The sequence below is a fragment of the Rhodovulum viride genome (assembly GCF_003265965.1).
In the GTDB taxonomy this organism is placed as follows: Bacteria; Pseudomonadota; Alphaproteobacteria; order Rhodobacterales; family Rhodobacteraceae; genus Rhodovulum; species Rhodovulum kholense.
The window spans coordinates 54,850-110,309 of record NZ_MUAV01000010.1; the positions used below are offsets into that span (position 1 = coordinate 54,850).

At 67.5% G+C, this 55,460-nt stretch carries 52 protein-coding genes (2 of these 52 only partly in view); 39 read left to right on the plus strand and 13 right to left on the minus strand.

Features of this window, described 5'->3' with window-relative positions:
* Window positions 1-893: the 5' portion of a M48 family metalloprotease gene (locus BYZ73_RS10365; RefSeq protein WP_245943113.1), read on the minus strand. The gene continues 451 nt to the left of window position 1, outside the view; 893 of the gene's 1,344 nt are visible here — the first part of the coding sequence; it begins with the start codon at window positions 891-893; its stop codon lies off the left edge, out of view.
* A gap of 62 nt (window positions 894-955) precedes the next feature.
* Here BYZ73_RS10365 and BYZ73_RS10370 point away from each other — a divergent pair, with 62 nt between their 5' ends.
* Together BYZ73_RS10370 and rarD are read left to right on the plus strand one after the other, a co-directional pair.
* Window positions 956-2,095, plus strand: a complete 1,140-nt coding sequence (locus BYZ73_RS10370; protein ID WP_112315888.1) for a pyridoxal phosphate-dependent aminotransferase — start codon at window positions 956-958, stop codon at window positions 2,093-2,095.
* Complete coding sequence (gene rarD / locus BYZ73_RS10375; RefSeq protein ID WP_112315889.1) at window positions 2,092-3,045, plus strand: EamA family transporter RarD; 954 nt, start codon at window positions 2,092-2,094, stop codon at window positions 3,043-3,045. Before BYZ73_RS10370 ends, rarD begins: the two co-directional genes overlap by 4 nt.
* Here rarD and BYZ73_RS10380 read toward each other — a convergent pair.
* Window positions 2,961-3,539: an LOG family protein gene (locus BYZ73_RS10380; protein ID WP_112315890.1), complete on the minus strand. Its 579-nt coding sequence runs from the start codon at window positions 3,537-3,539 to the stop codon at window positions 2,961-2,963. The genes rarD and BYZ73_RS10380 overlap by 85 nt on opposite strands.
* Window positions 3,540-3,639: 100 nt before the next feature.
* On the opposite strand from BYZ73_RS10380, the gene BYZ73_RS10385 reads away from it, so the two are divergent.
* Window positions 3,640-5,004, plus strand: coding sequence for a LysM peptidoglycan-binding domain-containing protein (locus BYZ73_RS10385; RefSeq protein ID WP_146746282.1), 1,365 nt, complete (start codon window positions 3,640-3,642; stop codon window positions 5,002-5,004).
* Window positions 5,005-5,075: 71 nt separating this feature from the next.
* The gene (locus tag BYZ73_RS10390) at window positions 5,076-6,917 is read left to right on the plus strand and encodes an ABCB family ABC transporter ATP-binding protein/permease (RefSeq protein WP_112315892.1); all 1,842 of its coding nucleotides are present in this window, start codon (window positions 5,076-5,078) and stop codon (window positions 6,915-6,917) included.
* Between the two features lie 148 nt (window positions 6,918-7,065).
* Here the strand turns inward: BYZ73_RS10390 and BYZ73_RS10395 are convergent, their stop codons facing one another.
* Window positions 7,066-10,620, minus strand: a complete 3,555-nt coding sequence (locus BYZ73_RS10395) for an efflux RND transporter permease subunit (RefSeq protein ID WP_112315893.1) — start codon at window positions 10,618-10,620, stop codon at window positions 7,066-7,068.
* Window positions 10,617-11,831 carry an efflux RND transporter periplasmic adaptor subunit gene (locus BYZ73_RS10400; RefSeq protein WP_108026663.1) on the minus strand — a complete coding sequence of 405 codons (1,215 nt, stop codon included), beginning with the start codon at window positions 11,829-11,831 and terminating at the stop codon, window positions 10,617-10,619. Before BYZ73_RS10400 ends, BYZ73_RS10395 begins: the two co-directional genes overlap by 4 nt.
* Before the next feature lie 247 nt (window positions 11,832-12,078).
* Here BYZ73_RS10400 and BYZ73_RS10405 point away from each other — a divergent pair, with 247 nt between their 5' ends.
* The 3 genes from BYZ73_RS10405 to der all read left to right on the plus strand — a co-directional run bounded on the left by BYZ73_RS10405 (window position 12,079) and on the right by der (window position 15,627).
* The gene (locus tag BYZ73_RS10405) at window positions 12,079-12,732 is read left to right on the plus strand and encodes a tetratricopeptide repeat protein (protein ID WP_108026667.1); all 654 of its coding nucleotides are present in this window, start codon (window positions 12,079-12,081) and stop codon (window positions 12,730-12,732) included.
* Window positions 12,733-12,793: 61 nt separating this feature from the next.
* A complete protein-coding gene (locus BYZ73_RS10410; protein ID WP_108026670.1) occupies window positions 12,794-14,107 on the plus strand; it encodes a PQQ-like beta-propeller repeat protein in 1,314 nt (437 codons plus the stop codon).
* Between the two features lie 47 nt (window positions 14,108-14,154).
* On the plus strand, window positions 14,155-15,627 hold the full coding sequence (gene der / locus BYZ73_RS10415) for a ribosome biogenesis GTPase Der (protein WP_112315894.1): 1,473 nt from the start codon (window positions 14,155-14,157) through the stop codon (window positions 15,625-15,627).
* Window positions 15,628-15,778: 151 nt separating this feature from the next.
* On the opposite strand, the gene BYZ73_RS10420 is transcribed toward der, so the two are convergent.
* The 4 genes from BYZ73_RS10420 to BYZ73_RS10435 form a co-directional block, all read right to left on the minus strand.
* Complete coding sequence (locus BYZ73_RS10420; protein WP_108026676.1) at window positions 15,779-16,483, minus strand: hypothetical protein; 705 nt, start codon at window positions 16,481-16,483, stop codon at window positions 15,779-15,781.
* On the minus strand, window positions 16,480-17,772 hold the full coding sequence (gene serS, locus BYZ73_RS10425; protein WP_108026679.1) for a serine--tRNA ligase: 1,293 nt from the start codon (window positions 17,770-17,772) through the stop codon (window positions 16,480-16,482). Before serS ends, BYZ73_RS10420 begins: the two co-directional genes overlap by 4 nt.
* A 40-nt stretch (window positions 17,773-17,812) precedes the next feature.
* Complete coding sequence (locus BYZ73_RS10430; protein WP_112315895.1) at window positions 17,813-19,120, minus strand: pentapeptide repeat-containing protein; 1,308 nt, start codon at window positions 19,118-19,120, stop codon at window positions 17,813-17,815.
* A gap of 78 nt (window positions 19,121-19,198) precedes the next feature.
* Window positions 19,199-19,924, minus strand: coding sequence for a trypsin-like serine peptidase (locus BYZ73_RS10435; RefSeq protein WP_181498018.1), 726 nt, complete (start codon window positions 19,922-19,924; stop codon window positions 19,199-19,201).
* 165 nt (window positions 19,925-20,089) lie between these two features.
* On the opposite strand from BYZ73_RS10435, the gene yajC reads away from it, so the two are divergent.
* From yajC to BYZ73_RS10480, 9 genes are all read left to right on the plus strand, one after another.
* Window positions 20,090-20,419 (plus strand): preprotein translocase subunit YajC, encoded by a 330-nt coding sequence (yajC, locus tag BYZ73_RS10440; protein WP_108026688.1) that lies wholly within the window; start codon window positions 20,090-20,092, stop codon window positions 20,417-20,419.
* Between the two features lie 6 nt (window positions 20,420-20,425).
* Complete coding sequence (gene secD / locus BYZ73_RS10445) at window positions 20,426-22,087, plus strand: protein translocase subunit SecD (protein WP_112315897.1); 1,662 nt, start codon at window positions 20,426-20,428, stop codon at window positions 22,085-22,087.
* 10 nt (window positions 22,088-22,097) lie between these two features.
* On the plus strand, window positions 22,098-23,069 hold the full coding sequence (secF, locus tag BYZ73_RS10450; RefSeq protein ID WP_112315898.1) for a protein translocase subunit SecF: 972 nt from the start codon (window positions 22,098-22,100) through the stop codon (window positions 23,067-23,069).
* Between the two features lie 109 nt (window positions 23,070-23,178).
* Window positions 23,179-23,547, plus strand: coding sequence for an Mth938-like domain-containing protein (locus tag BYZ73_RS10455; protein WP_112315899.1), 369 nt, complete (start codon window positions 23,179-23,181; stop codon window positions 23,545-23,547).
* Window positions 23,548-24,082: 535 nt separating this feature from the next.
* Window positions 24,083-24,697, plus strand: coding sequence for a heme ABC exporter ATP-binding protein CcmA (gene ccmA / locus BYZ73_RS10460; RefSeq protein WP_112315900.1), 615 nt, complete (start codon window positions 24,083-24,085; stop codon window positions 24,695-24,697).
* Window positions 24,694-25,350 (plus strand): heme exporter protein CcmB, encoded by a 657-nt coding sequence (ccmB, locus tag BYZ73_RS10465; protein ID WP_112315901.1) that lies wholly within the window; start codon window positions 24,694-24,696, stop codon window positions 25,348-25,350. The genes ccmA and ccmB overlap by 4 nt, the downstream gene beginning before the upstream one ends.
* Before the next feature lie 56 nt (window positions 25,351-25,406).
* Complete coding sequence (locus BYZ73_RS10470) at window positions 25,407-26,138, plus strand: heme ABC transporter permease (protein ID WP_112315902.1); 732 nt, start codon at window positions 25,407-25,409, stop codon at window positions 26,136-26,138.
* Entirely contained in the window at window positions 26,135-26,293 is a 159-nt protein-coding gene (gene ccmD, locus BYZ73_RS10475) for a heme exporter protein CcmD (protein ID WP_112315903.1), read from the plus strand. The genes BYZ73_RS10470 and ccmD overlap by 4 nt, the downstream gene beginning before the upstream one ends.
* Window positions 26,286-26,831 (plus strand): DsbE family thiol:disulfide interchange protein, encoded by a 546-nt coding sequence (locus BYZ73_RS10480; RefSeq protein WP_112315904.1) that lies wholly within the window; start codon window positions 26,286-26,288, stop codon window positions 26,829-26,831. Before ccmD ends, BYZ73_RS10480 begins: the two co-directional genes overlap by 8 nt.
* Before the next feature lie 34 nt (window positions 26,832-26,865).
* Here the strand turns inward: BYZ73_RS10480 and BYZ73_RS10485 are convergent, their stop codons facing one another.
* Window positions 26,866-28,098 carry a histidine kinase dimerization/phospho-acceptor domain-containing protein gene (locus BYZ73_RS10485; RefSeq protein WP_112315905.1) on the minus strand — a complete coding sequence of 411 codons (1,233 nt, stop codon included), beginning with the start codon at window positions 28,096-28,098 and terminating at the stop codon, window positions 26,866-26,868.
* Window positions 28,095-28,748, minus strand: coding sequence for a response regulator transcription factor (locus tag BYZ73_RS10490; RefSeq protein WP_112315906.1), 654 nt, complete (start codon window positions 28,746-28,748; stop codon window positions 28,095-28,097). The genes BYZ73_RS10485 and BYZ73_RS10490 overlap by 4 nt, the downstream gene beginning before the upstream one ends.
* A gap of 132 nt (window positions 28,749-28,880) precedes the next feature.
* Between BYZ73_RS10490 and BYZ73_RS10495 the strand changes: the two genes are divergently transcribed.
* The 12 genes from BYZ73_RS10495 to BYZ73_RS10550 all read left to right on the plus strand — a co-directional run bounded on the left by BYZ73_RS10495 (window position 28,881) and on the right by BYZ73_RS10550 (window position 39,542).
* Window positions 28,881-29,150, plus strand: a complete 270-nt coding sequence (locus BYZ73_RS10495) for a PepSY domain-containing protein (protein ID WP_108026722.1) — start codon at window positions 28,881-28,883, stop codon at window positions 29,148-29,150.
* Window positions 29,143-29,694, plus strand: coding sequence for a cytochrome b/b6 domain-containing protein (locus BYZ73_RS10500; protein WP_112315907.1), 552 nt, complete (start codon window positions 29,143-29,145; stop codon window positions 29,692-29,694). The genes BYZ73_RS10495 and BYZ73_RS10500 overlap by 8 nt, the downstream gene beginning before the upstream one ends.
* Entirely contained in the window at window positions 29,691-30,281 is a 591-nt protein-coding gene (locus BYZ73_RS10505; RefSeq protein WP_112315908.1) for a tyrosine-protein phosphatase, read from the plus strand. The genes BYZ73_RS10500 and BYZ73_RS10505 overlap by 4 nt, the downstream gene beginning before the upstream one ends.
* 259 nt (window positions 30,282-30,540) lie before the next feature.
* Window positions 30,541-30,846 (plus strand): STAS domain-containing protein, encoded by a 306-nt coding sequence (locus BYZ73_RS10510; protein ID WP_112315909.1) that lies wholly within the window; start codon window positions 30,541-30,543, stop codon window positions 30,844-30,846.
* Between the two features lie 21 nt (window positions 30,847-30,867).
* On the plus strand, window positions 30,868-31,236 hold the full coding sequence (locus BYZ73_RS10515; RefSeq protein WP_075785150.1) for a response regulator: 369 nt from the start codon (window positions 30,868-30,870) through the stop codon (window positions 31,234-31,236).
* A complete protein-coding gene (locus BYZ73_RS10520) occupies window positions 31,233-33,257 on the plus strand; it encodes a chemotaxis protein CheA (RefSeq protein WP_108026730.1) in 2,025 nt (674 codons plus the stop codon). Before BYZ73_RS10515 ends, BYZ73_RS10520 begins: the two co-directional genes overlap by 4 nt.
* Complete coding sequence (locus BYZ73_RS10525) at window positions 33,257-33,739, plus strand: chemotaxis protein CheW (RefSeq protein ID WP_112315910.1); 483 nt, start codon at window positions 33,257-33,259, stop codon at window positions 33,737-33,739. The genes BYZ73_RS10520 and BYZ73_RS10525 overlap by 1 nt, the downstream gene beginning before the upstream one ends.
* Window positions 33,730-35,373: a methyl-accepting chemotaxis protein gene (locus tag BYZ73_RS10530; RefSeq protein WP_112315911.1), complete on the plus strand. Its 1,644-nt coding sequence runs from the start codon at window positions 33,730-33,732 to the stop codon at window positions 35,371-35,373. Before BYZ73_RS10525 ends, BYZ73_RS10530 begins: the two co-directional genes overlap by 10 nt.
* Window positions 35,370-35,846, plus strand: coding sequence for a chemotaxis protein CheW (locus BYZ73_RS10535; RefSeq protein ID WP_108026738.1), 477 nt, complete (start codon window positions 35,370-35,372; stop codon window positions 35,844-35,846). Before BYZ73_RS10530 ends, BYZ73_RS10535 begins: the two co-directional genes overlap by 4 nt.
* 15 nt (window positions 35,847-35,861) lie before the next feature.
* Window positions 35,862-36,761 (plus strand): CheR family methyltransferase, encoded by a 900-nt coding sequence (locus BYZ73_RS10540; protein ID WP_112315912.1) that lies wholly within the window; start codon window positions 35,862-35,864, stop codon window positions 36,759-36,761.
* Window position 36,762: 1 nt separating this feature from the next.
* On the plus strand, window positions 36,763-37,887 hold the full coding sequence (locus tag BYZ73_RS10545; RefSeq protein WP_112315913.1) for a protein-glutamate methylesterase/protein-glutamine glutaminase: 1,125 nt from the start codon (window positions 36,763-36,765) through the stop codon (window positions 37,885-37,887).
* On the plus strand, window positions 37,884-39,542 hold the full coding sequence (locus BYZ73_RS10550) for a hypothetical protein (RefSeq protein WP_108026771.1): 1,659 nt from the start codon (window positions 37,884-37,886) through the stop codon (window positions 39,540-39,542). Before BYZ73_RS10545 ends, BYZ73_RS10550 begins: the two co-directional genes overlap by 4 nt.
* An 89-nt stretch (window positions 39,543-39,631) precedes the next feature.
* Here BYZ73_RS10550 and BYZ73_RS10555 read toward each other — a convergent pair whose 3' ends face one another.
* Window positions 39,632-40,870, minus strand: a complete 1,239-nt coding sequence (locus BYZ73_RS10555) for a urate hydroxylase PuuD (protein WP_112315914.1) — start codon at window positions 40,868-40,870, stop codon at window positions 39,632-39,634.
* A gap of 100 nt (window positions 40,871-40,970) precedes the next feature.
* On the opposite strand from BYZ73_RS10555, the gene BYZ73_RS10560 reads away from it, so the two are divergent.
* On the plus strand, window positions 40,971-41,903 hold the full coding sequence (locus BYZ73_RS10560; RefSeq protein WP_112315915.1) for a LysR family transcriptional regulator: 933 nt from the start codon (window positions 40,971-40,973) through the stop codon (window positions 41,901-41,903).
* On the opposite strand, the gene uraH is transcribed toward BYZ73_RS10560, so the two are convergent.
* Window positions 41,888-42,244, minus strand: a complete 357-nt coding sequence (uraH, locus tag BYZ73_RS10565; RefSeq protein WP_112315916.1) for a hydroxyisourate hydrolase — start codon at window positions 42,242-42,244, stop codon at window positions 41,888-41,890. The two genes, BYZ73_RS10560 and uraH, sit on opposite strands and share 16 nt — an antisense overlap.
* A 145-nt stretch (window positions 42,245-42,389) precedes the next feature.
* Here uraH and puuE point away from each other — a divergent pair, with 145 nt between their 5' ends.
* The 9 genes from puuE to BYZ73_RS10610 all read left to right on the plus strand — a co-directional run bounded on the left by puuE (window position 42,390) and on the right by BYZ73_RS10610 (window position 52,912).
* A complete protein-coding gene (gene puuE / locus BYZ73_RS10570; RefSeq protein WP_112315917.1) occupies window positions 42,390-43,808 on the plus strand; it encodes an allantoinase PuuE in 1,419 nt (472 codons plus the stop codon).
* Window positions 43,805-44,632 carry a bifunctional allantoicase/(S)-ureidoglycine aminohydrolase gene (locus BYZ73_RS10575; protein WP_112315918.1) on the plus strand — a complete coding sequence of 276 codons (828 nt, stop codon included), beginning with the start codon at window positions 43,805-43,807 and terminating at the stop codon, window positions 44,630-44,632. The genes puuE and BYZ73_RS10575 overlap by 4 nt, the downstream gene beginning before the upstream one ends.
* Window positions 44,632-45,117: an ureidoglycolate lyase gene (locus BYZ73_RS10580; protein ID WP_112315919.1), complete on the plus strand. Its 486-nt coding sequence runs from the start codon at window positions 44,632-44,634 to the stop codon at window positions 45,115-45,117. Before BYZ73_RS10575 ends, BYZ73_RS10580 begins: the two co-directional genes overlap by 1 nt.
* 30 nt (window positions 45,118-45,147) lie before the next feature.
* Window positions 45,148-46,584, plus strand: a complete 1,437-nt coding sequence (locus BYZ73_RS10585; RefSeq protein ID WP_112315920.1) for a uracil-xanthine permease family protein — start codon at window positions 45,148-45,150, stop codon at window positions 46,582-46,584.
* 198 nt (window positions 46,585-46,782) lie between these two features.
* On the plus strand, window positions 46,783-48,207 hold the full coding sequence (locus tag BYZ73_RS10590) for a circularly permuted type 2 ATP-grasp protein (protein WP_108026794.1): 1,425 nt from the start codon (window positions 46,783-46,785) through the stop codon (window positions 48,205-48,207).
* A gap of 4 nt (window positions 48,208-48,211) precedes the next feature.
* Window positions 48,212-49,153 (plus strand): alpha-E domain-containing protein, encoded by a 942-nt coding sequence (locus BYZ73_RS10595; RefSeq protein ID WP_112315921.1) that lies wholly within the window; start codon window positions 48,212-48,214, stop codon window positions 49,151-49,153.
* 4 nt (window positions 49,154-49,157) lie between these two features.
* A complete protein-coding gene (locus tag BYZ73_RS10600) occupies window positions 49,158-49,955 on the plus strand; it encodes a transglutaminase family protein (protein WP_108026800.1) in 798 nt (265 codons plus the stop codon).
* A gap of 33 nt (window positions 49,956-49,988) precedes the next feature.
* A complete protein-coding gene (locus BYZ73_RS10605; protein WP_108026802.1) occupies window positions 49,989-50,720 on the plus strand; it encodes a proteasome-type protease in 732 nt (243 codons plus the stop codon).
* A gap of 302 nt (window positions 50,721-51,022) precedes the next feature.
* Complete coding sequence (locus tag BYZ73_RS10610) at window positions 51,023-52,912, plus strand: hypothetical protein (RefSeq protein WP_112315922.1); 1,890 nt, start codon at window positions 51,023-51,025, stop codon at window positions 52,910-52,912.
* Window positions 52,913-54,053: 1,141 nt separating this feature from the next.
* Here BYZ73_RS10610 and BYZ73_RS10615 read toward each other — a convergent pair.
* Entirely contained in the window at window positions 54,054-54,527 is a 474-nt protein-coding gene (locus BYZ73_RS10615) for a CreA family protein (RefSeq protein ID WP_112315923.1), read from the minus strand.
* A 136-nt stretch (window positions 54,528-54,663) separates the two neighbouring features.
* Here BYZ73_RS10615 and BYZ73_RS10620 point away from each other — a divergent pair, with 136 nt between their 5' ends.
* Window positions 54,664-55,460, plus strand: partial view of an isovaleryl-CoA dehydrogenase gene (locus BYZ73_RS10620; RefSeq protein WP_112315924.1) — the 5' portion only. Its footprint extends 367 nt past the window's final position; the window shows 797 of its 1,164 coding nt (coding positions 1-797); the start codon lies at window positions 54,664-54,666; its stop codon lies off the right edge, out of view.

Genomic DNA, 55,460 nt, shown 5'->3' on the forward strand with positions numbered 1-55,460 from the left:
AGCCGGGCAAGCTCGGCCATGGCCCGTTTCGCATCGGGCGTCCGGTGCCAGGCCACGGCGCGGCGCATCATGCCGATGGCGGTCTTGTCCTTTTCGGCCCGGCGCAGGGTATAGCGCGGGCTTTGCAGGAAGGCGCCCAGCTTGCCGCGGGCCCGGGCGAACCAGTAATCGGCCTCGGCATCGGGCTGGGTCGTTCCCTTGTAGGCGCTGGCATAACCGCGCACGCTGCGCAGTCGGTCGGCATGCAGCGGGTGGGTGCGGACATAGGGGTCCTGCCGGGACTCGGACAGGGCCTCCTGACCGCGAAACATCTCGAGCACATCGACCATCGCCTGGGGCGAGATCCCGGCCCGCGCCATGTAACGCGCGCCCGACTGGTCGGCCGAGCTTTCTTCGGCCCGGGTATGGGCGAACAGCAGCCGCTGCGCCGTCGAGGAGGTGCCCATCGCCAGCCCCGCGGCCGCGTCGGCATTGCCGGTGGCCGCCACCGCCAGCGACATCAGCAGGCCCATGCCGGCGGCGGACCCGGCGCCGCGGATATTCGCAAGCCGCCGGGTGATATGGCCGTTCGCGATATGGGCCAGCTCGTGCGAGATCACCGCCTGAAGCTCGGCCGCGCGTTCCAGCCGCAGCAGAAGCCCCGAATGGATCATGATGGTCTGGCCATCCAGCACGAAGGCGTTGAGGCTCGAATCCTGCAAAACCATCACCCGCACCCGCTGCGGGCTCAGCCCGGCGGCGACCGCCAGCGGCTGGGTCAGGCGTTTCAGAGCATATTCGATCTCGGCGTCGCGGATCAGCGACTGCGCCCGCGCGGCCAGCGGCGCGAGCAGGACGATCAGCGCCAGGGCGAGGCCCGCCAGACCGCGCGCCAGTCCTGTCATGGCTGCCATTGACCTCGCCCCTCTCGGCTGGAAGAAAGCCTGCAACTGGCAGGCACCCTAAGGAGACGGGCATGAAGGTTTCAAGCCGGGGCGAGGTCGATCCCTTCATTGTGATGGATGTGATGGAGGCCGCCGCCCGAGCCGAGTCGCAGGGGCGCACCATCATCCACATGGAGGTGGGCCAGCCCGGCACGCCCGCCCCCGCCGCGGCCCGGAAGGCTCTGGCCCGCGCGATGGAAGAGGGGCCGCTGGGCTATACCGTGGGTCTTGGTCTGCCCGCGCTGCGCGCCCGGATCGCGGGGCTTTACCGCGAGTGGTACGGGGTCGATCTGAACCCCGACCGGGTGGTGGTGACGCCGGGGTCCTCGGGCGGTTTCACGCTGGCCTTCACCTCGCTTTTCGATGTCGGCGCGCGCGTCGGGATCGGCGCGCCGGGCTATCCGTCCTACAAGGCGGTCCTCAAGGCGCTGGGGCTGGAGCCGGTGATGATCCGGACCGAAACCCAGCACCGGCTGCAGCCAGTGCCGGGCGACCTGCCGCAAGATCTCGACGGGCTGCTGGTGGCCTCGCCCGCCAACCCCTCGGGCACGATGCTCGACCGCGATGCGCTGGCCGCATTGATCGGGGCGGCCGAGGCCCGCGGCGCGGCCTTCATCTCGGACGAGATCTATCACGGCATCGAATATGACCGCAAAGCCGTGACCGCGCTCGAGATCACCGACGAGACCTATGTCATCAATTCGTTTTCCAAGTATTTCTCGATGACCGGCTGGCGCGTCGGCTGGATGGTGGTGCCCGAGGATCATATCCGCCGGGTCGAACGTCTGGTGCAGAACCTCTTCATCTGCGCGCCCCATGCCAGCCAGATCGCGGCGCTGGCGGCGCTCGATTGCGGCGACGAGCTGCAGGCCAACCTGGAAGTTTACCGCAAGAACCGCGCGCTGATGCTGGAGGGGTTGCCCAAGGCGGGCTTCACCCGGATCGCGCCGCCCGATGGCGCCTTCTACGTCTATGCCGACGTGTCGGACCTGACGACCGACAGCCGCGCCTTTGCCGCCGAGATCCTTGAAAAGGCCGGGGTGGCGGTGACGCCGGGGCTCGATTTCGACCAGGACCGGGGGGCGGGCACGCTGCGCTTTTCCTATGCGCGCTCGACCGAGGATATCGAGGAAGGTCTGGCCCGGCTCGCCCGTTTCATGGCGGCGCGATGAGCCCGCTCAGCCCGTCCGCGAAGGGCGTTCTGGCGATGGTGGGGGCCTCGACGATCTGGGGCCTGTCGTCGATGTATTACAAGCTGCTGGCCCATGTCCCGCCGCTTGAGGTGCTGAGCCACCGGACGATCTGGTCGCTGGTCTTCTTCGGGCTGGTGCTGGCGGTGCAGGGGCGGCTGGCCGAGCTTTGGCGGCTTTTCGGTCAGGCCCGGGCACTCTGGCTGGTGGCGGCGGCGGCGGTGATGATCTCGACCAACTGGTTCTTTTTCATCTACGCGATCCAGATCGGCCATGCGGTCGAATCCAGCCTTGGCTATTACATCTTCCCGCTGGTCGCGGTGGCGGTGGGCTTCGCGGCGCTGGGCGAACGGCCCACCGCCCTGCAATGGGGCGCGGTGGGCATCGCCGCCGTGGCGGTCACCCTGCTGACCTGGGGGCTCGGCGTCGCCCCGTGGGTGTCGCTGGCGCTGGCGGGAACCTTCGCGCTGTACGGACTGGCCAAGCGCGGCGTGCCCGCCGGGCCGGTCGTGTCGGTCACCGCCGAAGTCGTCTTGCTGTTGCCGCTGGCGGTGGTCTGGCTCTGGGGGGTGCATGTCGCAGGCTGGACCGGGCTGACCGGCCGGGCGCTGGGCGCCTTCGGCCACGATCTTGGCGACAGCCTGCTTCTGATCTTTTCCGGGCCGCTGACGGCGCTGCCGCTGATGCTGTTCAGCTATGCCACCAAGCGCGTGAACTTCGCGACCGTGGGGCTGGTGATGTACCTGAACCCCACGCTGCAGGTGATGGTGGCGACGCTGGTCTTCCGCGAGCCCTTCACCGGCTGGCACATCCTGGCCTTCGCCCTGATCTGGACGGCGCTGGCGCTTTATTCGGCCGAAAGCCTGCGGCAGGACAGGGCCTCGCGCAGGTCCGCCATCAGGGCGGGCACGTCCGGCACCACCCGGACATAGGCCGCAAGCGAGGGTTCGGCGAAGCCCTCGTCGATGAAATGATGGATCAGTGCGTTCAGCGGGTTCCAGAAGCCTGCCGTGTTCAGCAGATAGATCGGCTTGGCGTGCAGCCCCAGCTGGCGCCAGGTCAGCACCTCGAAGAATTCGTCCAGCGACCCGGCGCCGCCCGGCAGCACCACGATCGCGTCGGAATTCATGTACATGACCTTCTTCCGCTCGTGCATGTTCTCGGTCACGATGAAGGTCGAAAGATCGCGCTTGCCGACCTCGCGGTCCAGCAGGTGCACGGGGATCACCCCGAAGGTCCGCCCGCCAGAGGCCTGCGCCGCCCGCGCGACCCGGCCCATCAATCCGACATCGCCCGCGCCATAAACAAGTTGCCAGCCCGCCTCGGCCAGCGCATGGCCGAGCGCCTCGGCGGCTTCGGCATAGTCGGGGCGCGTGCCGTCGCGTGAGCCGCAGAAGACACAGATCGAGGGGTTTTGAAGGGTCATGGGGCGCCTGCGGGATCGGTTTTCTGGACCCGTGATACCGGGGTTGGTATGGTCTCGCAAGGCGCTCGCCTGGCGGGGACGCGCGCAGATGGGGAAGGTGATGTCGGAGAGCAAGCGGTCGGTCTGGACCTGGGCGATCCTCGGCGGCGAGGCGCTTCTGGTGCTGATGGTCGTGGCATGGTTCCTTGACCGCGACGACGACCGCAAGGCCGACGCGCAGGCGCCCGTCGCAGCCCCGTCGGCCGTTCCGCAATCTGGCCCGTCGACTGATCGGTCGACCGGCCCTTCTGCGGCACCGTCCCACGGCAGCCCGGACTCTTCACCCCCTGACGTTGCGGCCCCTGACGCCGACCCCGAAGCCGGACAGGCCGCCGGTCACGTCCCGCCCGGGGCCGCGCCCCGGGGCGACCGCTCGGATATAGCGCCGCCGCCGGAGGCCGCCGCGCCCGCCTTCGACGTGGTGCGGGTCGGCCCCGAGGGCGACGCCCTGATCGCGGGTCGTGCCGAAGTCGGCAGTTCGGTCGCGATCCTGGTCGAGGGCCGCGAGGCTGCCCGCACCGAGGTCGGTGCCGATGGCGATTTCGCGGTGCTGTTCGATCTGGACCAGAGCGACGATCCGCGCCGGATCTCGCTCTCGATGCTCCGCGCCGACGGGCGCACGACCCCGTCCGAGGCCACGGTGATCCTCGCCCCATCGCCCGATCCGTCTCAAGGTCCGTTCCCGGTTCCGCCCGCCGTCGAGGCCGAACCTGCGGCCGGGGGCGCGCAGGCGGACGAACAGGCGGCAGATCAGGCGGCAGATAGCGGCGCGCCGGCTCCCCAACCGGCGGTGGCGGACGGCCTGTCGGACAACGGCACCTCTGCGACCGCCCCGACGGACAGGCCGGTGATCGAGGCCCCGCCCGCCGCGCCCGCGATCCTGATCTCGGATGCCGAGGGCGTGCGCCTTGTCGAACCGCCGCAGGACGGGGACGCCGCGCCGGTTTCGGGCGTGACGCTCGACGCGATCACCTACGATGCGGGAGGCGCGGTGAACCTTGCCGGGCGCGGCCGCCCCGGGGGCCAGTTGCGGATCTATCTCGACAACGCGCCGCTGGCCGAGACCGGCATCGACGGTACCGGACGCTGGACGCTGCGCGCGCCCGAAATCGCCGCCGGGCTTTATGCGCTGCGGGCCGATCTGCTGGCCGCCGATGGCAGCGTCGCCGCGCGCTTCGAGACGCCCTTCCACCGCGAGGCTCCTGCCGAAATCGCCGCCACCGCCGCGCCGCCCGCGGGGCCCGGGGGCGCGACCGGCGTTCGGGTGATCACCGTGCAACCGGGTTACACGCTGTGGGGCATCGCCGACCGCACCTATGGCCGGGGCATGCAATACGTGAAGATCTTCGAGGCCAATCGCGGCCAGATCCGCGACCCCGACCTGATCTATCCCGGCCAGATCTTCGATCTTCCTCGGGGCGAGTAGCCCGCGCGTCGCTGGCCTTTTCCGGCATCCGGCGCTAGGGTCTGCCGCGCTCCCCTTAGGAAGGCCGTCCGATGCGCCGTGGCAAACGCCCCACAACCGCAGACCTGTCGCAGTTCGATCGCGACCAGGGCATGCGCACGATCCGCAAGGTCGCACCCTATCTCTGGCCCCCGGGTCAGGGCTGGGTCAAGCGCCGGGTCGTGCTGGCGCTGGCCGCCCTTCTGCTGGCCAAGGTGGTTTCGGTCGGCACGCCCTTCCTCTACAAGGCTGCCGTCGACAGCCTGACCGGCGAGACCCGCGACGACACGTTGCTGCTGGCCGTGGGGGCGGTCGGCCTGACCGTCGCCTATGGCATGGCGCGGCTGATGAATACCGGCTTTCAGCAGCTGCGCGACGCGATCTTCTCCCGGGTCGGGCAACGTGCGCTGAGGCGGCTGGCGCTGGAAACCTTCACCCATATCCACCGGCTGTCGCTGCGCTATCACATCTCGCGCAAGACCGGGGGTCTGTCGCGGGTGATGGAACGCGGCGTGAAGGGCGTCGAGTTCCTGTTGCGGTTCCTGTTGTTCAGCATCGGCCCGCTGATCGTCGAACTTGCGATGGTCGGCGTTGTCTTCGCGCTGGCCTTCGATCTGTGGTATCTCGGCGTCGTGGCGGCGGTGATCGCGGTCTATTTCAAGTTCACCTTCGTCGTCACCGACTGGCGGGTGAAGATCCGCCGCCGGATGAACGACCAGGACACCGACGCCAACCAGAAGGCCATCGACAGCCTGCTGAACTTCGAGACGGTCAAGTATTTCGGCGCCGAGTCGCGCGAGGCCGACCGTTACGACCGCGCGATGGAAGGCTATGAGGACGCCGCGATCAAGACCTCCTATTCGCTGGCGCTGCTTAATTTCGGCCAAGCCCTCATCATCACGCTGGGCATGATCGCGGTGATGGTCATGGCCGCGATGGGGGTGCAGGCGGGCCAGCTGACGGTGGGCGATTTCGTCATGGTCAACGCCTACATGATCCAGATCACCATGCCGCTGAACTTTCTCGGCGCGGTCTATCGCGAGATCCGGCAAAGCCTGATCGACATGGGCGACATGTTCGCGCTTCTGGAACAGCCCGCCGAGGTCACCGACCGGCCCGGCGCGCCTGCGCTGAAGGTGACGGGCGGCGCGGTCGAGTTCCGCGACGTGCGCTTCGGCTACGAGCCCGAGCGGCCGATCCTGCAGGGCGTCTCGTTCACCGTTCCGGCGGGGCGCAAGGTCGCCATCGTCGGGCCGTCGGGGGCGGGCAAGTCCACCATCGGGCGGCTTCTCTTCCGCTTCTACGACGTGACCGGCGGCGCGGTGACCATCGACGGGCAGGACCTGCGCGAGGTCACCCAGGACAGCCTGCACCGCGCCATCGGCGTCGTGCCGCAGGACACGGTTCTGTTCAACGACACCATCCTTTACAATATCGCCTATGGCCGCCCCGACGCGAGCCCCGCCGAGATCGAGGCCGCGGCCCGCGCCGCCAAGATCCACGACTTCGTGACGGCCCTGCCCAAGGGCTATGAGACGCTGGTCGGCGAACGCGGGCTCAAGCTGTCGGGCGGCGAGAAACAGCGGGTGGGCATCGCCCGGACGCTTCTGAAGAACCCGCCGATCCTGCTGCTCGACGAGGCCACCTCGGCGCTCGATTCCGAGACCGAGGCGGGCATCCAGTCGGAACTCAAGGCGATGGGCGAGGGCCGCACGGTGATCGCCATCGCGCACCGGCTGTCGACCATCGTCGATGCCGACGAGATCGTGGTGCTGGAGGACGGCCATGTGATCGAACGCGGCACGCATGAGGCGCTTCTGGCCTGCGGCGGCCGCTATGCCGCCATGTGGCAGCGCCAGCAGGCGGGCGAGGACGACGACATCGCCGCCGAGTGACTGCGCCCGGCTTCGGCGGGGCCTCGCCAAACCATCCGCCCGGACCCGTTCCCCGGCCGAGCCCTCTCGCCTGCAATCTTCTTCTTGGCAAAAATACCCATGGCGTCCCGGTTCGCCACATGGCCCCGCGTCGGGGCAGGGAGCGCGGTCATTCGGCGGCGCGAAGGCCGTCCGGCTTGCCTTTGGACCCGCCGTCGGCCTGTGGCGGCTCCGGGGCCTCGGTCCAGACGATCTCGGGCGCGTCGAGCCGCGCGGCGGCGCGGGTCAGGGCGAGGTCGCGGGCGGCGCGGCTGTCGGGGCCCGCGCTGAGCGCAGCCAGACGGCGGACCGATCCGTAGGCGCCCGCCCGCACCCATTCGCGCAATGCCAGCAGCGAGGGCGTGAAGACCAGCGTCAGCACGGTCGCCACGCCCAGCCCGAAGACCACCGCCGTCGCCAGCTGGGTCCACCACAGCGAGGCCGGACTGCCCTGGGTATAGCCGCCATTGGCAAAGTCGAAGCTGACTCCCAGCATCATCGACAGCAAGCCCGCCATGGTCGTGACCGTGGTCAGGAAGACCGGACGGATGCGGTCCTCGCAGGTGCGCACGATGGCCTCGATCCGCGGCATGTAGCGGGCATAGTCCTGATAGGTGTCGATCAGCACGATGTTGTTGTTCACGACGATCCCGGCCAGCGCGACGACCCCGGTCCCGGTCATGATGATCGAGAAGGGCTGGCCCATCACCAGCATCCCGATCAGCACGCCCGCCGAGGACAGCACCACCGCCAGTAGCACCAGCACCGAATTGTAGAAGCTGTTGAACTGCGCCAGCAGGATGATGAACATCAGCCCCAGCGCCGCGGTGAAGGCTTTCGACAGGAAGGCGGTGCTTTCCTCCTGATCCTCCTGATCGCCGGTCCATTCCCAGCTGATGCCCTGCGGAAACGGCCCCGTGTCGAGCCAGCGGGTCAGGGTCGCGATCCGCTCGTTGGCGTTGATCGGCTGGCCCTCGACTGTCGTGAGCCCGTCGGCGACCGCCGCCTTGACGTCGAAATAGCGCTTGCCGTCGACCCGGTTGATCCGCCCGATCTTGCGCACCGGCGTGATCGTCACGAAATTCGACAGCGGCACCAGCCCGACCTCGGTCCGCACCTTCAGCGTGTCGAGCGTGGACAGCAGCCGGTCGCGTTCGGGCAGGCGCACGCGGATGTCGATTTCCTCGTCCGAGGAGGGCACCCGCATCGTGTCGAGCAGGATGCCGCGGGTGACCAGCTGGACCATCTGCCCGGCCAGCACCGCCGAGGCGCCGAAACGTCCGGCCTCTTCGGTATCGACATCGACCTGCCAGTCGATGCCGGGCAGGGGGCGGGTATCCTCGACGTCGCGGAGCCCCTCGGTCGCTTCGAACCGGTCGAGGGCGATCTGGGTGGCGGCCGACAGATCGTCCCAATTGTCGCCCTTCAGCCGCAGATGCACCGGCTTGGCCGAGGCGGGGCCATCCGACAGGTTCAGGATCTCGGTCCGGATGCCGGGGATCTGGGCCAGCTTGCGTTCGATCCGGGCGAGGATCAGGCCGCCATGCAGATCGGGGTCGGCGGCGCGCTCCTGCCAGGGCATCAGCTCGATCTGGACCTGGCCGATGGTGTCGAGCGGCGGCTGTGCGCCGCCCGTGTTCTGTCTGAGCCCGCCTTCGCCCGCGAAGGAAAAGACGTTCTCGACCCCGGGTTCGGCCAGCACGATGCGCTCGGCCGACTTCAGCAGCGCGTCCTTCTCGTCGATCGACAGGTTGCCCCGCGCGCGGACATAGACGATGGCCTGTTCGGGTTCGGTCTTCACGAAGAACTCGACCCCGTTATTGTGCTTGCCGTAATAGACGAAGACCCCGGCGACGAAGGCGATCACGGCCCCGGCGGTGACCAGCGGCATCACCGGATTGCCCGCGATGGCGCGGATCAGCCGACCGAAGAGGGTCGGGCGGTAGCCCGCCTTGACCGGCTCGGGCTGCGGGTCCCGCAGCGCGTTCACCGCCAGCGAACAGCCGATCAGGCCCAGCGTGAACAACACCAGCCCCGGCAGCATCGCAAGCGGCCCCGAACTGGCCGGGCCGGGCGCGGGCCAGGCCGGGTTCAGCATCCGCATCGCGCCAAGGAAGGCCATCGCAAGAGCCAGCGCCATCAGCCCGAGACGCAAGCCCTTCGGCAAGGGCCTCAGCCGCTCGGTGAGACGCCAGAGCACCCGCGAGAACCGGCCCGCGACCCCGCCCACCACCGGCAGGTAGACCAGCGCGACCACCAGGCTTGCCGACAGCACGAAGATCAGCGTGACCGGCAAAAGCCCCATGAACTCGCCCGCGACGCCGGGCCAGAACAGCATCGGCAGGAAGGCGCAAAGCGTGGTCGCGGTCGAACTGACGATGGGCCAGAACATCCGCTTGGCCGCATCGGCGAAGGCATGCATCGGCCCGGTGCCCTCGGCAATGCGGCGGTCGGCATATTCGACGACCACGATGGCGCCGTCGACCAGCATGCCGACCGCAAGGATCAGCCCGAACATGACGATGTTCGACACGGTGACGTCGAGGATCGCCAGCAGCACGAAACACAAGAGAAACGAGGTCGGGATCGCGAAGCCCACCAGCAGCGCCGAGCGGGTGCCGAGAAAGGCCAGCACCACCACCATCACCAGCGCGATGGCGGTCAGAACCGACCCTTCAAGCTGGCGCACCATCGATTCCACATTGGTCGACTGGTCGTTCGAGGTCGTGACCACGATGGCCTGGCGCAGCTCGGGCGCCCAGTCGGCGCGGGCCTTTTCGACCTCCTCGCGCACCAGCCGCGAGGTGTCGATGATGTTGAAGCCCTTGCGCTTGACCACCTGCAGCGCCAGCGTCGGTTCGCCGTTGAAGCGCGCGGTCGAGCTGCGGTCCTCGAAGGTCAGCCGGATCTCGGCCAGATCGCCCAGCCGCACCACCCGGTTGCCGTTGACCTTGACCGGCAGGTCGTAGACGTCCGAGGGGTCGTCGAAGGAGGCCGGGATCTTGACCGCGAAGGCGCCGTTCGCCGTCTCGACCTCGTCGGCGGCGATCAGCTGGTTGTTGGCGGTGACGACATTGACCAGTTCCTGCGCCGTGACGTTGTAGGACTCGAGCTTCAGCGGATCGAGGATCACCTCGAGCATCTCGTCGCGCTGGCCCGCCATCGACACCTCAAGCACCGGGTCGAGCGCCTCGAGCCGGTCCTGCAGGTCCTTGGCCGCACGCACCAGCGTCCGTTCCGGCACCTCGCCCGACAGGTTCACGACGAGGATCGGAAATTCCGAGAAGTTGATCTCGGAGATCGTGTATTTCTCGTAGCCGTCGGGAAAATCGGCCTCGGCCTTGTTCATCCGGTCGCGCACATCGGCCAGGATCTTGGTCTTGTCCCAGCCGAAGTCGAATTCCAGCGCGACCCCGGCATAGTTCTCGCGCGCCGTCGCGGTCATCGAATCAAGCCCGTCGAGATCGGACAGCTCGGTTTCCATCGGCTTGATCAGCAGCTTTTCCGCATCCTCGGCCGAGATGCCGGGGAAGGGGACCGAGATGAACAGCGCCGGGATCTCGATATCGGGCTCGCCCTCCTTGGGCAGCTCGATATAGGCGAGCGCGCCCGCGACCAGCGACATCAGCACGAAAGCCACGACCATGCGCGCCCGCGCGGCGGCCCAGTCGACAAGACCGGTCATTGCGGCGTCTCGCGATAGCTGACCTCGACCGGAGTGCCGTCCGACACGAATTCCTGCCCGACCACGATCACATCGGCGCTGTCGGGCAGGCCCGCGACCCAGATGCCTTCTGGGGCGTCGCGGATCACCTCGACGGGCGCAAAGCGGGCATGGCCGGTTTCATCTGCATAGCGCAGTCCCAGCCGACCGGCATCGTCCAGCGTCAGCGCCGAGGGCGGCACCAGATGGCCGCTGCGGGCGGGGCCGGCGATGCCGATCTCGACGCTTTGCCCGGCGCGGATCGCCCCGTCGGCATTGGGGGCCTCGACCTCGACGCGGAAGGTGCGGGTGGCGGGGTCGGTCGTGCGCGCGACGAAGGTGACGCGGCCCGCGATCTCCCGCCCCGAGAGCAGCCTGCCCCCGGCGGGCGCGCCGACGCGGATCTTGTCGACCTCGGTTTCGGGCACCGCGCCCACCAGCCGGATCGGATCGAGCGCGATGACCTTGGCGCAGAGCAAGCCGGGCTGCATCAGCGTGCCCAGCTCTGCGGTGTCCTCGTCCAGCATGCCCGCGAAGGGGGCCGCGATGGTCAGCCGTCCGATCTCGATCTCGGCGGCGGCGATCTGGGCCTCGGCGGTCTTGCGCGTGGTCTCGACGGCCTCGAGCCCGGCTGTGGCCGAGGCCACCGCCGCCTCGGCGGTCGAGACCGCGGCGGCGGTGCCGGCGACCCTCGTGTCCGAGGCGTAGCCCTCTTGCGACAGCCGCCGGGCGGCGCGGTCGTTGATCCGGGCCTCTTCCAGCTGGGCGCGGGCCTGGGCGACGGCGGCGCGGGCCTCGGGCAGGCGGGCGCGGGATTCGGCCAGCACCGCCCGGGCCTGGGCCAGTGCCGAGGGCCGCGTGCCCGGTTCGATCCGGCACAGGGTCTGCCCGGCCGCGACCGCGCTGCCTTTCTTGAGGGGCTCCGAGATCACCCGGCCGTCGGTCTCGGCCAGCACCTCGACGCTGCGCGCGGCCTCGGTCTCGCCGCGCAGCCGGACGCCGCCCTGAACCTGCTGTGCCGTGCTGCGCTGGACAACGACCGACACTTTTTGCGGTCCGGAGGCGCCGGTATCTGCGGCTGGCGCTGGGGCGGGTTCCACCCCGGCAAAGACCATCACGCGGTCCCGTTCCATCATCAGCAGGTAAAAGCTGACCGTCACCAGCAGGGCGGTGAGCATCGAGATCCAACGCATGGACTGCCTTGCCTTTCTCGTCGCGCGCTTCGGGGCCGGTCGCTGTCGTCCCGGCAAGGCGGGGCGGCGCGGGACGGGCCCGGACCGGCCGCCCTGACCCATGCCGCGATGGTACGATCAAACGGGCAGGGCGTACAAGCGTTCCGGCGCCGTGCGGCGGCCATGGTCGCGGGGCTTTGCAAAGGGGCAAGCGCTGCGCTAAGACGGGCGCCAGCAGAGCCCAAGCAGCCGGACCGCCGAGACGCCCATGACCAATCCCGACAGTTTCATCCAGGAAGTGACCGACGAGGTCCGCCGCGACCGCCTGTTCGCCTGGATGCGCCGCTATGGCTGGCTCGCGGCCCTGATCATCGTCGGACTGGTGGGCGCCGCCGCCTGGCGCGAATGGAGCATCGCCCGGCAGGAGGCCGCCGCGCAGGCACTGGGCGACAGCATTCTCGATGCGATAGAGATCCGCGATGCGGCGGCCCGCGCCGAGGCGCTGGGCCGGATCGGCGCCGACGGCCCGGCCGGGGCGCTGGTGGCGCTTCTGGCCGCCGCCGAGGCGCCGGATGCCGCCGGACGGATCGCCGCGACCGAGCGGCTCGATGCCATCGCCGCCGATGCCTCCCTGCCGCCTTATCTGTCGGATCTGGCGGCGCTGAAGCTTGTTCTGATGCGGGGCAGCGACATGGCGCCCGAGGCGCGGCTGGCCGCGCTCGAGCCGCTGGCGGCGCCGGGACGGCCGTTCCGGACGCTGGCACTGGAACAGATGGCCTATGCCGAGATCGACGCGGACCGCACCGAGGCGGCGCTGGATCGGCTGCGCGGCCTGCTTGACGATGCCGAGGCCAGCGCGGACTTGCGTCAGCGCGCCAGTCGGTTGATTGTGGCGCTCGGCGGATCGCCGGACGCCGGCTGATGCGGCCGCAGGCGGCCGGGCGGCCAGACGGGACGAGCCCAGGATCGAGGGGACAGCGACAGTGAAATTCGGCCATGTAACGAGCGTCTTGGCGCTGGTCGCCCTCGTCGCGGGGTGCGGCGACAAGGAAGAGATCCTGCAGGGTGAGCGGCTGGGCGTGCGCGAGGCGCTGGGCCTCGAGACGGTGCAGCCCGAGCTGCCCGAGGCGCGCGACATCGCGCTGCCGGCCCCGCAGGCGGTGGCCGACATGCCGCAACTGGGCGGCAACCCGGAACACCTGACGCCCCATGCGGCGCTTTCGGCAACGCCAGCGCGGATCTGGTCGACCTCGATCGGGGCGGGCAACAGCCGCCGCTACCGGATCACGGCGCCGCCGGTGGTGGCGGGCGGCGTGATCTACACGCTCGACGCGCGCAGCCAGGCCGCGGCGGTCTCGGCCGACGGCAAGCTTCTGTGGAAGGCCGACCTGCGGCCCGAGGGCAAGCGCGGCAAGGATGTCAGCGGCGGCGGGCTCGCCTATGGCGACGGGCGGCTTTTCGCCACCACGGGCTATGGCACGCTGATCGCGCTCGATCCCGCGACCGGGGCCGAGCTCTGGACCCAGAAGGCCGATGCCGCGATTTCGGGTCCGCCCGCCTATCGCGACGGCATCGTCTATTTCGTCAGCCGCGACAACCGTGCCTGGGCGATCTCGGCGGCCGACGGCCGGGTGCAATGGCAGATCCCGGGCACGCCCGCGCCCGCCGGAATGCTGGGGGGCGCCGCGCCTGCGGTCACCGACCGGCTGGCGATCTTCCCGTTCAGCTCGGCCGATCTGGTCGCGGCCCTGCGCCAAAGCGGGGTGCGGGTCTGGGGCGCGGCGGTCGCCGGTCAGCGGCGCGGCGCGGTCTATGCCTCGGTGACCGACATCACCGGCGATCCGGTGGTCGCGGGCAACGTGCTTTTCGCGGGCAACCAGTCGGGCCGCTCGGTCGCGCTCGACGTCAATTCGGGCGAACGGATCTGGACCGCCGAGGACGGGGCTTACGGCGCGATGCTGCCGGTGGGCGGCTCGGTCTTCTTCATGACCGATCAGGACAAGCTGGTGCGGCTCGACGCCCGCGACGGCAGCCGGATCTGGTCGGTGGACCTGCCCTATTTCACCAAGAAGAAACCCAAGAAACGCAAGGCCGTCTATGCCCATTACGGGCCGATCCTCGCGGGCGGGCGGATCTGGGTCGCCTCGGATGACGGCTGGCTTCGGGGCTTTGACCCGGCGTCGGGAGCGGTGCTGGCGGAAATCGACCTGCCCGGCGGCGCCGCCTCGCGGCCGGTGGTGGCGGGCGGCACGCTTTACGTGCTGTCCGAGCGCGGGGAACTCGAGGCTTTCCGCTAGGCGCCGGATGGTGTAGGCGGGCGGTCTGATCCGGTTCGGAGAGACCCATGAGTTTTACCCTGGCCATCGTCGGCCGGCCCAATGTCGGCAAGTCGACGCTGTTCAATCGTCTGGTGGGCAAGCGCCTGGCGCTGGTCGACGACCAGCCCGGCGTGACCCGCGACCTGCGCGAGGGCGAGGCGCGGCTGGGCGATCTGCGCTTTACCGTGGTCGACACGGCCGGGCTGGAAGAGGCGACCGACGAAAGCCTGCAGGGCCGGATGCGCAAGCTGACCGAGCGCGCGGTGGGCATGGCCGATGCCTGTCTCTTCATGATCGACGCGCGGGCGGGCGTTCTGGCCGCCGACGAGGTCTTTGCCGACATCCTGCGCAAGAAATCCGCCCATGTGATCCTCGGGGCCAACAAGTCCGAGGGCCGCGCCGCCGATGCAGGATTCCTTGAGGCCTATGCGCTGGGGCTGGGCGAACCGCTCAGGCTGTCGGCCGAACATGGCGAGGGCATGGCCGAGCTGCATGCCGTTCTTGCCCCGCTGATCGAGGCTGCCGAGGCGCGGCTCGATGCCGAGGCCGCGCCCGAGGTCGATGTCGATCTGTCCGACGAGGATGACGACGAGGACATGGAGGCGCCGGTCCGGATGCCGACCGCAGCGCGCCCTTTGCAGGTCGCGGTGGTCGGGCGCCCCAATGCAGGAAAGTCGACGCTGATCAACCAGATCCTCGGCGAGGACCGGCTGTTGACCGGCCCCGAGGCGGGCATCACCCGCGATTCGATTTCGCTGTCGATGGATTGGCAGGGCACGCCGGTCCGGCTGTTCGATACCGCGGGCATGCGCAAGCGCGCCAAGGTCCAGGACAAGCTGGAAAAGCTGTCGGTGTCGGACGGGCTCCGGGCGGTCAAGTTTGCCGAGGTCGTGGTCGTGCTGCTCGATGCGCAGATCCCGTTCGAGGCGCAGGACCTCAAGATCGCCGATCTGGCCGAGCGAGAGGGCCGCGCCGTCGTCATCGCCGTCAACAAATGGGATCTCGAGACCGACCGTCAGGACAAGCTGATCGCGCTGAAGGAAGAATTCGCCCGGCTTCTGCCGCAGCTGCGCGGCGCGCCGCTGGTGACGGTTTCGGCGCTGACCGGGCGCGGGCTCGACCGGCTGCACGACGCGGTGATCTCGGCCTACACCGTCTGGAACCGGCGGGTGCCGACCGCGCGGCTGAACCGCTGGCTCGCGGGCATGCTCGAGATGCACCCGCCGCCCGCGCCCGGCGGGCGCCGGATCAAGCTGCGCTACATGACCCAGGTCAAGACCCGGCCGCCGGCCTTCGTGGTGATGGCCTCGGTTCCCGAAAAGCTGCCGGAAAGCTATCGCCGCTATCTGGTCAACGGGCTGCGCGAGGATTTCGGGATGCCGGGCACCCCGATCCGGCTGACCTTCCGTGGCCAGGGCGACCGCAACCCGTTCCGGGCCAAGAAGAAAAAGACGCCCTCGCGGCTCAGGAAGCACATTGAGAAGAAGTCCGGCAGCTGATCCGGCTCGGCGCCGCCCTGGAGGCGGCGTCCTTCTTCGTCTGGTCCGTCATGGGTATTTGAACCAAGAAGAAGCCCAGACCGTCTCTTCTTCTTGGCCTAAATACCCATGAACCGGTGCAGGCCGCGCAATGGGGTCAGGGTGGCACGCCTCAGGTGGCGGCGCGCACCGTGAGAAAGCCGATCACGACAGCACCCGCAAGCGCGGCAATGGCGACGAGCGGCGCGCTGAAAAGGTTCGCGACGACGATCCCGCCAAGCCCCCAGATCAATGCCACGCCATAGGCGGGCGCGCGGTCGAGCGGGAAAAGCACCGCCGCGCCGGTCGCGAGCGCGCCCAGAAGCGCGATCAGGGCCCAGGCGGTCTCGCCGAAAACAATGCCATGGCCCGCGCCCAGAAGGCCGACCGAGACCCAGCTGGCCGCAGTCAGCCAGCCCGCATAAAGCCCGACCGGCGCCTGCAGCCACCAGCGGTCGATCAGCGGCGTCTCGACCAGCGCCCAGATCGCCATGGCGGCCATCCACCACAACAGCAGCGACGCCCAGACCGGCGAAAGTTGCGCAACCCCGATCCAGGCCGCACCGGGGGCCAGCGACAGGATCAAGGGCAGGCGGCAACGTTCCCACGCGCCGTCGCGGGCGCGGCGGAACAGCCCGAACCCGGCCGAGATCACCAGCCAGACATAGATCACGCTCCAGATCGCGAAGGCATAGCCCGCGGGCTGCACCGGCGGATGGTCCTGCGGGATCGGGAATTGCGAGGGCTCGAAGCCAGAGAACCCACCCGGCATCAGTGCCGAGGCGACGAAGAAAACGGTGGCGACGAAGACGAGGACCGCCTTGACCGGGTCGATCATGCCAGTTCTCCTTCAACTGTCAGCAGCGTCTTGCCGCCGAGCCAGGGGGCGAGCGCCTCGGGCAGGGCGACCGAGCCGTCCTCGCGCTGGCCGTTTTCCAGCACCGCGATCAGGCAGCGCCCGACCGCAAGGCCGGACCCGTTCAGGGAGTGGACATAATCGGGCTTGCCGCCGCTCGCGGGCCGGAACCTTGCATTCATCCGCCGCGCCTGGAAGTCGCCGCAATAGGACACCGAGGAAATCTCGCGATAGGTCGCCTGTCCCGGCAGCCAGACCTCGAGGTCATGGGTGCGCCGCGCGCCGAAGCCCATGTCGCCGGTGCACAGCACGACCGTCCGGTAGGGCAGGCCGAGCTTTTCGAGGATCCCCTCGGCACAGCGCGTCATCCGTTCCAGCTCATCAAGGCCCTGATCGGGATGCACAATCGACACCATCTCGACCTTCTCGAACTGGTGCTGGCGCAGCATTCCGGCCGTGTCGCGCCCCGCCGAGCCCGCCTCGGACCGGAAGCAAAGCGAATGCGCGGTCATCCGGCGGGGCAGGTCGGCCTCGTCCAGCAGCGTGTCGTTGACGGTGTTGGTCAGCGTCACTTCCGAGGTCGGGATCAGCCACCAGCCCTCGCGGGTCTGATAGCTGTCCTCGCCGAATTTCGGCAGCTGGCCGGTGCCGTACATCATCTCTTCGCGCACCAGCACCGGCGCGTTGACCTCGGTCAGCCCGTTCTCGGTGACGTGGGTATCCAGCATGAACTGCGCCAGCGCCCGGTGGATGCGGGCCACCGCGCCTTTCAGCACCACGAAACGCGCGCCCGACAGCTTGGCCGCGGTTTCGAAATCCATGCCCGCGGCAACGCCCGGCAACTGGTAATGCTCTTTCGCCGGAAAGCTCAGTTCGGGCGGTGTGCCCCAGCGGTGCCGCTCGACATTGGCGGTCTCGTCGGGCCCGTCGGGCACATCGGCCAGCGGCAGGTTCGGCAGCCCCATCAGCATCTCGCGCAGGCGGGCATCCTCGGCCTTGGCCTCGTCATCGAGCCGGGCGATTTCGTCCTTCTTCTCGGCCACCAGCGCGCGCAGGCGTTCGAATTCGGCCTCGTCGCCCCGGGCCTTGGCGGCGCCGACCTCCTTAGAGGCGGCGTTGCGCGCGGCCTGGGCCTCTTCGGCGGCAGAGATCTTGGCGCGGCGGGATTCGTCCAGCGCAAGGATCGCGGGCGAGACCGGCGCCAGCCCGCGGCGCGCCAGGGCGGCGTCGAAAGCGTCGGGGGTTTCGCGGATGGCGCGGATGTCGTGCATGTCTTGTCCTCGGGTGGTCTGGGTCTTTGTCTCGGGCCGGTTATGCCCGATCCTGAGGGGGGACGTAAGAGGCCGGATCGGCGCGCCAGCAGTTGTATTCAATACTGAAGGTATAGTCTTCGAGATCGGCAGATGGCCAATGCGTTGGCCGTTGCAGGTTGCCGATAATGGTTGAGCCATCACCAAACGCCGTCTCAATCTGCTCTTGTCGTATCCAGATGCCGCTAAAGTCTAGGCCTTTTATTGCCGCGCCCCGAATGCTAGTGCCAATGAGCTTAGTCGATGGGGATAGTTTTGCTCGGGAAAGCGTAGCTCCATCGAGTTGTGCAACACTTAAATTGGCTCCGTCTAAGTTACTATCGCTTAGTCTAGAGCCGTCCATAGTTGCACCTATGAGGTCGGCTCTTCGCATTAGTGTTTGTCTGAGGTTTGCTCCCTCAAGGCGCGCTCCCGTAAGACGTGCTTCTGAAAAATCGCGTTCATTGAGATCTGCAAGCTGAAGGCTAGTGTTTCTCAAGTCTAGCCGGTAAGAAGGCTGCCTTTGGTAAGCGCCGCTGCTCTTTTCCAGAACAACTCGGTCAGGTGCGCGGCGACCGATCACGGCCAGAGCTATTCCAACATCGCTGCGAGGTGGACGAATATTCTCGCGTTTTAGAAGCCAAGACGCCATTAGAAGATTGCGCTTTGTGACCATCTTCAGGTGAGCTTTCCTATCGTCAACCGACGCAATTTCTGACAGTTGATTTGGAGTTTCAATGCCGTCATCCTCCGGGTTCCTTGCACTGGACGCCGGAGCGTTCTCGCGGATATAGGCGCAGAGGATCTCCATGACGTTCACATGGTCGCGGTCACTGTCGCGGCTGATGCGCTCGAGCGCGTAGATCGCGCCGATGCGGACCTCGATATTGGGCGCGGTCGTCTCTTCGATCTCGGTCGTACCGTCCGGATGCGTTAGCCGCCGCTTGACCGTCTTTTCCGCCCCCAGCCCCTCGACCGCCTTGTTCAGGCGGTCGGTGATGAGGCCCTGTTCGGCGACGTTGACTTGTCGATATGCGACAATGGAGCGCCAGACCAGAAAGGGGACGCCTACAAGCGCAGCGAGCACGAGACCGATATCGTGGATCGCTTCGGAATGGTGATCGGGGCCGGCGAAATCGCCTCGTCCGGCAAGGGCCATGATGAAGTTGACAATAGTTCCGGCAATGAGAGCCAGCGCGATGATCGCCAGTGCGAGCAGGGGCAATGCCAGCACCAGGCGAACAATCCAGCCGAAGCCGCTGAACCGTTTGAAATCCGGCCGCCAGAGATGGCTGGCCCAGTCGACGAGACGCGAGCGGTGTGCCGTCATTGTCGTTCCCCCCTGCGCCCAAGACTGCCCGGAATGCGCGCGGGAGGGAACCGGTTTGCGCGGCCCGGTCCGGCGCGCCTAGCGGCCCGCGAGGAAGGTGGCGCTGGGGCGGGCGGCGACCGAGTGGATCTCGCCCGCGCCGCTGACCGAGGCGGAGACGACGCCCACGACTGACCAGCGCGACCCCTCGCGTTGCAGCACCGGCGCGCCCGAGGTGCCCTGAACGACCGGGCAGCCGAGGGCGGCCATGCCGGGGCTCTGGACCACGACCCGGCAATCCGCGACCCGGGTCAGGGCGTTCAGCCGGTCGCGGCGATAGCCGATCACTGTCACGCGGGGGCCGACCAGATCGGGCGTGGCGACCGGCAGGGGCGGGATGTCCGTGATCGGTGCTTCCAGAACCAGGATCGCAACATCGGCGCGCAAGCTGCGGGAATCCGGTTTCTTTCCCGGATGAAAGCCCGGGTTCGACAGGATCGCGCTGGCGGTGCGGTGGGCGGCATAGGTGCCCTTGTACCAGCCCGCGAGGAAATGCACCTGACCGGGCTGGGCCTTCGTGCCGCCCCGGAGCGCGTAAAGGCAATGGGCCGCGGTCAGCACCCGGTCGGGCGCGATCAGCGTGCCGGTGCAGAAGCCTCCCGTGTCGAAGCCCGCCACGTTGACCCGGCCGATGGCGCGCCAGGCGCGGTGCTGTGCCTCGGCCAGCGGCTCGGCCCCGTTGCGATCCCGGTCCCGGGCGCCCGCGGCATGGGCGGCGGGCAGGGCCGCAGCCCCCAGCGCGACGGCAAGGAGAAGGGGCAGCACGGCACGCGGGCGGATCGGAGGTCGCATGGCCCTTGATATGCCTGCTTCGCGCCGCCATTTGAAGCCCCGGCGCAGCGCCTTGCCAAGCAGAAGACCCACGGATAGGGTGCGCCGCGACTGAAAACCGGGCGGCCCGTTCGCCCTTCGGACACGGGGATTTTCCATATGTTTGCAACGCCTGCCTTCGCGCAAGCGGCCGGCGGCGGCGCCGTCGGCGCCTTCGGCTCGTTTCTGCCGCTGATCCTGATCTTCGCGATCATGTATTTCCTTCTGATCCGCCCGCAGCAGAAGAAAGCCAAGGAACACAAGGCGATGGTCGATGCGCTGCGCCGCGGCGACCAGGTGATCACCCAGGGCGGGCTGATCGGCAAGGTGTCCAAGGTCAAGGACGATGGCGAGGTCGAGGTCGAGATCGCCGAAAACGTCAAGGTCCGCGTCGTGCGCCAGACCATCGCTCAGGTGCTGAACCGGACCGAGCCGGCGGAAAAGGCCTGATCGCCCATGCTGGATTTCGCGCTTTGGAAACGGGCCACGGTCTGGGGGCTTGTACTTTTGGGGCTGCTCTTCGCCGCGCCCAACGTGTTCTACTCCCGGGTCGAGGGGCATAACGATGCCCTCAAGGCCATCGAGACCCAGGGCGCGACCCCTGAACTGATCGCCAGCCGCGACGGATGGCCCGGCTGGCTGCCCTCGGGGCTGGTCAATCTGGGCCTCGATCTGCGCGGCGGCGCGCATCTGCTGGCCGAGGTCCAGGTCGAGGACGTCTTTGCCGACCGCATGGATGCGCTCTGGCCCGATGTGCGCGACGCGCTGCGGGCGGTCCGCGACCAGGTCGGTCCGATCCGTCGGATCGAGGGCACGCCGGGTCTTTTGCAGGTACGGCTGAGCGAGCCCGAAGGCATGGCCGCCGCGCTTGAGGCGGTGCGGGCGCTCACGCGGCCGATCGTCAGCCTGACCGGCGTCGGGGCCTCGGATATCGAGGTTTCGGGCGAGGGCGCGGTGCTGACCGTGCAGCTGTCCGAGCCCGAGAAGCAGGCCACCATCGACCGCACCCTGCGCCAGTCGCTGGAAATCGTGCGCCGCCGGATCGACGAGGTCGGCACCCGCGAGCCGACGATCCAGCGCCAGGGCGAGGACCGCATCCTGATCGAGGTGCCGGGCATCGGCTCGGCCGACGAGCTGAAGGCGCTGATCGGCACCACCGCGCGGCTGACCTTCAACCCGGTCGTCTCGCGCACCACCAACCCGAACGAGGCGCCCGGGGCCAGCAATGTCCTGCTGCCGTCGATGGACGAAAAGGGCACCTATTACATCATCGAGAAGACGCCTGTCGTTTCTGGCGAGGATCTGACCGATGCCCAGCCCGCCTTCGACCAGAACGGCGCGCCCTCGGTCACCTTCCGCTTCAATCCGTCGGGGGCGCGCAAGTTCGGCCAGTACACGGCCGAGAATGTCGGCTCGCCCTTTGCCATCGTTCTGGACGACGAGGTCATCTCGGCCCCGGTGATCCGCGAGGCGATCCCGTCGGGGTCCGGCCAGATCACCGGCAATTTCTCGGTCGAGGAATCGACCAATCTGGCGGTTCTGTTGCGCGCGGGGGCGTTGCCGGCCGAGTTGACCTTCCTCGAGGAACGGACCATCGGCCCGCAGCTCGGCGCCGATTCGATCGAGGCGGGCAAGATCGCCTCGGCCGCCGCCTTCCTGCTGGTCCTCGGCTTCATGTGGGCCAGCTACGGGTTGTTCGGGCTGTTCGCCAATGTCGCGCTGATCGTCAATATCGGGCTGATCTTCGGCCTTCTGTCGCTGATCGGCGCCACGCTGACCCTGCCGGGCATCGCCGGGATCGTGCTGACCATCGGCATGGCGGTCGATGCCAACGTGCTGGTTTTCGAGCGCATCCGCGAGGAACTGAAAACCGCCAAGGGGCCCGCGCGGGCCATCGAGCTGGGCTATCAGCGCGCGCTTTCGGCCATTCTCGACGCCAACATCACCACCTTCCTGACGGCGGTGATCCTGTTTGTCATGGGCTCAGGTCCGGTGCGCGGTTTCGCCGTGACGCTGGCCATCGGCATCGTCACCTCGGTCTTCGCCGCGATCTACGTCACGCGGCTGATGGTCGTGATGTGGATGGAACGCCGCCGCCCCAAGACCATCGTGCTGTGAGGGAAGATCCATGCGCCTGAAACTCGTTCCCTCCGATACCAACTGGGACTTCTTCAAGTTCTCGCATGTCTCGCTTGGCGCTTCTGCGCTGGCGATGGTGGTCTCCATCGTGCTGGTCTTCACGATGGGGCTCAACTTCGGCATCGACTTCAAGGGCGGCACCACGATCCGCACCGAAAGCAGCCAGCCGGTCGATGTCGGCGCCTATCGCCAGGCGATCTCGGCGCTCGATCTGGGCGACGTCTCGATCACCGAGGTGTTCGACCCGAGCTTCGGCCCCGAGAAGAACGTGGCCCAGATCCGGATCCAGGCCCAGGGCGATGCCGAAAGCGTCACTCCCGAGACCATCGCAGCGCTGGAAGAGGCACTGACCGGGATCGATCCCTCGATCACCTTCCCCTCGGTCGAAAGCGTGGGGCCCAAGGTCTCGGGCGAGCTGGTGCAGTCGGCGGCCATCGCGGTCAGCCTCTCGATCCTCGCCATGCTGGTCTATATCTGGCTACGCTTCGAATGGCAGTTCGGTCTTGGGGCCGTGGTCGCGCTGATCCATGACGTGACGCTGACCATGGGTATCTTCGCCGGGCTGCAGCTGAGGTTCGATCTGGCGATCATCGCGGCGCTTCTGACCATCGTCGGCTATTCGGTCAACGACACCGTGGTGGTGTTCGACCGGGTCCGCGAGAACCTGCGCAAGTTCAAGAAGATGGACCTCAAGGACGTGCTGAACCTCTCGATCAACGAGACGCTCTCGCGGACCACAATGACCTCCTTCACGACGATTCTGGCGCTGATCGCGCTGATCGTTCTGGGGGGCGACGTGATCCGGGGGTTTGTCTTCGCGATGACCTGGGGCATCATCGTCGGCACCTATTCCTCGATCTTCGTGGCCTCGAACATCCTGCTGATGCTGGGGGTCAAGCGCGACTGGTCCAAGGATGGCGACGGCGGTGCGGGCACCCAGTTTGCCAAGGCCGAGGGCTGATCCGCAGCGGACCCTGCGGGCGATGACCTGAAGATCCCGGGCGCCGGGCGGTTTCCTCCGCCTGGCGCCCGTGCCATGATCGGGCTTCGTGACGCGACAGGAGAGCCCGATGAAACTGACCGAGATGACCATCCCCGAGGGCCTGCCCATCGACGGCTATGGCCCGGGCTTCTTCCGGATCGGCGGCGAGGTCCGCGAAGGCGGGGCGCTCGTGGCCCTCGGCCGGATCGCGGGGTGGGCCGGTCCCGAGGACGAGGCGCCCCTGATGGCGCTGGCCGGTCGCGTCGATATCCTGCTGATCGGCACCGGGCCGACCCTCGTGCCGCTCCCCAACCGGCTCCAGTCGCGGCTCGAGGCGGCCGGGCTCGGGGTCGAACTGATGTCGAGCCCCTCGGCCGCGCGCAGCTACAACGTGCTTCTGGCCGAGGGCCGCCGCATCGCCGTCGCCCTGGTCCCGATGCCTGCGCCCGAGGCCTGACGGCCGGGTCCTGCCGCCTCCGGATCGAAGTCATCTCTCTGCCGTGTCAGGTGTCCAGTGCCGGGAACGGTTGGCCGAACGCGGAACGCCGTTGCGCTTGGAACTCACCTGGTCGTCCTGCCGTCTTGAGCCAGCCCCTCCATTCGGCCCGACCGGAAGAGAGTCGACACTGCCTCAGATGGCCTTCCCTCTGACGCAGGCGAGCCTTGGGACGCCCGGAAGGGTCGTTCGGGCCTGAACCCTGCGAGATCCCTGGCGGTGGACACCCGCGCCAGCCCCGATCCCGTAATCCGCCGCCCGGGGGGGGGCGCCCCCGGGATCCGCCCCGGCCAGTCGTCCTGAAAGCCGCAGTCATCCTTGATCGTGGCACCTCCGTTCTTCTTGGCGCCAATACCCCCGCCGGAGGCCGCGCGCGCGGCACGCGCGCGCCCGGCCCAACGCCGGACAAGCGGGCGCGTCAGCGCCGCGCCGGCCGGGGGCGGGAGCCGCCCCTTTCCGGCTTTCCGCCTGCCGCCCTTTCGGCTATGCGGGGCGCATGGAACTGGTGGTGACGGATCTAGCCTGCGCACGCGGCGGCGTGCCGGTCCTCGAAGGGGTGGGCTTCACCCTCGCGGCCGGGCAGGCGCTGATGCTGCGCGGACCGAACGGCATCGGCAAGACGACGCTTCTGCGCACGCTCGCGGGGCTGCAGCCGCCGCTGGCGGGCACCGTCTCGGCGCCGCCCGAGTCGATTGCCTACGCCGCCCATGCCGACGGGCTCAAGGCCACCCTCACCGTGACAGAAAACCTGACCTTCTGGGCCCGCATCTTCGGCCAGACCGATATCGCCCCGGCGCTCGAGGCCTTCGATCTCGCGGATCTCGCCGGGCGTCCGGCCCAGAACCTGTCGGCCGGGCAGAAACGCCGCCTCGGCCTCGCTCGGCTTCTGGTCACCGGTCGTCCGATCTGGATGCTCGACGAACCCACCGTCTCGCTCGACGCGGCCTCGGTTGCGCAGTTCGGCCACGCCGTCGCCCGGCATCTCGCGCAGGGCGGCGCAGCCCTGATCGCGACCCATATCGACCTCGGCTTCGAGGCGGGCGTGCTGGACGTCACGGCCTTCCGCGCCCGCCCGTGCCGGATCGACAGCTTCGACGAGGCCTTCGCATGATCGCGCTCCTGCTGCGCGACCTCAGGCTCGCGATCCGCGCGGGCGGCGGCTTCGGTCTGGGGCTGGCCTTCTTCCTGATCGTCGTCGTGCTGGTGCCCTTCGGCGTCGGCTCCGACCGTGCCCTGCTGGCGGCCATCGCACCCGGCATCCTCTGGGTCGGCGCGCTGCTGGCCTGCCTGCTGTCGCTCGACCGGATCTTCGCGCTCGACCACGAGGACGGATCGCTCGATCTGCTGGCGACCGCGCCGATCCCGCTGGAAGGCGTCGTCGCGATGAAGGCGGCGGCGCATTGGGTGACGACCGGCCTGCCGCTGACGCTGGCGGCCCCGGGCCTTGGGCTTCTGCTGAACCTGCCTGCGGCGGGCTATGGCTGGCTGGCCGCGAGCCTCGCGCTCGGCACGCCCGCTCTCAGCATGATCGGCAGCTTCGGGGCGGCGCTGACCGTGGGGCTCAAGCGCGGCGGGCTGCTGCTGTCGCTGCTGGTGCTGCCGCTTTACGTGCCGACGCTAATCTTCGGCGCCGAGGCGGTGGCGCGCGGCATCGACGGGCGCGACACCGGCACGCCCCTTCTGATGCTGGCCGCGATCACGCTGGCGGCGACCGCGCTCCTGCCTTTTGCCGCGGCTGCGGCAATCCGTATCAATCTGCGCTAGGGGCCTCACACGCTCGTCACTTGAGGGCCTTCGGAAACGCCACTAGGAACACGCTCATGCCGTCGCTTTGGGAATATGCCAACCCTCAGAAATTCATGCGGACCTCGTCGGTCCTGCTGCCGGTCTTCTCGGTGGCGGCGGCGATCTGTCTGGGGGTGGGGCTGGTCTGGGGCTTCTTCCTGACGCCCGAGGCCGAGAATTTCGGCTCCACCGTCAAGATCATCTACATCCATGTGCCCTCGGCTATGATGGCCATCAACGCCTGGGTGATGATGCTGGTGACTTCGCTGATCTGGCTGGTCCGCCGCCACCACGTCTCGGCGCTGGCGGCGCGGGCGGCCGCGCCCATCGGCATGACCATGACGCTGATCGCGCTGGTCACCGGCGCGATTTGGGGCGAGCCGATGTGGGGTACCTACTGGGTCTGGGACCCGCGCCTGACCTCGTTCCTGATCCTGTTCCTGTTCTATCTCGGCTATATCGCGCTCTGGGAGGCCATCGAGAACCCCGATGCCGCCGCGGATCTGACCTCGGTCCTGTGTATCGTCGGCTCTGTCTTCGCGGTGCTCAGCCGCTACGCGGTGAACTTCTGGAGCCAGGGCCTGCACCAGGGCGCCTCGCTCAGCCTCGACAAGAAGGAAAACGTGGCCGACGTGTTCTACATTCCGCTTCTGTTCTGCATCGCGGGTTTCGTCTGCCTGTTCGTCGCGCTGGTCCTGCTGCGCACCCGGACCGAGATCCGGGCCCGCCGCATCCGGGCGATGATCGCGCGGGAGCGGATGGCATGATGCCCGATCTTGGGAAATACGCACTCGCGGTGCTGTCCTCCTACGGCGTCACCCTGGGGCTGCTCGCAGGGCTGGTGGCGCTGTCGCTCTGGCGCGCGGCGCGGGTGCGGCGCCAGCTTGACGAGGTCGAGGCAAGGAGAAAGCCGGATGTCTGAGAAACGCGGGATCTCTCCGCTTCTGCTGCTGCCGCCGGTGATCTTTGCCGGGCTGGCCGCGCTGTTCTTCATCGGCATGACCCGCGACGATCCGGATGCGCTGCCCTCGATGCTGGTCGGCAAGCCCGCCCCGGCGCTCGTGTTGTCTGATCTGGGAGACGAGACGCCCTTTACCGCCGAGACGCTGCGGGACGGCCAGGTCAAGCTGGTGAATTTCTGGGCCAGCTGGTGTGCGCCCTGCCGCGAAGAGCATCCCGACCTCAAGGCTCTGGCCGAGGCTGGGGTCCCGATCTATGGCATCAACTACAAGGACGATCCGGTGAAGGCGCGGCGTTTCCTCGACGAGCTTGGCGATCCCTTTGCCGCGATCGGCGCCGACCCGTCGGGCCGTACGGCCATCGAATGGGGCGTCTACGGGGTGCCCGAGACCTTCGTCCTGGACGGCAACGGCACGGTCCTCTTGCGCCATCCCGGGCCGCTGACCCCGGAAATCGTCCAGGCCACGATCCGGCCGGCGATGGAGTCCGCCGCGCAGTAGTCCGGTCGCGGAACGTCATCAACGCCCCCCGAGTTCAGGCGCCGGGTGCAATTGCACAGCCCGCGAGGTCCAGTCGGATCGTCATGCGCTTGCCTGTCATCTCATGCGAAATCCCGATGCCGTGCTGATCGGCGATGGCCCGGACAATCGACAGCCCCAGTCCCGCGCCCCGAGACCCCCGCCGCTTGGCAAATCGCTCGAAGGTCAGATCGGCCGGTCCCTCGACGGGATTGGCGATGCTCAGCACCGGCCCGGGCGAAAGCCCGATTTCGACCGGCCCTGTGCCATGCTCGCGGGCATTGTCGATCAGATTGGCCAGCAGGATCGCCAGACTGTCGGGCGAAAGCGCCAGATCGAGCCGCTCGATATCGGCGTCGTCGAATCGGATCGCGGTCCCCGGGCGGTCGCGGATCAGCAGATGCAGCACCGCGATCAGGTCGGCGCGGTCATCCATCCGGCCGGTCCCGGCCTCGGCGCGGGAGAGTTGCAAGAGCCGCTCGACAAGACGCCCGAGCCGGTCGAGCGCCTGCCTGAGGCGCGGTACCGCGGCCGGATCGGCCTTGCCCTCGGCGATCAGTTGCGCCTGGGCGGCGGCGCTGGCGATGGGCGTGCGCAGCTCGTGCGCCGCATCGGCAGCAAAGCGGCGTTCGGTTTCAAGCAGGGTCTCGATCCGCCCCAGATAGCCGTTCAGTGCGCGCGGGATCGGCGCGAGTTCCGCCGGAAGGTCGCGCGCCGACAGCGGCGACAGATCGGCCGCGTCCCGCCGGGCCATGGCCTCGGCAAAGTCGCGCGCCGGTTTCAGCGCGGCGCGGGTGCCCTGGCGGATCGTCAGCACCGCGGTCAGCAGGACCGCGCCCATCAGCAGCAGGAAGGCGCGGGCGGCCTCCATCAGCTCGTCCCGGCGCCAGCCGGTGTCCTGACCCAGCTCGACCGCCAGACGCCCATCGGGACTGTCCCGGCGAAAGACGTGCCAGTCGGCGGTTTCGACATGGTCGCTCTGCGTCAGATCGGGCCAGGGGGCGGGCGGGGCGGCGCGGCCCGCGCGCAGCACCCGCAGATGCAGCTCGGGCGACAGGCGGGGCAGGGGCCGGCCGGCCTCGACCAGTGCCAGCACCAGATCGGCCTGGGTCCCGAGTCCGCGGTCCAGAAGCTCGTTCATCTCGTGGGCGATGACCCAAAGCCCGACCGCGAGGCTCAGCAGCCAGCCGATCCCGACCCGGACCAGCACGCGCCGGGTCAGGCGCCCGCTGAGCGACCAGCCGCTCACGGGATCTGGTATCCGATGCCGCGCCGGGTCTCGATCACCCCGCGCCCCAGCTTGGTGCGCAGCCGCGAGACATAGACCTCGACCGCATTGCCGGAAACCGCTGCGTCGAAATCGTAGAGCCGGTCCTCGAGCGCTTGCCGCGACAGCACCCGTCCGCGCGCCGCCAGCAGGGCGTCGAGCACCGCCCATTCGCGCGCGGTCAGCCGGATTTCGTCGGGGCCCTGCCAGATCCGGGCGCGGGCGCGGTCCACCCGGAACGGCCCGAGCTGCACTTCGGCCGCCGGATCGCCCTCGGAGCGACGGGCATTGGCGCGCAGCCGCGCCGCCAGTTCGCCCAGATCGACCGGCTTGACCACATAATCGTCGGCGCCGCTGTCGAGCCCCGCGATCCGGTCGCCGATCTGGTCGCGGGCGGTCAGGATCACCACCGGCGTCCGCAACCCGCCCCGCCGCCGCTGCCGCAGCAAGTCGAGCCCCGATCCGTCGGGCAGCCCCAGATCGAGCACGATCCCGTCATAGGGGGCCAGATCGAGCGCCAGCCCCGCCTCGGCGCAATCGGCCGCCAGGTCGACCGCATGGCCCTCGCGGCCCAGATAGGTCCGGATCGCCTCGGCCAGATCGGCGGTATCTTCGATGACAAGCACTCTCATGGCGCCAGCTAACCGCTTTTGCGCCCCGCCGCAAAGGTTCCGGCCCGGCGCGGCCCGCGCGTATCCGCTGTAAGCAAGGCGCAAGGCAGGGCGGGCATAGCGGGCCATCGCACCTTTTGGAGGAGTCTTCCGATGCGTCTCGTGCTTCCGCTGCTTGCGCTTTCCCTGTCCGCGTCCCTCGTCGGCGGCCCGGCTTTGGCCAAGGATCTGTGTTCGGTCCCGCAGGCCGAGTGGCGTCCGGTAGAGGACCTGACCGCCGAGCTGACCGCGCAGGGCTGGGAGGTCGCCAATGTCAAGGTCGAGGATGGCTGCTACGAGGTCTATGCCCATGACGCCTCGGGCAAACGGGTCGAGGTCTTCTTCGATCCCAAGACCTTCGAGCAGGTCGGCTCGGATGACTGAGGCCGCCGAACCCGTCCTGACCGTCGTCTGGGACCCGTTCGTGCGCGTGTTTCACTGGAGCCAGGCCGCCCTGATCGGGGCGGCCTGGATCACCGCGGACGGGTGGAAATGGGGGCATGAGGCGGCGGGCTATGCGGTGGCGGGCCTGATCCTCGCGCGCGTCGTCTGGGGGCTGGTGGGACCCCGCCATGCCAGGTTTTCCGATTTCCTGCACGGCCCGGGGGCGGTCTTGCAGTATCTGCGCCACCTGATCGCCGGGCGCGCCCCGCATTACCTGGGCCACAACCCGGCCGGGGGCGCGATGATCCTCGCGCTTCTGACCGTGACCGCGCTGACCGCGCTGACCGGCTGGCTGCAGACCACCGATGCCTTCTGGGGCTCGGACGCGATGGAGGAGATCCATGAAGGCTTCGCCATCGCCATCCTCTGGCTGGTCGCTTTGCATGTGACCGGGGTGATCGTCGAAAGCCTGCGTCAGCGCGAGAACCTGGCGCGTGCCATGGTCACCGGCCGCAAGCGGCGGCGACCGGGGCAGGACGCATGAGGCGTCGGTTCCGGGCGGGCTTCGGGCGCCGGCTCCGCCGGGGCGCCCTGGCCGCCGCTCTGGCGCTGGGGGCGGCGGTCGGCTGGGCGGGCTATCTGCAAGCGATGGGCAATTTTCACGAGATCCTCCCGCAGGAGCTTTTCCGATCGGCGCAGCTCGACCCGGACGCGCTTGAACGGGCGATCCGGGCTCATGGCATCCGCAGTGTGCTGAACCTGCGGGGGGCGAGCACCGGCCATGGCTGGTATCGCGACGAACTGGCCGCGACGGGCCGGGCGGGGGCGGTCCATGCCGATTTCGCGCTGTCCGCCAGCCGCCCCGTTTCGGGCAGCGAGGCCGAGGCGCTGCTCGATCTGATGCGGCGCCTGCCCAAGCCGATCCTGATCCACTGCCGTCAGGGCGCCGACCGGACCGGGCTTGTCAGCGCGCTCTACCTCGCGGGCCTCTCGGGCGGGTCCGAGGCCGAGGCCGAGGGTCAGCTCTCTTTCCGCTATGGCCATCTCGGCATCCCTTATCTCTCTGCGGCTTTCGCCATGGACGAAAGCTGGGAGGCGCTGGAACCCGCGCTGGGCTTCGGAAAAAGCTGATCGCAAGGCCAGGGCGGGGCACGTGCCCCGGCCCGGCCGTTTGGCGCCTGCGGATCCCCTGTCCGGGGGGCGATGCAATTTCACCCGCTTGTTCCCCCAAAATACCGGGCGCTTGCCCTTACGTCGTCCCAAAGCCCTGAGATCCGGGGCAGGCGTGCTCTCACGCATCCCCACACCTGCGAAGGCGAGCCTCCGGCACAACTTGACGTAGCGTTAAGTTTTTCGGGCTAGAGAGAGTCGAAGATCACAGGAGGCGACGATGGCAACAAGCCTGATTCACGGAATCGACGGGATCGACCTTGAAGTCGCCGACGATCTGCGGGCCCGGCTTGTCTCCGACCTGCGCTCGGAGGGGACCTACCGGATCGAAACGGCGGGATGGATGCGCTGCGACTTGTCGGGGGTTGCGGTGCTTCTGTCCGCCGCGAAGACCGCCAGCGCCCTGGGAGCAACGCTCGAAATCGACCTGCCGCCGGATGGGCTGGTCGAAACGTGCATGCGCGGTTGCGGCCTCGACCCGGCCCTGCTGCGCGGTGCGGGCGCGGTGGCGTCCGCGCAGGTGTGACCAGGACTCAGGAGGTTCAAAATGGCGAAGAAGGTCTTCATCGTCGACGATTCCCCGTCGGTGCGGCAGATGGTGAAGAAGACCCTTGCGGGGGCGGGCTATGACGTGATGGAGGCCGGCGACGGCGAAGAGGCCCTGTCGCTGCTTGCCTCGGTGCGGCCCGACGCGATCCTGACCGACCAGAACATGCCCCGGATGGACGGGCTGTCCTTCATCCGCGCTTATCGGGGGCGGCCGGGCGGGATGGGCGTGCCCATCGTCTTTCTGTCGACGGAAACCCGCGACGACCTGCGCCAGCAGGCCAAGGCCGCCGGGGCGCTGGGCTGGATGTCGAAGCCCTTCGACCAGGCGCAGCTTCTGACCGTGGTCAAGCGAATGGTGGGGACATGATCGACGACGACGATGGCGCGGCAGTCTTCCTGATCGAGGCGCGCGAACTGCAAGGTGCGATCGAGCGCAATCTGCTCGACCTGTCGGCGGCACCGGGGGACCGCGCCTTGATCGACGCGCTGTTTCGCGACATCCACACTCTCAAGGGGTCGGGCGCGATGTTCGGCCATGTCGATCTTGCGCATTTCCTGCACGGGTTTGAAACCGCCTTCGAGGCGCTGCGCGCACCCGGCCGGACCGCCAGCGACGCTCTGATCAACGTGGCGCTTCGGGCCTGCGACCAGATCACCGCGCTTCTCGACGATGCCGCCGCGGCCCGGGCGGGCAATGCCAGCATCCTCGAGGCGCTGGACGTCGCGCTTGGCGGGGCGGCACCGGCCGCCGACCCTCCTGCCGACACGTCTCCCGCGATGCCCGCCGCGGCCCCGGCCGAAGAGGGATGGCGCATTTCGTTTTCGCTCGGTCCCACGGCGCTTGGCCTTGGGGTGAATGTTCCGGCGCTGCTGGCCGAACTGACGGACCTTGCCCCCGATGCGGTGCGGATCACCTGCGAGGCCGCAGCCTTGCCCGCGCTCGACGCGCTCGACCCGGCCTGTCCGCCTTTCGCCTGGACGGTCGAAATCGCCGCCGCCCTTGATCGGGCGCGCATCGACGAGGTGTTCCTGTTCCTGCGCGACGATCTTGTGCTCGACGTGACGCCGCTGTCGGGGCCGGACGCGGGGTCCGCTCCGGACCGCGTCCCCGAGACGCCCCCGCAAACTGTATCTGCGGCGCCGCCGGGGGCCTCTGCCGACGCGCCGGCCGAGCCCGTCCCGGGCACCGCGACGCGTCAGCGCGAACGTTCGACGATGCGGGTCGCGACCGAGCGGCTCGACGAGATCATGGATCGCGTCGGCGAACTGGTGATCGCGGAATCGCGTCTGCATGATCTTTCGATGGCTCTCCAAAGCCCGGCGCTGATGGCGGTGGCCGAGGATATCCGGCGCCTGACTTCGGGCATGCGCGAAACCACAATGTCGATCCGCATGCTGCCGATCGGCAATCTTTTCAGCCGCTTCCGCCGTCTCGTCCACGACCTTTCGGACCAGTTGGCCAAGCCCATCGATTTCGTGACCACCGGCGGCGAGACCGAACTCGACAAGACCGTGATCGAGCTGCTGAACGACCCGCTGGTGCATATCCTGCGCAACGCCGCCGATCACGGGATCGAGGATGGCACCGCGCGGACTGCGGTCGGCAAACCGCGGCAGGGCACGATCACGCTGAGCGCGACCCATGCCGGGGCCGAGGTCCATATCCGCATTCGTGACGACGGCCGGGGGCTCGATGCCGGGAAACTGCGCGCCAAGGCGATCGAGCGCGGGTTGCTGCCCGCCAACAGCCAGGCCACGGGCCCAGAACTTTTCCGGCTGATCTTCGAGCCGGGGTTTTCGACCGCGCCGGCGGTCACGGAACTTTCCGGGCGCGGGGTCGGCATGGATGTCGTGCGCAGCGTCGTTCAGGGGTTGCGCGGCCAGATCGATGTCGACAGCGAACCAGGCCATGGCACGACCGTGACCCTGCGGCTGCCGCTGACGCTGGCCATCACCGACGGGCTGCTGGTCGAGGTGGGCGGCGAACGCTATTCGATCCCGGTCGCGGCCGTCGAGGAATGCGTGGAACTGCCGCCCGACCTGGCTCTGGGGGCGGGGCGGTCCAATTTCCTCAACGTCCGCGGCGATCTGGTGCCCTTCCTGCGCCTGGCTGAGGTGTTCGAGACCCCCGGGCCGCGGCCCGATTTCCAGAAAGTGGTGATCGTGGCGGGCAGCCATGGCCGGATCGGGCTCGTTGTCGACCGGATCGTTGCCAACGCCCAGACCGTCATCAAGCAGCTGTCCTGCATCCATGCCGGGCTCAAGGCTTTTTCCGGCGCGACGATCCTAGGCGACGGGACCGTGGCGCTCATCCTCGACGTGGGCCATCTGATCGCGCTGGGCACCGCGATCGAGGATCGGGCCCGCAAGCGGAAGGGAGCCGCATGATGCAGGCCGTCACCCTGACCCTCTCCGACGAGATTTTCGCGATTCCGACACGGATCCTGCATGAGATCCTCGAACCGGTTCCGGTGACCCGCGTCCCGCGCGCCGGGTCCTTCGCCACCGGGCTTATCAATGTGCGCGGCACGGTGGTTCCGCTGACCGACCTGCGGGTGGCCTTCGGCATGACATCGCGTCCGCCGGACGAACATACCCGGATGCTGGTGCTGGATGTGCCGGTCGCGGGCGCCGAGACCACCGTCGCCGTCATTGCCGATCGGGTCCTCGACGTGACCGAACTCGACGATGCCGCGGTCGGAGAGATCCCCGAAGTCGGCATGCGATGGCCCCCCGAATTCCTGTCCGGGATCGCGCGAACGGACCAGGGTTTTGTGATCGTTCCGGATCTCGCCCGGATCTATGCCGCCGCCCTGTCGGAGGACAGCGCGGATTTCTCCCTCGAAAAGGACCCCTCGTCATGCGTCTGACCATAAAGCTGAAACTGGCCGGGGCTTTCGTCCTGCTGATCCTCATGTCGGCGCTGGGCATCGGCATCACCCTGTCCGACATGTCCGCTCTGAACAGCCGGCTGACGGATATTGTCGATAACGGTGCCAAACGGGTCGAACTGACGCTGGCTGTCACCGCCGAGGCGTTGCGCGCGCAGATGGATGTGCGGGAATACGTTCTGGCGGAAACCCAGGCGCAGCGCGAGGCGGTGGCCCAGGCGCTGACGGCTTCGCGCACATTGCACGAGAAATACGTTTCGGATCTGCAGGATCGCAGCACACCCGAGGGGCGTGCCGCGCTTGAGGACTATGGCGCACTCTACCAGGAGTTGCGCGGCACCTCGGCCAAGGCGATGTCGCTGGCCGAGGCGGGACAGAAAGATGCCGCCTATGCCGTCTTGTCCGAGGAGGCGCCGGTTATCTGGTCGAAGATGGAGGCCAACCTGATCGGCATCCGCGAGCGCAACAACGAGATGATGCTGTCCGCCGCGGCCGACAGTGCGCACCGCTTCGAACAGGCCCGGCGTCTGGCGATCGGGATGATCGTCGGCGCGGTCGTCATCGGTGCGGTGCTGGCCATCCTGATGCTGCGCTCGATCTCCAACGGTCTGGCCGGGGCCAACCGTCTGGCGCGGGCCGTCGCCGGGGGCGATCTGTCGCAAAGTGCCCGGGTGACGACCAATGACGAGGTGGGGGATCTGCTAAAGGCGCTGAACCTCATGTGCGAAAAGCTGCGCACGGTCGTGGGCGAGGTCAGCACCGCCGCGCGCAACGTCTCGACCGGGGCGGGGCAGATGTCGGTGACTTCGGAAGAACTCAGTCAGGGCGCGACCGAACAGGCGTCGTCGACCGAAGAGGCCTCCGCCTCGATGGAAGAGATTGCCGCGACGATCCAGCAGAACGCCGAGAATGCGGCCGAGACCGAACGGATGGCGCGCAAGTCCGCAAGCGATGCGCGGGTCAGCGGGGTGGCGGTGAAGGAGGCGGTCGAGGCGATGCAGACCATCGCCGAGAAGATCATGGTGGTGCAGGAAATCGCCCGTCAGACCGACCTTCTGGCGCTGAACGCCGCCGTCGAGGCGGCGCGGGCGGGCGAACACGGGCGTGGCTTTGCGGTCGTCGCCTCCGAGGTCCGCAAGCTGGCCGAACGCAGCCAGAGTGCGGCGGGCGAGATTTCGTCCCTGTCGGGCAGCACCGTGAAGGCCGCGCGCGAGGCGGGCACCATGCTGGAAAGTCTGGTTCCCGATATCGAGCGCACCTCGGAACTGGTCACCCAGATCTCGCGCTCGACCCAGGAACAGGCGACCGGTGCCGGTCAGGTCAACCTTGCGATCCAGCAACTCGACAAGGTCACTCAGGAAAACACCTCGGCTTCCGAAGAGCTGTCCAGCACCGCCGAGGAACTGGCCAGCCAGGCCGAACAGCTGCAATCCGCCATCGGTTATTTCCGCCTCGCCGAGGGCGGTGCGGCCCCCCGTCCGACGCCGGCACGCAGCAGGCCGCGCCAGGATCGCCGGACCGCCGCACTGGGCTTCGATTTCAATCTCGACAGCGAGGATGACGGGCTCGACGCGAAGTTCATGCGCGACTGGAAAAAGGACAGCGCGGCATGAGCGGCATCGGGCAGGTCGTGACCCTGGGTGTGGGGGACGAGCGGTTCGCGGTACCGGTGGCCCGCGTCCAGGAGATCCTCGACCGGCGCCGGATCGCGCGCATTCCCAATGCCCCTGCCCATGTGCTGGGAGTGATCGACGTGCGCGGCACTGGCGTTTCGGTGGTCGATCTGCGTGTGATTCTGGGTCTGCCTGCCGCCGATGAGGACGACGCGACGCGCATCGTCGTGCTCTGGCTCGAGACCGGCGGGCGTCGGGCGCAGGTCGCGCTTCGGACCGATCGGGTCTTCGAGGTAGCGGCGCTGGATGGCGACCGGGTCGAGGATGTGCCAGAGGCGAAATTGCTCAACTGGGACAAGCGGCTGATTTCGGGGATCGGCCGGCGTCAGGGCGAATTCGTCACGCTGCTCGACCTCGATCGGCTGTTCGAGGCGGTCCCGGCGCCGCAGCCTGCCGACCCGCTTGACGCATGAGGTGAGACCGGTCCGATGTCGATCCTGTCGCCGTTCCCTGCCGATGAGGCCAACGATCCGGACGGCCCGGCGCGCCGCGGCGCGCCGCGCCGCACCGCCAGCGACTTTGCCCGCTTCGCGGCTTTCGTCGAGGCCGAGATCGGCGTGCGGCTGTCGGATGCGAAACGGACGATGGTGGACGGCCGGCTGCGCCGGAGGATGTCGCAGCTGGGCATTTCCGATCTCGACGGCTACTTCAGGCACCTCTTCGAGGATGGCGCGCTCGATGAGGAACGCACGGCAATCTTCGATGCCGTCACCACGAACAAGACCGATTTCTTCCGCGAACCCGCCCATTTCGATCATTTGATGGACGTTGCCGCGCCCGCCGCGATTGCGCGGCGCTCCGGGACCGGTCAACCCGTAAAGGTCTGGTCCGCTGCCGCCTCGACCGGAGCAGAGGCCTGGTCCATCGCCATGTGCCTGGCCTCGCTTGCCGAACGGGACGGGGCGTTCAACTGGGCGGTCCTCGCGACCGATATCAACACCGAGGTTCTGGCTGTCGCTCGCCGGGCGATCTACCCCGAATCGATGCTGGGGCCGCTTCGTCCGGAAGATCGCCGGCGCTGGATGATGCAGGGCCATGGCGATCTCAGGGGCAGCTGGCGGATCGTACCCGAACTGCGCCGCCGGGTCTGCTTCGGCCAACTCAACCTGATGGATTTCGACTTTGCGATCGACACGGATATCGACGTGGTCTTCCTGCGCAACGTGCTGATCTACTTTTCGGCAGAGGACCAGACCCGCCTCATCGACCATATTGCGCTGCATCTTGCGGCGGGCGGTACGCTTTATCTTGGCCATTCGGAATCGATGGTGGCCCACTGCTCCGACCTCCGGCAGGTCGGCCCTGCAACCTTCGTAAAGGCCGAGTGACATGCCGCGTTCCGAGATCTCAGACCCGATCCGCGTTCTTCTGATCGACGACAGCGCCTCGATCCGGATAGCGTTCAAGAAGCTGATCGCCGAAGATCCCGGGCTGGACCTGATCGGCGCCGCACCCGATCCCTTCGTCGCGGTCGAGATGATGCGCGACAGCCTGCCCGACGTCTTGCTCTTGGATCTGGAAATGCCGCGGATGGACGGGCTGACCTTCCTTCGCAAGATCATGAGCCAGCGTCCGCTGCCGGTGGTGGTGATTTCCGCTTTCACGAAGTCGGGGTCCGAGGCGTCGTTCAAGGCGCTCGAGCTTGGCGCGGCCGAAGTTCTGGCCAAGCCCAGCGTGGCCACCCCCGAAGAGCGGCGCGAGGCGGCGGTGCGGATCTCGGACGCGATCCGGGCAGCGGTGCAATCCCGTCATCCGCGCGCCCGGACGACCCAGACAGCCGCGGCAGCCGGGCCGATCCAGGTCGGCGAACGCCACACTGCCGATGTGATCCTGCCGCGCATTGCGACCGCGCCGGGGTTCTCGGGTCCGCCGGTGATCGCCCTCGGCGCCTCGACCGGCGGCACGGAGGCGCTGAAGGTCGTGCTGGAGGCGCTTCCCTCCGGGCTGCCGCCGATCGCGGTCGTGCAGCACATGCCCCAGCATTTTACCCGCGCCTTTGCCGACCGGCTCAACCTGACCTGCCGCCTTCACGTCAAGGAGGCCGAGACGGGCGAGGTACTGACCCCGGGGGTCGCGGTGATTGCGCCCGGCCACCGCCATCTGGTCCTGCGGCGCAGCGGCAAGCTTTACCGGGTCGAACTGCATGACGGCCCCTGTGTGGCGCGCCATCGTCCGTCTGTCGATGTGCTGTTCCGGTCGGTGGCGCAGGCCGCGGGGGGCGGAGCCGTAGCCGCGATCCTGACCGGCATGGGCGATGACGGAGCCCAGGGCATGGCCGAGCTGCATCAGGCCGGCGCCTGGACCCTGGCTCAGGACGAGGCCAGCTGCGTCGTGTACGGCATGCCCCGGGCCGCCGTGGAACGAGGCGCGGTCGACCGTGTGGCCACGCTTGGTGACATCGCCCGCGAGATTACTGCCCGCGTGACCCGGGAAGACAGAAAGGCCTTGCCGTGACTGCCCATTCGCGAACTCTTTCCCAGCATGGGGCCCGCCATACTGGCGGCGCCGAGGTGCATGTGCTGCGCCGCGAGGTCGAGGCGGCGTTTCTGGCGGCTGGCCGGTCGCTGGTGTCGATGGACGAGCAGATCGAGGCCCTGACCGCGCCGTTGGGCGATCTGGTGAACCGGGCTCCGGACGTGCTGGACGCGGTCGGAGTCTATGCAGACCGTCTGCAGACCTCGGCCGGAGCCCTCGATGCCGACCTGCTGGCCGGCGCCCGGAACGTGACCGAACTTCGTTCCATGATCGAGAAGCTGGGCGCCACGATCACTGACATAGCTCGCAAGCTGAAGACGATGAAGTTCGTGGCCACCAATGCGCGGATCTATGTGTTTTCGCTGAGCACGCGGCATATGCGTCTGGAAGCCTTTGCGGAAAGCGCCCGCGACCTTGTGGGTCATTCCGACGCAATCGTCTCCGACGTTGCGGCCGTCACCGAACGTATTTCGGTCTGTCTGGCGGTTCTCGGCCATAGCGACCTGCCCAGCCTTCGGCGCGAGGTGGCGACGCTTTTGCCAAAGTTTGTCGAGGTCGGGCAGATGGTCTCTGCCTTCCGGGGCGAAAGGCGCAACGAAACGGCTTTCGGGCGTCCGCTGGCCCTGACCATGGAGCGGCTGAAGGACGATTTCGGCCAGTTGATCGTCAGCCTTCAGGCGGGTGATCGGGCCAGTCAGCGGATCGACCACGCCGGCCAGATCCTCGAGATGGCCAACGGTCCGGGCGGCGACCCGGCGCTGGCGCCACTGGCGCGCGCTCAGCTTGTCGGGGCTCATGCCGACCTTGCGACCGAAACCGCCAGCATTCTGCTGGGCCTGCGCGACGGGGTCTCGCGTTTCGAGGATATCGCCGGCAGTTCCGGTGCCGGTTCGGAACGGCACCGACTGAATCTGTTCGGGATGATGCACGACCGGGTCCGGTCCGTCGAGGCGCGTGTCGACGAGATCCGCCACCGGCGCACGGTCATGCTTGAGGCATCCGAGCTTCTCTTGTCCGAGATGGAGCGGCTGCGAAAAGTCCTGAACGACATCTCGTCGCTGGCCGAGGATCTGCGTCTGGTGGGCACCAATGCGGTGCTGGCCTGTGGCGAACTGGGCGATGACGGCGATGCGCTTCGCGAGATCGCGACGCAGTTGCGTCATCTCGCCGCCGGGGCGGCTGGCGAATTCGGGATGGTCTGGAAGTCGCTTGCCGCGACCGACAAGCGGATTTCGGCGTTGGTTGACGGGATCCGGTCGCGGCTTGCGACCGCCATCGCCGAGATCGAGAGTTCCGGCTCTCAGATGGCCATCGAACTGGAAGAGGTCTTCAGCGCGGGGCAGGCTGTCAGCCGGGGCACGGGCCATTTGCTGACCTCGCTGCGGGACAAGATTCCCGAGACCTGTGAGGATCTGCAGTCGGTCCTAGGCCGGATCGCCGCCTCTCTGCCCGATGCCGAGGCGGCCGCACCTCTGGCCAGTCCTGACCCCGAGGTGCTGCGCACTGCCTGGGAGCTTTACACGATGGACGAGGAACGCGTGCTGCATCGCGACTTATGCGAACGGTTGTGCTGGGCCCCGCCGCCCGATTGTGCCGTCGCCCAGGCCAGCGGCGGGGAAGACGTGTTCTTCTAGGCCCGGGCTTCCCGGGCCGGACTGTCCGGTCGTGTGCGCGCCGCAAGGCCAAAGCGCGTGGCGTGGAGAGGTGTCAAAAACCGCTCGCGTCAGCGGGGTGTCCGGTCGATTCCCTGGTACCATGCGACGATCCTGGCCCGTTCCTCGGGGGCCATCATCATCACGTTGCCGGGCGGCATCGCCCGGGTCAGCCCTGCTTGCCGGTAGATGTCGCGGGCATGGAGCGCGATCCCGCCAGTGCTGTCGAGCCGCACCCCCTTCGGGGCCTGACCGAGCCCGGGCCAGAGCGGATCGGCCGTATGGCACATCGAACACCGGCTTTCGACGATGTCGCGGACCTCGTCGAAGCCTTCGGCCGCCGCAACGCGTGCCAGCGGCGCGGGAAGGGTGGCGGTTTCGGGGGCGTCGGACGCGGTCCGTGTCGGCACCAGGGACAGCGCGACGATGGCAAGGAATATCGCGGCGGTCGCGGCCCAGGTCCACCAGGGGCGGCCCTTCCGGGCATGCATGCTGTTGAAGAAATGCCGGATCGTGACTCCCATCAGGAAGACAAGGCTTGCGATCAGCCAGTTATAGGCGCTTGCGAAGGCCAGCGGGTAATGGGTCGACAGCATCAGGAAGAGGACCGGAAGCGTCAGGTAGTTGTTGTGGGTCGACCGCAGCTTGGCGATCTTGCCGTATTTAGGGTCGGGGGTGCGGCCAGCCTTGAGATCGGCCACCACCACGCGCTGGTTCGGCATGATGACCAGAAAGACGTTGGCCACCATGATCGTGCCGGTGAAGGCGCCCAGATGCAGCAGCGCCGCGCGGCCGGTGAAGATCTGGGTGTAGCCCCAGGCCATCGCCACGATGATCGCGAAGAGGATCAGCATCAGCACCGTGGGCCGCCCGCCCAGCTGGCTGCGGCAGAGCAGGTCGTAGCAGATCCAGCCGATGGTCAGCGAGCCAGCCGACAGCGCGATGGCCTGCCAGGGCGCCCACTGGATCTTGTCATAGTCGATCAGGAAGAGGTCTGCCCCCATCCAGTAGACCAGCGCCAGCAGCATCAGCCCGGACAGGAACGTCCAGTAGGCCTCCCATTTGAACCAGGTCAGATGCTCGGGCATATGCGCGGGCGCGACCGTGTATTTCTGGATATGGTAGAAACCGCCACCATGAACCTGCCATTCCTCGCCCAGAACGCCCTCGGGCAGGGGGCGGTCCTTCGTCAGCCCCAGATCGAGCGCGATGAAGTAGAAGGACGATCCGATCCAGGCGATTCCGGCGATGACATGCAGCCAGCGCACGGCAAATTCCAGCCAGTCCCAGACCAGCGCGATGTCGAACATGAGCGTTCTCCCTGAGTTGGCCGCAGGCTATACGCGGGACCGGCTTTCTGATAATTCCCGATTATCCCGAGCAGTTTCAAGAAATCCCGAAGAATAGAGCGTGGCCGGCATCAACAATATCCGCATGTTCGTTCGTGTCTACGAATTGGGCAACATGTCGGCGGCCGCGCGCGATCTGCAGGTTTCGGCGGCGGTGGCGTCCTCCAGGGTCGCGGATCTGGAACGGCATCTGGGCATTCGTCTGTTCACCCGGACCACGCGCTCGATCCAGCCGACCGAACAGGGGCGGATCTACTATCCCAAGGCGGTGCAGGTGCTCGAGGCGCTGGAAGAGGCCGAGGCCGCGGTGCAGGAAATCACCCATCACCCGCGGGGCTCGCTGTACGTCTCGGCGCCTTTGGGGGTTGGGCGGCGGCTGATCGCGCCCAATGTGGTGCTGTTTCAGGACCAGTACCCGGACATCCATGTGCGGCTGAGGCTGTCGGACCGGCGGGTCGATCTGACGGGCGAGGGGCTCGATGTGGGGTTTCTGCTGGGCGATCTGCCGGATTCGGGACTGAAGGTCCGGTCGCTTGGCGATTGCCCGCGGGTGCTGTGCGCGGCGCCCACCTATATCGCGCGGCGGGGTCTGCCGCGGACCGGGGCCGACCTGATCGGGCAGGGCCATGACTGCCTGTTGCTGCGCTTTCCCGGTTCGCGCGAGTTTCGCTGGACGTTGCAGACGCCCGAGGGGCCGCAGGCCTTCAACGTCAAGGGGCCCTATGCCTGCGATGACGGCGATGTGCTGACTGCCTGGGCGCTGGACGGGCGCGGCGTGGTGCTGAAACCCGTCTTCGACGTGGCCGAGCATCTGGCCTCGGGCGCGCTGATCCCGGTCTGCGAAGAGACCCCGCCGCCCGATGCGCGGCTTGCCTGCCTTTTCCCGCACAAGCGCAATCAGGACCCGAAAAGCCGGCTGTTCATCGAGTTCATGGCCGGGCGGATCAAGACGGTGCTGCGCGCCCGCAACCGGATCTATCAGCTGCCGCGATAGGTCGAATAGCCATAGGGCGACAGCAGCAGCGGCACATGGTAATGCGCCTCCGGGTCGTCCATGCCGAAGCGGATCGGGATCTGGTCGAGGAAAAGCACCTCGCCCCCCGCGAGGCCCGCGCGTTTCAGGTAGTCGCCCGCGAAGAAGACCAGTTCATAGGTGCCGGTCTTGAAGCTGTCCTGCGGCAGGATCGGGGCGTCGGTGCGGCCGTCGGCATTGGTCACGGTCTCGGCGATCTTGCAATGCGAATTGCCCGAGACGCGGTAAAGGGCGATCTTCAACCCCGCGGCCGGGGCGCCGGTGGCGGTGTCCAGGACGTGGGTGGTCAGGTATCCGGGCATCTTGTCCTCGCGCTGCTTCGGGCCGATAGATCGCTTATGGCCCGAAAGGCCGGAACCACGGAAGACCCCGAAAGACTTTCAGGCAATTCTTGAAAGACGGCATGTTCATCCTGGTTTATGCGAAAGTATTCCGAAGGAGGACACCTTGACCCGCTATCCGCGCGACCTCCGGGGCCATGGCGCCACGCCGCCCCATCCGCACTGGCCGAACGGCGCCAAGATCGCCGTGCAGTTCGTCATCAACTACGAGGAAGGCGGCGAAAACTGCATCCTTCATGGCGATGCGGCCTCCGAAGCCTTCCTGTCCGAGGTCGTGGGCGCGGTGCCCTGGCCGGGCCAGCGGCACTGGAACATCGAGACGATGTACGAATACGGCGCGCGGGCCGGGTTCTGGCGGCTGCACCGGCTGTTTACTTCGCGGAACATGCCAGTGACGGTCTACGGGGTCGCGACGGCGCTGGCGCGCGGGCCCGAACAGGTCGCCGCGATGCAGGAGGCAGGCTGGGAGATCGCCAGCCACGGCCTGAAATGGATCGAATACAAGGACTATGCCGAGGCCGACGAGCGCGCCCACATGGCCGAGGCGATCCGGCTGCATCAAGAGGTCACCGGCGCGCGACCGCGCGGCTGGTACACGGGCCGCTGTTCGGCGCAGACCGTGCAGCTGGCGGCCGAGGAGGGCGGGTTTGCCTATGTTTCGGACACTTATGACGACGATCTGCCCTACTGGAAGAAGGTGGGCGACCGGCAGCAGCTGGTGATCCCCTACACGCTCGATGCCAACGACATGCGGTTTTCGGTGGCGGCAGGCTACGGGTCCGGCGACGAGTTCTACGCCTATCTGCGCGACAGCTTCGACACGCTTTATGCCGAGGGGCTGGAGGGCGCGCCGAAGATGATGTCGGTCGGGCTGCATTGCCGTCTGGCGGGGCGTCCGGGGCGGCTGGCGGCGCTGAAACGGTTCCTCGACTATATCGCGGGCTTCGACGGGGTCTGGGTCGCGCGGCGGCTCGACATCGCCGAGCACTGGGCCCGGGTCAACCCGCCGGTGGACTGGGACCGGCCCACCGAGATGGGCCGTGACACCTTCGTCGCGCGGTTCGGCGGCGTTTTCGAGCATTCGCCCTGGATTGCCGACGGCGCCTTCGATCTGGAGCTTGGGCTTGCCCATGACAGCGCGGTCGGGCTGCACAACGCGCTGGCGCGCGTTTTCCGGTCGGCCGATGCCGAAAAGCGGCTGGAGGTGCTGAAGGCGCACCCGGATCTGGCGGGCAAGCTTGCGGCCGCGAAACGGCTGACCGAGGCGTCGACGGCCGAACAGGCCTCGGCCGGGCTCGACACTCTGAGCGACGCCGAGCGGGCGCGGTTCGAGGACCTGAACCGCCGCTATGCCGACCGCTTCGGCTTTCCCTTCATCATCGCGGTGAAGGATCACGACAAGGCGGGCATCATGGCGGCGTTCGAGCGGCGGCTGGAAAACTCCGCCGAGGCGGAATTTGCCGAGGCCTGCGCCCAGGTGGAACGGATCGCGCTTTTGCGCCTGAAGGAGATGCTGCCGCAATGACCGGATATTTCTCGAACCTCGGCGGCCATCCCGGGCAGGACATGCTGCATACCGGTCGCGCTGTCTTCACCGATGCCTATGCGGTGATCCCCAGGGGCGTGATGCGGGACATCGTGACCAGCAACCTGCCGCACTGGACGGGCACCCGCGCCTGGATCATCGCGCGGCCGCTGACGGGCTTTGCCGAGACCTTCGCGCAATATGTGATGGAGGTGGGTCCCGGCGGCGGATCGGACCGGCCCGAGCCCGATCCGGGCGCCGAAGGGGTGATCTTCGTCGCCGACGGTGCGCTCGATCTCAGGCTCGACGGCCTGCCGCATCTGATGACGGCGGGGGGCTATGCCTATCTGCCGCCGGGGGCTGACTGGACGGTGCTGAACCCCGGCGAGTCGCCCGCGCGCTTTCACTGGGTGCGCAAGCGGTATGCCGCGGTCGAAGGCATCGATACGCCCGAGGCCTTCTTTGTCAACGAGGCCGACATCGCGCCGGTGGCGATGGCAGGGACCGAGGGGCGCTGGGCGACGACGCGCTTTGTCGACCCGACCGACCTGCGCCATGACATGCATGTGAACATCGTCAGTTTCGAGCCGGGCGGGTTGATCCCCTTCGAGGAAACCCATGTGATGGAGCACGGGCTGTACGTGCTGGAGGGCAAGGCGGTCTACAAGCTGAACCGAGACTGGGTCGAGGTCGAGGCGGGCGATTTCATGTGGTTGCGCGCCTTCTGCCCGCAGGCCTGCTATGCGGGCGGTCCGGGCCGGTTCCGCTATCTGCTGTACAAGGACGTCAACCGGCATCCGGCCCTGACGCTGGGCGCCCTGTGATGCTGACGGCGGCACCGATCACCGCCGAGGACTTCGCCCCCTTCGGCGAGGTCGTCGAGCTGGGCGGTGTGTTCAAGACCATCAACGACGGCTTCTGCCGCCGCTATAGCGACCTCGCGACGCTCGACATCGTCGACGGGCAGCCCGGCATCAGCCTTTTCAACGCCGAAATCCGCAGCCTTCCCTATGACTGCGGCCTGCTGGAACGGCATCCGCTGGGCTCGCAATGCTTTATTCCCATGCAGAATGCTGAATTTCTGGTCATTGTTGCACCAGATGCGGGCGGTCGGCCGGGTGTGCCCCGGGCCTTCGTTGCGGGGTCGGGGCAAGGGGTCAATATCGGCCGGAATGTCTGGCACGGGGTGCTGTGCCCGATTTCCGGGTCCGGGCTGTTCGCGGTCGTGGACCGCATCGGGCCGGGTGCCAATCTTGAAGAAGTCCGGCTGCCCGAGCCGGTGACGGTTACGCTCGCCCCCGGGGGGTAGGCGAAGAAAAACAACAGGGAGAATGGAACGATGGCTGTAGACAGCTCCATCGGGACGCCAGAGCAGCTGCGCGACCCGAACTATACACCTGCGCTTCACAAGGCGGTGCCGCTGGGCATCCAGCATGTGCTGGCGATGTTCGTCTCGAACGTGACGCCCGCGATCATCGTCGCGGGGGCCGCAGGCTTCGGCTTCGGGTCCGAGGCGGGGGCGCAGGGCTTTCCGGACATGAAATACATGATCCAGATGTCGATGCTGTTTGCCGGCATCGCCACGCTTTTCCAGACCATCGGCTTCGGTCCGGTGGGCGCGCGGCTGCCGATCGTGCAGGGCACCAGTTTCGCCTTCATCCCGATCATGATCCCGCTGGTGGCGGGCAAGGGGGTGGAGGCTCTGCCGATGCTGTTCACCGGGGTGTTCGTCGGCGGGCTCTTCCACGCGACGCTGGGCACGGTGATCGGCAAGATCCGCTTTGCCTTGCCGCCGCTGGTCACCGGGCTCGTGGTGACGATGATCGGGCTTGCGCTGGTCAAGGTCGGTATCCAGTATGCCGCGGGCGGCGTCCCGGCGATGAATACGCCCGAATATGGCAGCCTGTTGAACTGGTCGGCGGCGCTGGTCGTGATCTTCGTCACGCTCGGGCTGAAGTTCTTCGCGCGCGGCCTGCTGTCGGTGTCGGCCGTCGCGGTCGGGATCGTCGCGGGCTATCTCTTTGCGCTCGCGACCGGCATGGTGACCTTCGGCGGGATCGAGACCAGTTGGGAGCGGGCGGCCGTTCTGGAGGTGCCGCTGCCCTTCAAATACGGCTTCGATTTCAGCCTCGCCGCCATCGTCGGCTTCTGCCTGATGGCCTTCGTCTCGGCGGTCGAGACCGTGGGCGATGTGTCCGGGATTACCAAGGGCGGCGCGGGCCGCGAGGCGACCGACAAGGAAATCGCGGGCGCCACCTATGCCGACGGTCTGGGCACCGCCATCGCGGGGGCCTTTGGGGCGCTGCCCAACACGTCGTTCAGCCAGAATGTGGGGCTGATCGCGATGACCGGCGTCATGAGCCGGCATGTCGTGACCATCGGTGCGATCTTCCTGATCCTCTGCGGGCTGGTGCCCAAGGTTGGGGCGGTGATCTCGACGATCCCGATCGAGGTGCTGGGCGGCGGGGTGATCGTCATGTTCGGCATGGTCGTGGCCGCGGGCATCTCGATGCTGTCGGACGTGAACTGGAACCGCCGCAACATGGTGATCTTCGCCATCGCGCTGTCGGTGGGGCTGGGCCTGCAACTGGAACCGAAGGCGGTGCAATACCTGCCCGAGTCGGTGCAGATCCTGATGACGAGCGGGCTGCTGCCGGCGGCGCTGATCGCCATCGTGCTGAACCTGATCCTGCCCGAGGAGCTTGCCTCGGAGGCAACCGAAGAAGTGTCGGGCGGGCTTTCGGGCCACGGTCTGGGCAGCCTCGGGCGCGACTGACGCGATCCTCGAACCGGGGCAGGGCACCCTGAGGGTGTCCTGTTCCACCTTTTACAACCCGGTTTTCCCGGCTATGTCCTTGAGAGCCGGGAAAACCGGCTCATGTTGTTGCATAAATTTTGGGCATCCGCATTTCTGTTGCGCGTTCGATGATGGGAAACCATTGCCGCTGCCACGGGGCGGAAATAGCGTAAGGCCATGAACGAGAGCCAGACCTTCGACGAGATGTGGGGCCGCGAACAGGTCCTGCGCTCCCCCTACGAGCGGTTTCACGAGTGGTTCGAGGGCGAGGATATCGCCCGGTTGCGCGCCAAGCAGCGCGAGGCCGAAGAGGTGTTCCGGCTGACAGGCATCACCTTCAACGTCTATGGACGGGCCGAGGCCGAGGAGCGTCTGATCCCCTTCGACATCATCCCGCGGATCATTTCGGGGCGCGAATGGCAGAAGCTGTCGCGGGGCATCGAGCAGCGGGTGCAGGCGATCAACGCCTTTCTCTATGACATCTACCACCGGCAGGAGATCGTGAAGGCGGGGCGCATTCCCCAAGAGATGATCTCGCGCAACGACGCCTTCCTGCCGCAGATGATCGGGGTCAAGCCGCCGGGCGGCGTCTATACCCATATCGTGGGCATCGACCTAGTGCGCACCGACGACAACGAATTCTACGTGCTAGAGGACAATGCCCGCACGCCCAGCGGCGTCAGCTACATGCTGGAGAACCGCGAGACCATGCTGCAGATGTTCCCCGAGCTGTTTTCGCGGAACCGTGTCCAGCCGGTGCAGACCTATCCGCTGGACCTGCGCCGGTCGCTGGCGGCCTGCGCGCCAGGCGATGTGGACGAGAAACCGACCATCGCGGTTCTGACCCCCGGCATCCACAACTCGGCCTATTTCGAACATGCCTTCCTGGCCGACCAGATGGGGGTCGAACTGGTCGAGGGGCAGGATCTCAGGATCGTCGGCGGCAAGGTCGCGATGCGCACGACCGAAGGCTACCGGCCGATCGACGTGCTGTATCGCCGGGTCGACGACGATTTCCTCGATCCGCTGAATTTCAATCCCGACAGCGCGCTGGGCATTCCGGGCATCATGGATGTCTATCGCGCGGGCCGGATCACCATCGCCAATGCGCCCGGAACCGGGATCGCCGACGACAAGGCGATCTACAGCTACATGCCGGATATCGTCGAATTCTACACCGGCGAGAAGGCGATCCTGGAAAACGTGCCGACCTGGCGCTGTTCCGAACCCGAGGCGCTGGCCTATGTGCTGGACAACCTGCACGACCTCGTCGTGAAGGAGGTGCATGGCTCGGGCGGTTACGGCATGCTGATCGGGCCGACCTCCTCGAAGAAGGAGATCGCGGCCTTCCGGGACAAGCTGAAGGCCAAGCCCGGCAACTACATCGCCCAGCCGACGCTGTCGCTGTCGACGGTGCCGATCTTCACCCAGAAGGGTCTGGCGCCCCGGCATGTGGATCTGCGTCCCTTCGTGCTGGTCAGCCCCGCGGGCATCAAGATCACCCCCGGAGGGCTGACGCGGGTGGCGCTGAAGAAAGGCTCGCTCGTGGTGAACTCGTCGCAGGGCGGGGGCACCAAGGACACCTGGGTGCTCGAGGACTGACGCGATGCTGGGCAAGACCGCAAACGGGCTCTTCTGGATGTACCGCTACATCGAGCGGGCCGAAAACACCTCGCGCCTGGTCGAGACCGGCCAGCGCATCGCGCTGACCCGGCTCGACAGCCCCGATGACGAATGGCATTCGGTGATGCAGACCGCGGGCGTGGCCAAGGCCTATAACCGCACCCATGACGCCGTCACCAAGGAAGCCGCCATCGACTGGATGCTGCGCGCGAAGGAGAACCCCTCTTCGGTGCTGTCGGCGATTTCCTCGGCCCGCCAGAATGCCCGTGTGGTCAGGACCGCGCTGACCCACGATGTCTGGGAGGCGATGAACGGCTGCTACATGGCGTTGAAGGACGTGCTGGCCCGGCGCGTGAACGAACGCGACCTTCCGGCCGTGATCGACCTGATCAAGGAGCGCACCGCGCTGGTCCGGGGCACGACCCAGGGCACGCTGCTGCGAAACGACATCTTCAATTTCGCGCGGATCGGCACCTTCCTCGAACGCGCCGACAACATCGCGCGCATTCTCGACGTCAAGTATTACGTGCTGCTGCCCTCGGTCTATTCGGTGGGGTCCTCGATCGACAACGTGCAGTGGGAGACGATCCTGCGCGCGGTGTCGGCACGGGGCGGCTACCGGATGGTGCATGGCAGCCAGGCCAGCCCGCGCGACATCGCCCAGTTCCTGGTGCTCGACCGCAAGATGCCACGGAGCCTCGAATTCTCGGTCACCAAGATCCGCGACAACCTCGAATACCTCGCCCTCGATTATGGCGAACGGCATCGCTCGCACGAGCTGGCCGAGTCGCTGAAGCAGCGCTTTACCGCCCACGACATCGACGCCATCTTCGATTACGGTCTGCATGAATTCCTGCAGGACGTGCTGGGCTCGCTGAACGAGCTGGGCCAGCAGATCGAGAAAGACTACAGATTCTACGAGTGATCCGATGCGGCTGAAGATCCGGCATACCACGCGCTACGCCTTCGACGACCCGGTGATCTACGGGCTTCAGCAGTTGCGCAAGACCCCCAAGAACGGTCCCGAACAGCGGGTGATCGCCTGGAGGACCACTGTCGAGGGCGGGCGCAAGGAACTGAGCTTCGAGGACCATCACCGCAATACGGTCGAGCTGATCAGCTTCGAGAAGGACGTGACCGAGCTGGTCGTGCGCTGCGAGGGCGAGGTCGAGGTGCTGGATACCTCGGGCGTGATCGGACCGCATCGCGGGCCCTCGCCGCTGTGGCTCTTCCGCCGGGTGACGCCCCGGACCCGCGCCGGGCAGGGGTGCCGGGCGCTGCTGCGCGAGGTCAGGGGCGAGGGCGATCTGGACCGTTTGCACGCGCTTTTGCGGGTGGTGCACGAGGCTGTCGGTTATGAAATCGGGGTATCGCGTCCGGACTGGACCGCCGAGGATGCCGTCGCGGCGGGCAAGGGTGTGTGTCAGGATCACGCGCATGTCTTTGTGGCCTGCGCCCGCGAGATGGGCTTTCCCGCCCGCTATGTCTCGGGCTATCTGATGACCGGCGACCGCGTTCAGCACGAGGCGAGTCATGCCTGGGCCGAAGCGCATGTCGAAGGTCTGGGCTGGGTCGGGTTCGACGTGTCGAACGAGATGTCGCCGGACGGGCGCTATGTCCGCGTCGCGACCGGCCTCGACTATGCCGAGGCCGCGCCGGTGACCGGGTCGCGCATGGGCGGCACCGGAGAGGCGCTGTCGGTCGAGATCGAGGTGGCCCAGCAATAGCGCTGGCGCGCCGGTGCGGGGGCTGGGACGGCGATGACCTATTGTGTGGGCTTGATGCTCGAGCGCGGGCTGGTGATGATGTCGGATACCCGCACCAATGCCGGCGTCGACAACATCTCGACCTTCCGCAAGATGTTCACCTGGGAAAAGCCCGGCGACCGCGCGCTGGTTCTGATGACGGCCGGCAATCTGGCCACGACCCAGTCGGTGGTCTCGATCCTCGACGAACGCACCAAGGCGCATGGCGAGCGCGATCCGTCGCTTTTCGAGGTGCCTTCGATGTTTCAGGCGGCGCGGCTGGTGGCGCGGACGCTGAAGGATGTGATTGCGGCCCATGCCGATGTCGGCCAGCGCGCCGATGCCGCCTTCAACGCGACGCTGATCCTTGGCGGCCAGATCAAGGGCGGCGCGCCGCGGCTGTTCCTGATCTATCCCGAAGGCAATTTCATCGAGGCCGGCGACGACACGCCCTTCTTCCAGATCGGCGAGACAAAATATGGCCGCCCGATCCTGGTGCGTGCCTATGACCCGGCGATGAGCTTTGAGAAGGCGGTCAAGCTGATGCTGGTCAGCTTCGATTCCACCCTCAAGGCCAATCTTTCGGTCGGCATGCCCTTCGATCTGCAGGTCTATGAGGCCGACAGCCTGCAACTGGGCCGCCGCATCCGCATCCGCGCCCACGACCCCTATTTCGAGCAGATCTCGACCGGCTGGGGAGAGGAACTGAAATCGGCGCTCGACAGTCTGCCCGATTTCGAGTTCTGAGGTCCGTCCGGGCGGCGCCCCGGTCTGGGCGGGGCAACAAGGGCCGCGCAGAGGCAATTCCATGCCCCCAAGCGGGCCTCGGTTTGGCCCGGTTGAGGTCTGGTAAATCGGCGCCTCGGCGTTGCAGGCTGTCGGCGGGGGCCTGCCGATCCGGGAATTCCCAGGAAAACAAGCGCGTTTCTGCCGGTCATGGGGGCGGTGGCCGGCCGTCTTGGCGGTTTTTTGCCGCGGAAGCCGTTTACCCTGTTTCAAGGTCAATGGGCCAGCTTGTCGGTGAACCAGACTGCGGCTAGGGAATCGCCATGACCCCCGATCACACCCAGAAGGGCAAGACCGAACCGTCGATCCAGCGACGGGCTTCGGACGTGGCCCTGTCATTCTCGCGTCTGGCGCCCGACGCCCATGCGCGCATCCGCGTTTTCCCTGTCCTGGCCGTTGCCGGGGCCGCGCTGACCGCGCTGGTTTCGGTTCTGGCCGTGACCTCCGTGTCCCCCGCGCAAGGCCGGGCTCCCGAGGCGGCTTTGGCTTTGGGGCGCGATGCGACGCCGGTCGAGGGCTCGGTCCTTCTGGCCGGGGCCGATGCCACCCGCACCGCGCCGCTGGCGCCGGTCACCCGGCCCGCCGCGCTGTCGCGGGTGACGGGGCCTGCCGAGGATGGGCTCGATGCGGTGGCCGAGGCCCGCGCCGCGCAGGGCCAGCAGGCCGCGCGGCTGATGCTGTCCGCCTATCCGGCGACTGCCGGGGGAACCGCCTTGCCGAACGGTCTTCATGTTTACGCGGGCCCCCCCGACGTTGCGCCTCCGGCCAGACCCGGTGCCCAGCCTGACGCGCCGGAGGATCAGTTGGCACAGCTTCGGCCGCATCCGCGCCCGTTGGCCGAGGGGGGCGATGCCCGGCGTCCGCGTCCGCGTCCCACCGCCGAGGCTTCGGCTGCCGCGACCGATGTGGTCGCAAGCCTGACGGAGGAAACCGCGCCGCGCCCCCATGCGCGTCCCGAGACCGATGCAGACACCGCGGGAACCGCTCTGCCGGACGCGACCGGTACGGATCCGCAAAGACCCCAGGCCCGTCCCGTCATCCTGGCGGACGCGGCCGACAGCGTTCGTCCCCAGGCGCGTCCGATCCCGCTGGCCGTGGCGGCTGCTGGCGCGAGCCTCGTTCCGGCCCCCGGGATCGAGCTTGCCGCCGCCTTTGTCCCGCCTGTGGCCGCACCCGCAGAGACGGCAGTGCCCGAGGCTGCGTCGGCCGCCCCTGCCGAACAGGGGCTGAAGGCGTCGCTGCGGCCCCAGACCCGTCCGGCGGCGCTGGCCCGTCTGGCGCGCGGCACCCTCGTTCCCGAGGAGCGCCGCGGCTCGGCCCCCCGGGCCGAACCGTTCGCCCATACCGACATCGCCCGCGGCGCGAATGGCTGCTCGATGCGGCTGGCGCGGGGCATCCCGAACCGTGGGCGCGGCGCGCTCGACGGGCGCGAGGTCGGCTCGCGCATGAACGGACTTCATGGCGGCGATCGCGACTCGCTGATCGTGCAACAGGCGCTGGCCGGGAATATCCCGCATTTCCTCCGCGAACTGACCCCGGTCAAGGTCTCGGGCGCGCTGCCCGGCGGGGGACGCGCCGACGTGACGATCTGCGTGACACCCGACTATCTGGCCTTGGGCAGCGATGCCGATTTCGTGCGCGTCCCCATGGGCCTGCCCGCCGCGGCGCGGATCGCCGACCGGTTCGGCTTCCTGCTGCCGACGACTCGGATGGTCGATGCAATCTATTCGCAGGCCGGGCTTCGGCTCGACCCTCGTCCGATGGCGGCCGGGGCGCAGATGAGCTCGACCGGCTATTTCCTGCAGCATAACCGGACCGTCGAAGGACAGACCGGCGGTCGCGAGGGCCAGCTGACGGCCGGGCAGAAGAAGGATCTGGTGCTGACCAACCGCCTGCGCAGCCATCCGGGTCGCGTGGCAATTTATGGCTGGCACAAGCGCGACGGCAGTCCGATCCAGCCGCTCAGCACCGTGCATGGCGCCTATTACTCCGACTACAGCCATGGCGTGCGGCTGGTCAGCCAGACGGCGTTCCTGAACGGCCGCCCGGTGTCGCTGGCCAGCCTTCTGAGCAATCCGACCTATGCGCAGCTGCTGACCGGCGAGGGTCCGATCGACGCGCCCGAACGGTTGATGGCCTCGCTCTACCGCTAAGGCGCGGTCAGGGGACTCAGGAGGAGGCCACTACCGCCTCGTGGATGGGGGCGGATGCACCCTCGCTCGCTGTGTCCGCTTTGGTGTTTCAGCCGACGGTTTGATGGTTCGGTCCATTCGTTGGAATGGAAAGTCGCACCATGGCACAGGTTGTTCACGGCTGCGCCTCGACCACGCACGCGGTCAGAGCAGCAATACAGCTATCTGCAAGCTTCGACTGCGGCGCTGAGCCGGGAGATGGGTCGTTAGGAGGAGCGGAAAACGATCCGGTGAATCGGTTTCCCGCAGACCGTCGCGAAGTGGCGCACGCGCGAAACGGCAGAGGATCGCAAGACCGGGCCGAAGGACCCGCGCTCAACCGTTCTCGGTGAGGCCGAGGAGGCGAGGGCGGGTGCGGTCCGTCGGCACACAGTGCTGCCCCTGGACGATTGCCGCCAGGCTTTCGAACTCCCGATACCTCAACTGCCCCGCTTCAGCGCTGTCTTCGGCGATGAGCCATGATGTGCCACTGGTTCAAGCTCCATGGCGCGTGCAGATCTCGGGAACCGGATGCCCAGGAGGACAAGCCCAAGCGTCAGCGTTTCAAGCGCTTTTCCATCGGCCCTCGCCTGTGTCCTCGGACAGATGGCGCCGTCCGTCGCGGGCAAGCGTCCGCCTTTGCACTCGGGCCAATGGGGGCACCATGGCGAACCTCTTCGTTGCCATCGACCGGACCGCGCCGTCACTCGACGGGGTGAAAAGGCCGGCAGGCGGACGGCGCGGGCGTTCCTGGATCACCTGCTTGTCGTGGCTCCCTCCCGGATCCACACCATCCCGACCGACGGAGCCATCGGAACGCCATCGGTTCGAGCGACAATGGCGAGAGGTCTCCAATGCGGCTTGCCGCGAAGGAACAGGGCCGCTTCCTGCTCCTACAGGCAGATGCGTTTCGATCCGATCTGCGAGACAAACGGAATCGAGCACCGCCCGCCACCTTGCGAGCTGCGAGGAAGCGAAAACGGTCCGGCCTCGCGTGTCCCCGAGGTGGTGTCATGGCGACCACCGGTTCGCCTTCGAAATGCACCGTTCAGATCGCGCCCAACCCTGTCGGTGCGGGGTCGGGTCTTGGCCGCAACGCTCCAGCCATGGTCTGCGCCCCGGCCTAGTTCGCGCCGGAATTGAACAGAGGCACTGTCGAGATCGACATCTTGGCCGACCCCTGCGTCAGCTCGCGGGCATGGGCCAGATAGATCAGCGTCTGGTTCGCTTCGTCGAAGATCCGCTTGATCCGCAGGGATTTCAGAACCAGCGATCGGCCTTGGCGAAAGACCTCCTCGCCCTCCGGGCTGCGGTCGATATCGCCGATCTCGATCGGTCCGGTCTGGCGACAGGCGATCGAGGCGTTCGACGGGTCCTCGAACCAGTTGCCCTGGCTCAACCGGTCCAGCATCGAGCGCGAGAAATAGGCGACATGGCAGGTCACGCCCTTCACTTCGGGGTCCTGGATCGCCTCGATCACGATATCGTTGCCGGTCCAGTCCACCCCCACGCGTCCGACCTCATCGGCCGGGGCGGCTAGCGGAACGGTTATGGGCAGGACTGCGACAAGCAGGGCAAGAAGGGCAGGGCGGGTCATCGGACGGTCCTCATCTCTGACTACCGGTTAAACGTAGGCATCGGCGCGCCCATTGCCACGGCGATTGACGCCGCACCCCTGTCGATGCTAGGAAATGAACAAGCGTTCAATAAGCTGGGGAGGAGGAGCCCGGGCGATGTTCACCGCGACAATGGACTTCGATCTAGACGACGAGACCCGCGCGCTGCGCGACATGGTGCACCGCTGGGCGCAGGAACGGGTCCGGCCGATGGCCGCCGCGATCGACCGCGACAATGTCTTTCCGGCCGAGCTTTGGCGCGAGATGGGCGATCTGGGCCTCTTGGGCATCACCGTGCCCGAGGAATACGGCGGCGCGGGCATGAGCTATCTGGCCCATACCATAGCGGTCGAGGAAATCGCCCGCGCCTCTGCCAGCGTCTCGCTGAGCTATGGCGCCCATTCGAACCTTTGCGTGAACCAGATCAAGCTGAACGGCACCGATGCGCAGAAGCGCAAATATCTTCCCGGGCTGATCTCGGGCGATCGTGTCGGCGCGCTGGCGATGTCCGAAGCGGGCGCCGGATCGGATGTGGTCTCGATGAAGCTGCGGGCCGAGAAACGGAACGGCTATTACAGCCTCAACGGTACCAAATACTGGATTACCAACGGTCCCGATGCCGACACGCTGGTCGTCTATGCCAAGACCGACCCCGAGGCCGGTCCCAAGGGCATCACCGCCTTCATCGTCGAGAAGACCATGACCGGGTTTTCGACCTCGCGCCATTTCGACAAGCTCGGCATGCGCGGGTCGAATACGGCCGAGCTGATCTTCGAGGATGTCGAGGTGCCCTTCGAGAATGTCCTTGGCGAAGAGGGCAAGGGCGTCCGGGTTCTGATGTCAGGGCTCGATTACGAGCGTGTGGTGCTGGCGGGGATCGGCACCGGCATCATGGCGGCCTGTCTCGACGAGAT

What these genes read in the sequence shown, in the direction of transcription:
- BYZ73_RS10495 (WP_108026722.1), top strand. Translation starts at nt 28,881, where the DNA reads ATGCGTCTCGTGCTTCCGCTGCTTGCGCTTTCCCTGTCCGCGTCCCTC.
- BYZ73_RS10580 (WP_112315919.1), top strand. Translation starts at nt 44,632, where the DNA reads ATGCTGACGGCGGCACCGATCACCGCCGAGGACTTCGCCCCCTTCGGC.
- BYZ73_RS10390 (WP_112315892.1), top strand. Translation starts at nt 5,076, where the DNA reads ATGCGCCGTGGCAAACGCCCCACAACCGCAGACCTGTCGCAGTTCGAT.
- BYZ73_RS10555 (WP_112315914.1), bottom strand. Translation starts at nt 40,870, where the DNA reads ATGTTCGACATCGCGCTGGTCTGGGACTGGCTGGAATTTGCCGTGCGC.
- BYZ73_RS10585 (WP_112315920.1), top strand. Translation starts at nt 45,148, where the DNA reads ATGGCTGTAGACAGCTCCATCGGGACGCCAGAGCAGCTGCGCGACCCG.
- ccmA (WP_112315900.1), top strand. Translation starts at nt 24,083, where the DNA reads ATGGAACTGGTGGTGACGGATCTAGCCTGCGCACGCGGCGGCGTGCCG.
- BYZ73_RS10540 (WP_112315912.1), top strand. Translation starts at nt 35,862, where the DNA reads ATGTCGATCCTGTCGCCGTTCCCTGCCGATGAGGCCAACGATCCGGAC.
- der (WP_112315894.1), top strand. Translation starts at nt 14,155, where the DNA reads ATGAGTTTTACCCTGGCCATCGTCGGCCGGCCCAATGTCGGCAAGTCG.
- yajC (WP_108026688.1), top strand. Translation starts at nt 20,090, where the DNA reads ATGTTTGCAACGCCTGCCTTCGCGCAAGCGGCCGGCGGCGGCGCCGTC.
- BYZ73_RS10500 (WP_112315907.1), top strand. Translation starts at nt 29,143, where the DNA reads ATGACTGAGGCCGCCGAACCCGTCCTGACCGTCGTCTGGGACCCGTTC.
- BYZ73_RS10400 (WP_108026663.1), bottom strand. Translation starts at nt 11,831, where the DNA reads ATGCGTTGGATCTCGATGCTCACCGCCCTGCTGGTGACGGTCAGCTTT.
- ccmB (WP_112315901.1), top strand. Translation starts at nt 24,694, where the DNA reads ATGATCGCGCTCCTGCTGCGCGACCTCAGGCTCGCGATCCGCGCGGGC.
- BYZ73_RS10530 (WP_112315911.1), top strand. Translation starts at nt 33,730, where the DNA reads ATGCGTCTGACCATAAAGCTGAAACTGGCCGGGGCTTTCGTCCTGCTG.
- BYZ73_RS10600 (WP_108026800.1), top strand. Translation starts at nt 49,158, where the DNA reads ATGCGGCTGAAGATCCGGCATACCACGCGCTACGCCTTCGACGACCCG.
- BYZ73_RS10545 (WP_112315913.1), top strand. Translation starts at nt 36,763, where the DNA reads ATGCCGCGTTCCGAGATCTCAGACCCGATCCGCGTTCTTCTGATCGAC.
- serS (WP_108026679.1), bottom strand. Translation starts at nt 17,772, where the DNA reads ATGCACGACATCCGCGCCATCCGCGAAACCCCCGACGCTTTCGACGCC.
- BYZ73_RS10380 (WP_112315890.1), bottom strand. Translation starts at nt 3,539, where the DNA reads ATGACCCTTCAAAACCCCTCGATCTGTGTCTTCTGCGGCTCACGCGAC.
- ccmD (WP_112315903.1), top strand. Translation starts at nt 26,135, where the DNA reads ATGATGCCCGATCTTGGGAAATACGCACTCGCGGTGCTGTCCTCCTAC.
- BYZ73_RS10515 (WP_075785150.1), top strand. Translation starts at nt 30,868, where the DNA reads ATGGCGAAGAAGGTCTTCATCGTCGACGATTCCCCGTCGGTGCGGCAG.
- BYZ73_RS10525 (WP_112315910.1), top strand. Translation starts at nt 33,257, where the DNA reads ATGCAGGCCGTCACCCTGACCCTCTCCGACGAGATTTTCGCGATTCCG.
- BYZ73_RS10480 (WP_112315904.1), top strand. Translation starts at nt 26,286, where the DNA reads ATGTCTGAGAAACGCGGGATCTCTCCGCTTCTGCTGCTGCCGCCGGTG.
- BYZ73_RS10590 (WP_108026794.1), top strand. Translation starts at nt 46,783, where the DNA reads ATGAACGAGAGCCAGACCTTCGACGAGATGTGGGGCCGCGAACAGGTC.
- BYZ73_RS10610 (WP_112315922.1), top strand. Translation starts at nt 51,023, where the DNA reads ATGACCCCCGATCACACCCAGAAGGGCAAGACCGAACCGTCGATCCAG.
- BYZ73_RS10455 (WP_112315899.1), top strand. Translation starts at nt 23,179, where the DNA reads ATGAAACTGACCGAGATGACCATCCCCGAGGGCCTGCCCATCGACGGC.
- secD (WP_112315897.1), top strand. Translation starts at nt 20,426, where the DNA reads ATGCTGGATTTCGCGCTTTGGAAACGGGCCACGGTCTGGGGGCTTGTA.
- BYZ73_RS10370 (WP_112315888.1), top strand. Translation starts at nt 956, where the DNA reads ATGAAGGTTTCAAGCCGGGGCGAGGTCGATCCCTTCATTGTGATGGAT.
- BYZ73_RS10575 (WP_112315918.1), top strand. Translation starts at nt 43,805, where the DNA reads ATGACCGGATATTTCTCGAACCTCGGCGGCCATCCCGGGCAGGACATG.
- secF (WP_112315898.1), top strand. Translation starts at nt 22,098, where the DNA reads ATGCGCCTGAAACTCGTTCCCTCCGATACCAACTGGGACTTCTTCAAG.
- BYZ73_RS10605 (WP_108026802.1), top strand. Translation starts at nt 49,989, where the DNA reads ATGACCTATTGTGTGGGCTTGATGCTCGAGCGCGGGCTGGTGATGATG.
- BYZ73_RS10385 (WP_146746282.1), top strand. Translation starts at nt 3,640, where the DNA reads ATGTCGGAGAGCAAGCGGTCGGTCTGGACCTGGGCGATCCTCGGCGGC.
- BYZ73_RS10520 (WP_108026730.1), top strand. Translation starts at nt 31,233, where the DNA reads ATGATCGACGACGACGATGGCGCGGCAGTCTTCCTGATCGAGGCGCGC.
- BYZ73_RS10490 (WP_112315906.1), bottom strand. Translation starts at nt 28,748, where the DNA reads ATGAGAGTGCTTGTCATCGAAGATACCGCCGATCTGGCCGAGGCGATC.
- BYZ73_RS10615 (WP_112315923.1), bottom strand. Translation starts at nt 54,527, where the DNA reads ATGACCCGCCCTGCCCTTCTTGCCCTGCTTGTCGCAGTCCTGCCCATA.
- BYZ73_RS10395 (WP_112315893.1), bottom strand. Translation starts at nt 10,620, where the DNA reads ATGACCGGTCTTGTCGACTGGGCCGCCGCGCGGGCGCGCATGGTCGTG.
- uraH (WP_112315916.1), bottom strand. Translation starts at nt 42,244, where the DNA reads ATGCCCGGATACCTGACCACCCACGTCCTGGACACCGCCACCGGCGCC.
- BYZ73_RS10535 (WP_108026738.1), top strand. Translation starts at nt 35,370, where the DNA reads ATGAGCGGCATCGGGCAGGTCGTGACCCTGGGTGTGGGGGACGAGCGG.
- rarD (WP_112315889.1), top strand. Translation starts at nt 2,092, where the DNA reads ATGAGCCCGCTCAGCCCGTCCGCGAAGGGCGTTCTGGCGATGGTGGGG.
- BYZ73_RS10420 (WP_108026676.1), bottom strand. Translation starts at nt 16,483, where the DNA reads ATGATCGACCCGGTCAAGGCGGTCCTCGTCTTCGTCGCCACCGTTTTC.
- BYZ73_RS10595 (WP_112315921.1), top strand. Translation starts at nt 48,212, where the DNA reads ATGCTGGGCAAGACCGCAAACGGGCTCTTCTGGATGTACCGCTACATC.
- BYZ73_RS10470 (WP_112315902.1), top strand. Translation starts at nt 25,407, where the DNA reads ATGCCGTCGCTTTGGGAATATGCCAACCCTCAGAAATTCATGCGGACC.
- BYZ73_RS10430 (WP_112315895.1), bottom strand. Translation starts at nt 19,120, where the DNA reads ATGACGGCACACCGCTCGCGTCTCGTCGACTGGGCCAGCCATCTCTGG.
- BYZ73_RS10505 (WP_112315908.1), top strand. Translation starts at nt 29,691, where the DNA reads ATGAGGCGTCGGTTCCGGGCGGGCTTCGGGCGCCGGCTCCGCCGGGGC.
- BYZ73_RS10405 (WP_108026667.1), top strand. Translation starts at nt 12,079, where the DNA reads ATGACCAATCCCGACAGTTTCATCCAGGAAGTGACCGACGAGGTCCGC.
- BYZ73_RS10510 (WP_112315909.1), top strand. Translation starts at nt 30,541, where the DNA reads ATGGCAACAAGCCTGATTCACGGAATCGACGGGATCGACCTTGAAGTC.